This is a genomic window from Bathymodiolus japonicus methanotrophic gill symbiont, from assembly GCF_019721995.1.
GTDB lineage: Bacteria > Pseudomonadota > Gammaproteobacteria > Methylococcales > Methylomonadaceae > Methyloprofundus.
The window spans coordinates 1-53,711 of sequence record NZ_BLYC01000018.1 but is presented as its reverse complement, the minus strand read 5'-3'; the positions used below and the strand labels follow the sequence as shown (position 1 = coordinate 53,711).

General features: G+C 43.6%; 63 protein-coding genes, 8 pseudogenes and 1 riboswitch (1 of these 72 running past the window's edge). Of the genes and pseudogenes, 33 read left to right on the top strand and 38 right to left on the bottom strand.

Features of this window, described 5'->3' with window-relative positions; genetic code table 11:
- Nucleotides 1-595 carry the 3' portion of a M18 family aminopeptidase gene (locus K6984_RS19485; protein ID WP_221897030.1) on the top strand. 707 nt of this gene lie to the left of the window's left edge, so 595 of the gene's 1,302 nt are visible here — the last part of the coding sequence; the start codon falls outside the window, past its left edge; its stop codon occupies nt 593-595.
- Here K6984_RS19485 and K6984_RS19480 read toward each other — a convergent pair.
- A complete protein-coding gene (locus K6984_RS19480; protein ID WP_221895935.1) occupies nt 592-732 on the bottom strand; it encodes a hypothetical protein in 141 nt (46 codons plus the stop codon). The two genes, K6984_RS19485 and K6984_RS19480, sit on opposite strands and share 4 nt — an antisense overlap.
- A gap of 12 nt (nt 733-744) precedes the next feature.
- Here K6984_RS19480 and K6984_RS19475 point away from each other — a divergent pair, with 12 nt between their 5' ends.
- Complete coding sequence (locus K6984_RS19475; protein ID WP_221897029.1) at nt 745-930, top strand: hypothetical protein; 186 nt, start codon at nt 745-747, stop codon at nt 928-930.
- Between the two features lie 239 nt (nt 931-1,169).
- Here the strand turns inward: K6984_RS19475 and K6984_RS34210 are convergent, their stop codons facing one another.
- The 4 genes from K6984_RS34210 to K6984_RS19460 form a co-directional block, all read right to left on the bottom strand.
- On the bottom strand, nt 1,170-1,298 hold the full coding sequence (locus tag K6984_RS34210; RefSeq protein WP_263458596.1) for a hypothetical protein: 129 nt from the start codon (nt 1,296-1,298) through the stop codon (nt 1,170-1,172).
- Nucleotides 1,247-1,600: a hypothetical protein gene (locus tag K6984_RS19470; RefSeq protein WP_221897028.1), complete on the bottom strand. Its 354-nt coding sequence runs from the start codon at nt 1,598-1,600 to the stop codon at nt 1,247-1,249. Before K6984_RS19470 ends, K6984_RS34210 begins: the two co-directional genes overlap by 52 nt.
- A gap of 12 nt (nt 1,601-1,612) precedes the next feature.
- The gene (locus K6984_RS19465) at nt 1,613-1,801 is read right to left on the bottom strand and encodes a hypothetical protein (protein ID WP_221897011.1); all 189 of its coding nucleotides are present in this window, start codon (nt 1,799-1,801) and stop codon (nt 1,613-1,615) included.
- 89 nt (nt 1,802-1,890) lie between these two features.
- Nucleotides 1,891-2,265, bottom strand: coding sequence for a hypothetical protein (locus tag K6984_RS19460; RefSeq protein WP_221897027.1), 375 nt, complete (start codon nt 2,263-2,265; stop codon nt 1,891-1,893).
- A gap of 208 nt (nt 2,266-2,473) precedes the next feature.
- On the opposite strand from K6984_RS19460, the gene K6984_RS19455 reads away from it, so the two are divergent.
- Nucleotides 2,474-2,695 (top strand): hypothetical protein, encoded by a 222-nt coding sequence (locus K6984_RS19455; RefSeq protein WP_221897026.1) that lies wholly within the window; start codon nt 2,474-2,476, stop codon nt 2,693-2,695.
- 318 nt (nt 2,696-3,013) lie between these two features.
- On the opposite strand, the pseudogene K6984_RS19450 reads toward K6984_RS19455, so the two are convergent.
- Nucleotides 3,014-3,154 (bottom strand): annotated as a pseudogene (locus K6984_RS19450) (IS110 family transposase); the annotation flags it as partial.
- 157 nt (nt 3,155-3,311) lie between these two features.
- Between K6984_RS19450 and K6984_RS19445 the strand changes: the two are divergent.
- Nucleotides 3,312-3,455: a hypothetical protein gene (locus tag K6984_RS19445; RefSeq protein ID WP_221897025.1), complete on the top strand. Its 144-nt coding sequence runs from the start codon at nt 3,312-3,314 to the stop codon at nt 3,453-3,455.
- A 102-nt stretch (nt 3,456-3,557) separates the two neighbouring features.
- Here the strand turns inward: K6984_RS19445 and K6984_RS34205 are convergent, their stop codons facing one another.
- Nucleotides 3,558-3,686, bottom strand: a complete 129-nt coding sequence (locus K6984_RS34205) for a hypothetical protein (protein WP_263458596.1) — start codon at nt 3,684-3,686, stop codon at nt 3,558-3,560.
- 130 nt (nt 3,687-3,816) lie between these two features.
- Complete coding sequence (locus K6984_RS19440) at nt 3,817-4,650, bottom strand: IS110 family RNA-guided transposase (RefSeq protein ID WP_230988187.1); 834 nt, start codon at nt 4,648-4,650, stop codon at nt 3,817-3,819.
- 53 nt (nt 4,651-4,703) lie between these two features.
- Between K6984_RS19440 and K6984_RS19435 the strand changes: the two genes are divergently transcribed.
- From K6984_RS19435 to K6984_RS19425, 3 genes are all read left to right on the top strand, one after another.
- A complete protein-coding gene (locus K6984_RS19435) occupies nt 4,704-5,117 on the top strand; it encodes a c-type cytochrome (RefSeq protein WP_230988197.1) in 414 nt (137 codons plus the stop codon).
- 147 nt (nt 5,118-5,264) lie between these two features.
- Nucleotides 5,265-7,502 carry a fused MFS/spermidine synthase gene (locus K6984_RS19430; RefSeq protein ID WP_221897050.1) on the top strand — a complete coding sequence of 746 codons (2,238 nt, stop codon included), beginning with the start codon at nt 5,265-5,267 and terminating at the stop codon, nt 7,500-7,502.
- 327 nt (nt 7,503-7,829) lie between these two features.
- Nucleotides 7,830-9,128 (top strand): transposase, encoded by a 1,299-nt coding sequence (locus K6984_RS19425; protein ID WP_221894003.1) that lies wholly within the window; start codon nt 7,830-7,832, stop codon nt 9,126-9,128.
- On the opposite strand, the gene K6984_RS19420 is transcribed toward K6984_RS19425, so the two are convergent.
- A complete protein-coding gene (locus K6984_RS19420) occupies nt 9,107-10,627 on the bottom strand; it encodes a transposase (RefSeq protein ID WP_221897023.1) in 1,521 nt (506 codons plus the stop codon). The genes K6984_RS19425 and K6984_RS19420 overlap by 22 nt on opposite strands.
- Nucleotides 10,628-10,971: 344 nt before the next feature.
- Between K6984_RS19420 and K6984_RS19415 the strand changes: the two genes are divergently transcribed.
- Together K6984_RS19415 and K6984_RS19410 are read left to right on the top strand one after the other, a co-directional pair.
- Nucleotides 10,972-11,184, top strand: a complete 213-nt coding sequence (locus K6984_RS19415; RefSeq protein ID WP_230988186.1) for a DUF924 family protein — start codon at nt 10,972-10,974, stop codon at nt 11,182-11,184.
- Nucleotides 11,185-11,465: 281 nt separating this feature from the next.
- Nucleotides 11,466-11,705: pseudogene (locus K6984_RS19410) on the top strand (DUF924 family protein); the annotation flags it as partial.
- Here K6984_RS19410 and K6984_RS19405 read toward each other — a convergent pair.
- Together K6984_RS19405 and K6984_RS19400 are read right to left on the bottom strand one after the other, a co-directional pair.
- Complete coding sequence (locus tag K6984_RS19405) at nt 11,670-11,888, bottom strand: hypothetical protein (RefSeq protein WP_221897022.1); 219 nt, start codon at nt 11,886-11,888, stop codon at nt 11,670-11,672. The pseudogene K6984_RS19410 and the gene K6984_RS19405 overlap by 36 nt on opposite strands.
- A gap of 108 nt (nt 11,889-11,996) precedes the next feature.
- Nucleotides 11,997-12,962, bottom strand: coding sequence for a DUF1835 domain-containing protein (locus K6984_RS19400; RefSeq protein WP_221897021.1), 966 nt, complete (start codon nt 12,960-12,962; stop codon nt 11,997-11,999).
- A gap of 329 nt (nt 12,963-13,291) precedes the next feature.
- On the opposite strand from K6984_RS19400, the gene K6984_RS19395 reads away from it, so the two are divergent.
- The gene (locus K6984_RS19395; protein ID WP_221897020.1) at nt 13,292-14,104 is read left to right on the top strand and encodes a hypothetical protein; all 813 of its coding nucleotides are present in this window, start codon (nt 13,292-13,294) and stop codon (nt 14,102-14,104) included.
- 349 nt (nt 14,105-14,453) lie between these two features.
- On the opposite strand, the gene K6984_RS19390 is transcribed toward K6984_RS19395, so the two are convergent.
- On the bottom strand, nt 14,454-14,600 hold the full coding sequence (locus K6984_RS19390; RefSeq protein WP_221897019.1) for a hypothetical protein: 147 nt from the start codon (nt 14,598-14,600) through the stop codon (nt 14,454-14,456).
- 12 nt (nt 14,601-14,612) lie between these two features.
- Between K6984_RS19390 and K6984_RS19385 the strand changes: the two genes are divergently transcribed.
- On the top strand, nt 14,613-14,789 hold the full coding sequence (locus K6984_RS19385; protein WP_221897018.1) for a hypothetical protein: 177 nt from the start codon (nt 14,613-14,615) through the stop codon (nt 14,787-14,789).
- A 212-nt stretch (nt 14,790-15,001) separates the two neighbouring features.
- Here the strand turns inward: K6984_RS19385 and K6984_RS19380 are convergent, their stop codons facing one another.
- The 3 genes from K6984_RS19380 to rpsT all read right to left on the bottom strand — a co-directional run bounded on the left by K6984_RS19380 (nt 15,002) and on the right by rpsT (nt 18,136).
- Nucleotides 15,002-16,474 carry a hypothetical protein gene (locus tag K6984_RS19380; protein WP_221897017.1) on the bottom strand — a complete coding sequence of 491 codons (1,473 nt, stop codon included), beginning with the start codon at nt 16,472-16,474 and terminating at the stop codon, nt 15,002-15,004.
- Between the two features lie 185 nt (nt 16,475-16,659).
- A complete protein-coding gene (locus K6984_RS19375) occupies nt 16,660-17,670 on the bottom strand; it encodes a Gfo/Idh/MocA family protein (protein ID WP_221897016.1) in 1,011 nt (336 codons plus the stop codon).
- Between the two features lie 202 nt (nt 17,671-17,872).
- The gene (rpsT, locus tag K6984_RS19370; protein ID WP_221897015.1) at nt 17,873-18,136 is read right to left on the bottom strand and encodes a 30S ribosomal protein S20; all 264 of its coding nucleotides are present in this window, start codon (nt 18,134-18,136) and stop codon (nt 17,873-17,875) included.
- A gap of 84 nt (nt 18,137-18,220) precedes the next feature.
- Between rpsT and murJ the strand changes: the two genes are divergently transcribed.
- From murJ to K6984_RS19355, 3 genes are all read left to right on the top strand, one after another.
- A complete protein-coding gene (gene murJ / locus K6984_RS19365) occupies nt 18,221-19,762 on the top strand; it encodes a murein biosynthesis integral membrane protein MurJ (RefSeq protein ID WP_221897048.1) in 1,542 nt (513 codons plus the stop codon).
- A gap of 98 nt (nt 19,763-19,860) precedes the next feature.
- Nucleotides 19,861-20,067 carry a hypothetical protein gene (locus K6984_RS19360; protein ID WP_221897014.1) on the top strand — a complete coding sequence of 69 codons (207 nt, stop codon included), beginning with the start codon at nt 19,861-19,863 and terminating at the stop codon, nt 20,065-20,067.
- Nucleotides 20,068-20,182: 115 nt separating this feature from the next.
- Complete coding sequence (locus tag K6984_RS19355) at nt 20,183-20,578, top strand: hypothetical protein (RefSeq protein WP_221897013.1); 396 nt, start codon at nt 20,183-20,185, stop codon at nt 20,576-20,578.
- Here K6984_RS19355 and K6984_RS19350 read toward each other — a convergent pair.
- From K6984_RS19350 to K6984_RS19340, 3 genes are all read right to left on the bottom strand, one after another.
- Nucleotides 20,549-21,181: a transposase gene (locus tag K6984_RS19350; RefSeq protein WP_221897012.1), complete on the bottom strand. Its 633-nt coding sequence runs from the start codon at nt 21,179-21,181 to the stop codon at nt 20,549-20,551. The two genes, K6984_RS19355 and K6984_RS19350, sit on opposite strands and share 30 nt — an antisense overlap.
- 12 nt (nt 21,182-21,193) lie before the next feature.
- The gene (locus tag K6984_RS19345) at nt 21,194-21,382 is read right to left on the bottom strand and encodes a hypothetical protein (RefSeq protein ID WP_221897011.1); all 189 of its coding nucleotides are present in this window, start codon (nt 21,380-21,382) and stop codon (nt 21,194-21,196) included.
- A gap of 89 nt (nt 21,383-21,471) precedes the next feature.
- Complete coding sequence (locus tag K6984_RS19340) at nt 21,472-21,909, bottom strand: hypothetical protein (RefSeq protein ID WP_221897010.1); 438 nt, start codon at nt 21,907-21,909, stop codon at nt 21,472-21,474.
- A gap of 12 nt (nt 21,910-21,921) precedes the next feature.
- On the opposite strand from K6984_RS19340, the gene K6984_RS19335 reads away from it, so the two are divergent.
- The 3 genes and pseudogenes from K6984_RS19335 to K6984_RS35805 all read left to right on the top strand — a co-directional run bounded on the left by K6984_RS19335 (nt 21,922) and on the right by K6984_RS35805 (nt 22,560).
- Nucleotides 21,922-22,167 (top strand): hypothetical protein, encoded by a 246-nt coding sequence (locus K6984_RS19335; protein ID WP_221897009.1) that lies wholly within the window; start codon nt 21,922-21,924, stop codon nt 22,165-22,167.
- A gap of 12 nt (nt 22,168-22,179) precedes the next feature.
- Nucleotides 22,180-22,395: pseudogene (locus K6984_RS35810) on the top strand (IS66 family transposase); the annotation flags it as partial.
- A gap of 36 nt (nt 22,396-22,431) precedes the next feature.
- The gene (locus K6984_RS35805) at nt 22,432-22,560 is read left to right on the top strand and encodes a transposase domain-containing protein (protein WP_338024555.1); all 129 of its coding nucleotides are present in this window, start codon (nt 22,432-22,434) and stop codon (nt 22,558-22,560) included.
- Nucleotides 22,561-22,866: 306 nt separating this feature from the next.
- On the opposite strand, the gene K6984_RS19325 is transcribed toward K6984_RS35805, so the two are convergent.
- Entirely contained in the window at nt 22,867-23,004 is a 138-nt protein-coding gene (locus K6984_RS19325) for a hypothetical protein (protein WP_221897007.1), read from the bottom strand.
- Nucleotides 23,005-23,016: 12 nt separating this feature from the next.
- On the opposite strand from K6984_RS19325, the gene K6984_RS19320 reads away from it, so the two are divergent.
- Nucleotides 23,017-23,205: a hypothetical protein gene (locus K6984_RS19320; RefSeq protein ID WP_221897006.1), complete on the top strand. Its 189-nt coding sequence runs from the start codon at nt 23,017-23,019 to the stop codon at nt 23,203-23,205.
- A 215-nt stretch (nt 23,206-23,420) separates the two neighbouring features.
- Here the strand turns inward: K6984_RS19320 and K6984_RS19315 are convergent, their stop codons facing one another.
- Nucleotides 23,421-23,693 (bottom strand): hypothetical protein, encoded by a 273-nt coding sequence (locus tag K6984_RS19315; RefSeq protein WP_221897005.1) that lies wholly within the window; start codon nt 23,691-23,693, stop codon nt 23,421-23,423.
- Here K6984_RS19315 and K6984_RS19310 point away from each other — a divergent pair.
- Nucleotides 23,650-23,805, top strand: a complete 156-nt coding sequence (locus K6984_RS19310) for a hypothetical protein (RefSeq protein ID WP_221897004.1) — start codon at nt 23,650-23,652, stop codon at nt 23,803-23,805. The genes K6984_RS19315 and K6984_RS19310 overlap by 44 nt on opposite strands.
- Nucleotides 23,806-24,370: 565 nt before the next feature.
- Here K6984_RS19310 and K6984_RS19305 read toward each other — a convergent pair.
- The gene (locus K6984_RS19305; RefSeq protein ID WP_221897003.1) at nt 24,371-24,574 is read right to left on the bottom strand and encodes a hypothetical protein; all 204 of its coding nucleotides are present in this window, start codon (nt 24,572-24,574) and stop codon (nt 24,371-24,373) included.
- Nucleotides 24,575-24,897: 323 nt separating this feature from the next.
- Complete coding sequence (locus tag K6984_RS19300; protein WP_221897002.1) at nt 24,898-25,140, bottom strand: hypothetical protein; 243 nt, start codon at nt 25,138-25,140, stop codon at nt 24,898-24,900.
- Here K6984_RS19300 and K6984_RS19295 point away from each other — a divergent pair.
- Nucleotides 25,097-25,234, top strand: coding sequence for a hypothetical protein (locus K6984_RS19295; protein ID WP_221897001.1), 138 nt, complete (start codon nt 25,097-25,099; stop codon nt 25,232-25,234). The two genes, K6984_RS19300 and K6984_RS19295, sit on opposite strands and share 44 nt — an antisense overlap.
- Before the next feature lie 58 nt (nt 25,235-25,292).
- On the opposite strand, the gene K6984_RS19290 is transcribed toward K6984_RS19295, so the two are convergent.
- The 9 genes and pseudogenes from K6984_RS19290 to K6984_RS19250 form a co-directional block, all read right to left on the bottom strand.
- Nucleotides 25,293-25,472: a hypothetical protein gene (locus tag K6984_RS19290; RefSeq protein ID WP_221897000.1), complete on the bottom strand. Its 180-nt coding sequence runs from the start codon at nt 25,470-25,472 to the stop codon at nt 25,293-25,295.
- A gap of 182 nt (nt 25,473-25,654) precedes the next feature.
- A pseudogene (locus tag K6984_RS19285) lies at nt 25,655-26,464 on the bottom strand (malate dehydrogenase); the annotation flags it as partial.
- Between the two features lie 66 nt (nt 26,465-26,530).
- A complete protein-coding gene (locus K6984_RS19280) occupies nt 26,531-27,436 on the bottom strand; it encodes a cytochrome c oxidase assembly protein (protein WP_221896998.1) in 906 nt (301 codons plus the stop codon).
- Between the two features lie 53 nt (nt 27,437-27,489).
- On the bottom strand, nt 27,490-29,352 hold the full coding sequence (dxs, locus tag K6984_RS19275) for a 1-deoxy-D-xylulose-5-phosphate synthase (RefSeq protein ID WP_221896997.1): 1,863 nt from the start codon (nt 29,350-29,352) through the stop codon (nt 27,490-27,492).
- A 12-nt stretch (nt 29,353-29,364) separates the two neighbouring features.
- A complete protein-coding gene (locus K6984_RS19270) occupies nt 29,365-30,756 on the bottom strand; it encodes an aspartate aminotransferase family protein (RefSeq protein WP_221896996.1) in 1,392 nt (463 codons plus the stop codon).
- 16 nt (nt 30,757-30,772) lie between these two features.
- The gene (locus K6984_RS19265; RefSeq protein ID WP_221896995.1) at nt 30,773-33,376 is read right to left on the bottom strand and encodes an MMPL family transporter; all 2,604 of its coding nucleotides are present in this window, start codon (nt 33,374-33,376) and stop codon (nt 30,773-30,775) included.
- Nucleotides 33,373-34,092 (bottom strand): phosphorylase family protein, encoded by a 720-nt coding sequence (locus K6984_RS19260; RefSeq protein WP_221896994.1) that lies wholly within the window; start codon nt 34,090-34,092, stop codon nt 33,373-33,375. The genes K6984_RS19265 and K6984_RS19260 overlap by 4 nt, the downstream gene beginning before the upstream one ends.
- The gene (shc, locus tag K6984_RS19255) at nt 34,089-36,005 is read right to left on the bottom strand and encodes a squalene--hopene cyclase (RefSeq protein WP_221896993.1); all 1,917 of its coding nucleotides are present in this window, start codon (nt 36,003-36,005) and stop codon (nt 34,089-34,091) included. The genes K6984_RS19260 and shc overlap by 4 nt, the downstream gene beginning before the upstream one ends.
- A gap of 8 nt (nt 36,006-36,013) precedes the next feature.
- Nucleotides 36,014-37,093 carry a phytoene/squalene synthase family protein gene (locus K6984_RS19250; protein WP_221896992.1) on the bottom strand — a complete coding sequence of 360 codons (1,080 nt, stop codon included), beginning with the start codon at nt 37,091-37,093 and terminating at the stop codon, nt 36,014-36,016.
- A gap of 367 nt (nt 37,094-37,460) precedes the next feature.
- Between K6984_RS19250 and hpnH the strand changes: the two genes are divergently transcribed.
- The 7 genes from hpnH to K6984_RS19225 all read left to right on the top strand — a co-directional run bounded on the left by hpnH (nt 37,461) and on the right by K6984_RS19225 (nt 41,420).
- Nucleotides 37,461-38,552, top strand: coding sequence for an adenosyl-hopene transferase HpnH (hpnH, locus tag K6984_RS19245; protein ID WP_221896991.1), 1,092 nt, complete (start codon nt 37,461-37,463; stop codon nt 38,550-38,552).
- A gap of 100 nt (nt 38,553-38,652) precedes the next feature.
- A complete protein-coding gene (locus K6984_RS31405) occupies nt 38,653-38,796 on the top strand; it encodes a hypothetical protein (RefSeq protein WP_230988185.1) in 144 nt (47 codons plus the stop codon).
- Nucleotides 38,797-38,922: 126 nt separating this feature from the next.
- On the top strand, nt 38,923-39,264 hold the full coding sequence (locus K6984_RS31400; RefSeq protein ID WP_230988195.1) for a glycosyltransferase: 342 nt from the start codon (nt 38,923-38,925) through the stop codon (nt 39,262-39,264).
- Nucleotides 39,249-39,437, top strand: a complete 189-nt coding sequence (locus K6984_RS31395) for a hypothetical protein (RefSeq protein ID WP_230988184.1) — start codon at nt 39,249-39,251, stop codon at nt 39,435-39,437. The genes K6984_RS31400 and K6984_RS31395 overlap by 16 nt, the downstream gene beginning before the upstream one ends.
- Before the next feature lie 30 nt (nt 39,438-39,467).
- Nucleotides 39,468-40,052, top strand: coding sequence for an ABC transporter substrate-binding protein (locus K6984_RS19235; RefSeq protein ID WP_230988194.1), 585 nt, complete (start codon nt 39,468-39,470; stop codon nt 40,050-40,052).
- Between the two features lie 18 nt (nt 40,053-40,070).
- Nucleotides 40,071-40,856 (top strand): MlaA family lipoprotein, encoded by a 786-nt coding sequence (locus tag K6984_RS19230; protein WP_230988193.1) that lies wholly within the window; start codon nt 40,071-40,073, stop codon nt 40,854-40,856.
- Between the two features lie 3 nt (nt 40,857-40,859).
- Nucleotides 40,860-41,420 carry a DUF1415 domain-containing protein gene (locus K6984_RS19225; RefSeq protein ID WP_221896988.1) on the top strand — a complete coding sequence of 187 codons (561 nt, stop codon included), beginning with the start codon at nt 40,860-40,862 and terminating at the stop codon, nt 41,418-41,420.
- Between the two features lie 27 nt (nt 41,421-41,447).
- Here the strand turns inward: K6984_RS19225 and hflD are convergent, their stop codons facing one another.
- Nucleotides 41,448-42,092 carry a high frequency lysogenization protein HflD gene (gene hflD / locus K6984_RS19220; RefSeq protein WP_221896987.1) on the bottom strand — a complete coding sequence of 215 codons (645 nt, stop codon included), beginning with the start codon at nt 42,090-42,092 and terminating at the stop codon, nt 41,448-41,450.
- A gap of 4 nt (nt 42,093-42,096) precedes the next feature.
- Nucleotides 42,097-42,543, bottom strand: a complete 447-nt coding sequence (locus tag K6984_RS19215) for a rhodanese-like domain-containing protein (protein WP_221896986.1) — start codon at nt 42,541-42,543, stop codon at nt 42,097-42,099.
- A gap of 128 nt (nt 42,544-42,671) precedes the next feature.
- Between K6984_RS19215 and K6984_RS19210 the strand changes: the two genes are divergently transcribed.
- The 4 genes and pseudogenes from K6984_RS19210 to K6984_RS19195 all read left to right on the top strand — a co-directional run.
- On the top strand, nt 42,672-42,881 hold the full coding sequence (locus tag K6984_RS19210; RefSeq protein WP_221896985.1) for a heavy-metal-associated domain-containing protein: 210 nt from the start codon (nt 42,672-42,674) through the stop codon (nt 42,879-42,881).
- A gap of 167 nt (nt 42,882-43,048) precedes the next feature.
- Complete coding sequence (locus K6984_RS19205) at nt 43,049-45,373, top strand: heavy metal translocating P-type ATPase (protein ID WP_230988183.1); 2,325 nt, start codon at nt 43,049-43,051, stop codon at nt 45,371-45,373.
- Nucleotides 45,374-45,829: 456 nt separating this feature from the next.
- Nucleotides 45,830-46,879 carry a UDP-3-O-(3-hydroxymyristoyl)glucosamine N-acyltransferase gene (gene lpxD, locus K6984_RS19200; RefSeq protein WP_221896984.1) on the top strand — a complete coding sequence of 350 codons (1,050 nt, stop codon included), beginning with the start codon at nt 45,830-45,832 and terminating at the stop codon, nt 46,877-46,879.
- 257 nt (nt 46,880-47,136) lie between these two features.
- A pseudogene (locus K6984_RS19195) lies at nt 47,137-47,496 on the top strand (Fic family protein); the annotation flags it as partial.
- Nucleotides 47,497-47,524: 28 nt separating this feature from the next.
- Here the strand turns inward: K6984_RS19195 and K6984_RS19190 are convergent.
- Both K6984_RS19190 and K6984_RS19185 read right to left on the bottom strand, forming a co-directional pair.
- Nucleotides 47,525-47,707 (bottom strand): hypothetical protein, encoded by a 183-nt coding sequence (locus tag K6984_RS19190; protein ID WP_221896983.1) that lies wholly within the window; start codon nt 47,705-47,707, stop codon nt 47,525-47,527.
- A 604-nt stretch (nt 47,708-48,311) separates the two neighbouring features.
- Complete coding sequence (locus tag K6984_RS19185) at nt 48,312-48,656, bottom strand: hypothetical protein (protein WP_221896982.1); 345 nt, start codon at nt 48,654-48,656, stop codon at nt 48,312-48,314.
- 128 nt (nt 48,657-48,784) lie between these two features.
- Between K6984_RS19185 and K6984_RS19180 the strand changes: the two are divergent.
- Nucleotides 48,785-49,285 (top strand): annotated as a pseudogene (locus K6984_RS19180) (IS30 family transposase); the annotation flags it as partial.
- 359 nt (nt 49,286-49,644) lie between these two features.
- Here K6984_RS19180 and K6984_RS19175 read toward each other — a convergent pair.
- Nucleotides 49,645-50,214 carry a hypothetical protein gene (locus K6984_RS19175; RefSeq protein WP_221896980.1) on the bottom strand — a complete coding sequence of 190 codons (570 nt, stop codon included), beginning with the start codon at nt 50,212-50,214 and terminating at the stop codon, nt 49,645-49,647.
- A 15-nt stretch (nt 50,215-50,229) separates the two neighbouring features.
- Nucleotides 50,230-52,062 (bottom strand): TonB-dependent receptor domain-containing protein, encoded by a 1,833-nt coding sequence (locus tag K6984_RS19170; protein ID WP_221896979.1) that lies wholly within the window; start codon nt 52,060-52,062, stop codon nt 50,230-50,232.
- Between the two features lie 107 nt (nt 52,063-52,169).
- A riboswitch (cobalamin riboswitch) is annotated at nt 52,170-52,379 on the bottom strand.
- Nucleotides 52,380-52,902: 523 nt separating this feature from the next.
- Here K6984_RS19170 and tnpA point away from each other — a divergent pair.
- A pseudogene (gene tnpA / locus K6984_RS19165) lies at nt 52,903-53,144 on the top strand (IS200/IS605 family transposase).
- A 48-nt stretch (nt 53,145-53,192) separates the two neighbouring features.
- Here tnpA and K6984_RS19160 read toward each other — a convergent pair.
- A pseudogene (locus tag K6984_RS19160) lies at nt 53,193-53,711 on the bottom strand (IS701 family transposase); the annotation flags it as partial.

Below are 53,711 nucleotides of genomic sequence, written 5' to 3'. Positions count from 1 at the left end.
GGATAATTTAGCTTCCTGTCATGCGGGTTTAATGGCATTGCTGGACGATGCCGTGTTAGGTTCCAATAATACGGTAGTCTGTGCTTTTTTTGATCATGAAGAGGTGGGTAGCGAGAGCACAAAGGGCGCGGATGGCAGCTTTCTACCAGATATATTAGAGCGCATTGCCTTAGCAACAGATCTTACAGATGAAGATTATAAACGAGCGCTAGCGCATAGCTTTATGTTGAGTGTGGATATGGCACATGCTTACCAGTCGAATTTTCCAGCGGCTTATGAAGGCGAGCACAAAGTCTATGTTAATAAGGGGCCGGTTATTAAATTAAATGCCAATCAGTGCTATAGTTCTGAAAGTGTTTCTGAGGCGATGTTTATCGATTGGTGCCAAAAAGCAGGTGTGCCATATCAAAAATATGCGCATCGAACAGATATACCCTGTGGTAGTACTATAGGGCCTATGACCTCGGCAAAACTGGGTATACGTACTGTGGATGTGGGCAATGCCATGTGGGCAATGCATAGTATTCGTGAGAGTGCCGGGGTGCTGGATCATGCTTATATGATAGATGTTATGCGTTGTTTTTTTAGAGATTAGGCACCCGCTGTCAGCCCCGGACGGGCTGATAGTCTCCAGAAGGCGCAGGGAAATTTGCCAATCCGAAGTGCGCGATAGCGCGCGAGGGAGGCTAAAATTTTATCCCGAATAGCCGTAGAGCCATTTGTGGTAGCCATGACTGAGCTGCTTTGTGCTCAGTCTGTGGCGGACGCAGGGCGGCTGGAGCATCTCCTATTCGCTGCGTAGGTGAACGAATTACGGCGACAGGAGTCCCGGAATTTCGTGAGGTAGCATGGCGCGCCTGGCCTTATCTCCAGAGCCTCGCTATATTTTTTATCCGATGGATGAATCAATTCTGGCTGTTGTGTTTTTGAAATCTCTTCAAACACGCGCATTAAATTATAGCTCATTGCAGTCAGGCGCATTTGATTTTCAAGTGAGCGGGTATTGGAAGACCAAGCTTTCGCTGAAAATCAGGGAAACGGAGCCTAAGCGAAGTGATGATTTTTAGTCCGCGATAGCCGTAGGGCCGTTATTTTGTCGGAGTCTGAGCGTTAGCGAAGGTGGAGACAAAATAAAAGGCCATCCGACACGGCGTCAAGTCATTTGGAGCCTATGTTCCGACCCCTTGTTGGGTCGGGACGAGGTGACGAGGACGAATCGGGGCCGCCGGAGGCATAAGTGGTCGCGTTAAGTTTTTGCTGCTTGCTTGGGCTGGGATGCCCAAAACAAGCTTTCGCAAAAATAGCGACTCCCCGAAGTTTCCTTGAAATTACTTTTAGTGTTATTGAATGTCTTTTCAATCGTCCATCGTTTGAAATATAGCATGGCAATGGTTCCAGGGTTAATAGTCATTGGCAAGGTTGTCACAAACCGGTGAAGTTTTCCGGTTTCTGGATCACGGTAATCCACCACGTTAAATTTGATGCCCTTGTTTTCGTACACACTGTATGCTTCAACCCCTGTATTGATCTCATGGCGGGAGTCAAAAGGGATAGACTCAACCAGAGTCGCAATTGAATTTTCTTTTAGCATTGAAATCATGTAATTAGCATGTCATTTCTGCCGATCCCACCAGACAAAGTCGGTGACGGCTTTATCGTAGACATAGAGATGTTTCTGAGAGCTGTTATTTCCCTTGTTTTGCTTTTCAATATGATCTCGTAACACAGGTATTTCTTGATGTCTCTGAGTTCCGTTTGTCACCAGACAAAGAAATCTGAGCAACCCACTTCTGAGATTCAACGCGTAAATCCCCCCGGCCGCATAAACTTTCCCCTTGCTGTTTTTTTCAGTATGGCAGGCATGATCAATAAAATGCCCATCCGCTGCTTCTATGGTGTATTCGTCAAGTTCCGGGAATACTTTAAGATAATCAATGCCTTGCGATAGCAGTGTTCAGAGTGAAGATGATAGCTCTGCTGTTCAAATGCCTCAAGCATACTTGTTCGTCTATGCGACTTCAGTGATTTAAAATACGTTGAGTGGGGAAGCAGCTGGCCATAAATCTGTTCATTGGTTTGGAGGAAATGGCGACCACTATCGACTACACTGATACAGCGTAATAACCCAAGGCGAATAAAGTCGATATCCTTCAACTCTGGGCATGAACGAGCCCACAAAGGATGACGCTCTGCTAACAGGGCACGTTCCATACTTTCATTGCAGTGTTGGTGAATATGTTCAGAGAGTGGTAGGTCTTTAAGCATGGGTGATATCCGTTTATGAGGTGATTAAAACGGAAATTTTTAGAAAACTTTTTTCGGCAATTGCAAGCTTTATTTGAAATTATTTGTTGTTTTTTTACGGTGCCTACAGAGTATCTATTTGCTGTTATAAGTGATTAAAATCAAACGCTGAAAATCATGGAAACGGAGCTTAGCGAAGTTTCCATGATTTTCAGCGAGCGGGGGCAAAATGAAAATACAAAAACTCTACCAAATTATTTTTCTGGGCTTATGTTTTTCTGGTGTTGTTTATGCCGCACCTGATGTTGCAGCAGGTAAAGAAAAAGCAGGAATGTGCTTTGGCTGTCACGGTGCCGAGGGCAACAGCAACAATGCAAATTTCCCGATCCTGGCAGGTCAAAAACCATATATGGACTCCTCGTTTATTGCAAGCCAAGTTTTACATAATTGATGCTAATAACAGTGAACAAGATTGCAGCCATATATTCGGTCTCTAACAGAGGCTTTTTGCCTCAGGACTCCTGATGAATCTATTCGCATACTTTTTGACCCTACCAGCCTAACGGTCTCGCAATGGACTCTCTGGGTTGCAAGGGTTCTGTAAAAGTATCGGTCTGACCTGTTGTTGTCATCAATATTGGTTAACTTGCCTCCGCAATCTTGGTTACTCGGTTATCTCAGGGTTATCCACGCTTTGTCCACAGACGAAGAGCCCTCCTAGCTCGCAGTCGGTGGGCAAAGGGTGGGTAACCCTGCTTATGCACTCTAACTATGTCAGAGCTGCATCATATTCTTTATCCTGACTCGCCATCGCCCACAGTATTCGGGCATTTTTATTGGCCAGCGCAACGGCGGCTTTATTAAATCCACGCCGCTCAATGAGTGCTTGTAGCCATAGGCTTAACCCATCTTCGTTACTATTGATGATGTAGTTGTTATAAATCAATTGGTTGAAATTTTAAAAAGTAGCCAGTTGGCACTACAGATTTTGTGTTTTTGTATAAAACGTTGGATTTTTTAGAGTATTTTTGTCGCATGTAAATTACACTCAAATAATGATGATTTTTTTGACAAAAGTCAATGAATTTATCGACAAAAATAATATAAATGGCACTACAAAACTTTCAAAAAAAACACCATTGATTTTAAAGAGAATTTTTCGACCGCTGAAAATCAGGGAAACGGAGCCTAAGCGAAGTGATGATTTTTAGTCCGCGATAGCCGTAGGGCCGTTATTTTGTCGGAGTCTGAGCGTTAGCGAAGGTGGAGACAAAATAAAAGGCCATCCGACACGGCGTCAAGTCATTTGGAGCCTATGTTCCGACCCCTTGTTGGGTCGGGACGAGGTGACGAGGACGAATCGGGGCCGCCGGAGGCATAAGTGGTCGCGTTAAGTTTTTGCTGCTTGCTTGGGCTGGGATGCCCAAAACAAGCTTTCGCAAAAATAGCGACTCCCCAAAAAAAATCGCTTAAACCGATGAATCAATGGCTTAGAAAGATGAAAGTGACGAAGATGGGTTAATTTATCTTTTTTACCACTACAGTGCTTTAACACCGATCGTGCTCCATGAATTAACATCGTACGAATATAGCGGTTACCTCGCTACTAATTCCTAAATAAACCTGATTATCACCACTGCTATGTTGTCTCGGAACAATCCCTAAGCTGGCTGCATAATCTCGGCTACTCTGATAGCTTTTACCTGCCCCTATGTCTGAGGCAATGATGGTGGCTGTTATTGCCCCAATACCTGGCACATCAAGAAAACGCTGGCTTAACTGATTGCTATTACATAGCCGGCTAATACGTCTGTCCTGTTGTTTAATCTCTTCATCTAGTGCAACTAGTTTTTCATATTGCTCAGCAAACATTTCTCGACTTAAATCAGTCAAATCATTGTCGCTATCTTCTAAAATCAACGGTAATTCTACTCTTACTTTCTTTATACCTTTAGGAATAACAATGCCTCTTTCACTGAGTAGCCCTCGCACTTGATTAACCAGCGCAGTACGTTTGCCAACAAGGCCTTCACGTATTCTATGAACAAGTTGAATGTCTTGCTGTTCAATCGTTTTTATCGACACTGTGCGCTTATTTGGAAGGGTAACCGCATCAAATATAGCAGCGGCATCATTAAAGTCATTTTTGTTCCCCACCACAAAACCCTTTACATAACGGGCATTAAGCAAAATGACTTCATGCCCTTGTTTAGTTAACTCTCTTGCCCAGTGATGAGCTCCGCCACAGGCTTCTATTCCAATTAAGCTCACTGGATAATTTGCAAAAAATATTAAAAGCTCAGCTCGTTTTAGCTTTTTCTTAACAGGTTTTGATTTTTTTTCACCAAATGTATACATGTGAAAAATATTTTTTGCTATATCCAATCCAATTACGCTATTATTCATGTCGGGCTCCTCTTTGCTCCGTTATTACTCTTAGGTGCATTATGACACTGTTGGTGGGAGAGGAGTCCATATCATTAGCCTATATTGTCAATCAATTACGTGCGTTTCGTAAAGGGGTGCGCAAAAATGGCATGATGCAAAATATGGCGAAAAACTTGACGGATATAGAGATTAATAATCTGGCAGCTTATTTTTCTTCGGTAACAAATATCAGTGCCGGAGGTGATAAAGAACTTGCGACAAAAGGTGAGTCCAAAGCACCCATGTGTTTTGGCTGTCACGGTAATAAGGCAATAGGAATGGGTGTTACGCCAAGATTGGCAGGACAGCAGCCCGCCTATTTACAACGCCAGTTGCATGCATTTAAAGATGGTTCGCGTAAAAATGGCCCGATGAGTGGTATTGCTAAAATGTTATCAGAAGAAGATATAAAGGCGGTAACTGAATATATGGGTAGCTTAAAATAACTTAATTCTAGTTCCCATGCTCTGCGTTCTGAGGTGCAGAGCATCAACCACTGCATTCCCACGCGGAGCATGGGAACGATAATTGTAGGGCACGACTTTAGCCTGCCATCACCCACTGACACATGTATGTCAACGTCAATAACTATTATGTCCAAAACACCTCCAAGCTCCGATCGTAGCCTTTCTTTGATACTATTATTTGCCGGTACGCTGTTTCTCAGTGCAACGCTGATGTTTATCTTGCAGCCTTTATTTGGCAAGTTAATGTTGCCATTGCTCGGCGGATCGCCAGCGGTCTGGAATACCTGTATGGTGTTTTATCAGATGCTGCTGTTTTTTGGCTATTTATATGCACATCTTTTATCCACTCGTTTTACACATGCACGCCAGATTCAGGTGCATGCTGCCATTGTATTAATCAGCTTAATAGCACTGCCTGTGGCCTTGCCCGAGATCATGTCACCGCCTACCGATAGCAATCCTACTTTATGGCTGGTCTGGACGTTATTTATTGCGATAGGCTTACCCTTTTTTGTGCTGTCCACAACCTCCCCTTTAATTCAGAAATGGTTCTCGCATGTGGGGCACCATACTAGCCATGATCCTTATTATCTGTATGTCGCAAGTAATATCGGTAGCTTGTTAGCTTTATTAAGTTACCCCTTTATTATCGAGCCGAATATTGGCTTAAGCGCGCAGAAATTAATCTGGAGTGGCGGTTATCTTGTTCTGATACTATTTATAGCAGCCTGTGCCTGGTACTTTCTACGCAATTATCAGCATGAAGAAATTGCTGAGCAGCAAGATGCAGAAGTGGAAGCTCCTTCGGCATTAACTAAATTACACTGGTTAGTGCTAGCCTTTGTACCGTCTAGCTTATTACTAGGGCTGACTAATTTTGTTAGTACTGATATTGCTGCTGTACCGTTATTATGGATTATTCCACTAACTCTCTATTTACTTTCCTTTGTACTGGTTTTTTCGCGTTGGTCTGAGCCAATTCAACGAGTTTCGGTGTTTTTACAGCCTATTGTGTTGCTACCTTTTATCGCCTATTCATTTATTAATCCCGCGATATTACCCTACTGGCTAGATTTAACCCTGCATTTAACTGCCTTCTTTCTTGCGGTAATGGTGTGTCATGGTGAGTTAGCTAAAAGTCGTCCGCATACGGCTTATCTGACCCTGTTTTATTTGATTATGTCATTTGCAGGTATGCTGGGCGGTATGTTTAACACTTTTGTGGCGCCATTTATCTTTAATGGTATTTATGAATATCCATTGATGATCGTTGCCGCATTATTATTACGCCCAGCCGTGCAAATAAGAGATAGCGAACAATGGAAAATTATGGACATACAGGCCATATTCCCGATAGTAATATTTATCTTTGGCTTGCTCGTTTATTTTGGCGTCTCTGATTTAGGTGCGTACATGGATAATATCGGCACTGCATTGATATTATTTGCCGGCCTAAGCTACGCCTTTCGTAAGCAGGCAGTAAGTCTGGCTTTATTAACCGGGGTGATTATTTTCTTTATCGTAGGCTTACGTATCACCATGTCGAATACTATCTATAAAGAACGTACTTTTTTTGGTGTCTTATCCGTGCGCGACAGTGTATTAATAAACGAGCAGGGCAAACCAGAAAAGTACAAAGAGCTGTTTCATGGTACGACTAAACATGGTGCACAACGTCTAGCCAGCCATGTACAAGAACCTTTGACTTATTACAGCCGCCCTGGCCCAATGGGGCGGTTGTTTAAAGCCTATGATAAGGTCGATCAGCAATGGCAAATAGGCGTAGTTGGCCTAGGGGCAGGGGCTTTAGCCTGTTATGCCAAGCCTCAGCAAAGCTGGACGTTTTACGAGATTGATCCGGTGGTTGTGGATATTGCTAAAAATCCTAAATACTTTAGTTATCTGCAACGCTGTACGCCTAAAGCAGCAATGGTCATAGGCGATGCAAGATTATCATTAATAGCAGAGCCTGCTGAAAAATTTGATTTATTAGTTATCGATGCATTTAGTTCTGATTCGGTGCCAACCCATTTATTAACACAGGAAGCCTTGCAATTATATTTCAATAAATTATCAGACAACGGCATACTATCATTCCATATTACCAACCGGCATCTGGAATTAAAAAAAGTGCTAGCTGATCATGCAAAGCAATTACATTATGCAGCCTTAATACAGGAGTTTAAGCCGCAACAGGAAATCCCGTTAGTGGTAGCAACAGACTGGTTTGTGTTTGCGAAAAATGAGCAGGTTCTGGCGCCGCTATATCAAAATGGATTAGGCCGATGGCACAAGCCCGGTTTATATTTTGATATTAAGCCCTGGACAGATGACTTTACAAATATCATGGGGATCTGGAAGTAGCGGGGGCGTTAGTCGAAGTGGCTAAGCAGAAGAAAAATAACAAGACAAGCTAGTTGTTTACGTTATTGCGTGCACGCTCATTCGCTGAAAATCACATCAGTGTTCCCATTGAAAGAAGAAGTACCTAAACAAAGCAGCCTATAACCTACCTGAAGGTAGCACCACTCGAATATTTCCATATTTTTGATTTTAATCACTTATAACAGCAAATAGACACTCTGTAGGCACCGTAAAAAAACAACAAATAATTTCAAATAAAGCTTGCAATTGCCGAAAAAATTTTTCTAAAAATTTCCGTTTTAATCACCTCATAAACGGATATCACCCATGCTTAAAGACCTACCACTCTCTGAACATATTCACCAACACTGCAATGAAAGTATGGAACGTGCCCTGTTAGCAGAGCGTCATCCTTTGTGGGCTCGTTCATGCCCAGAGTTGAAGGATATCGACTTTATTCGCCTTGGGTTATTACGCTGTATCAGTGTAGTCGATAGTGGTCGCCATTTCCTCCAAACCAATGAACAGATTTATGGCCAGCTGCTTCCCCACTCAACGTATTTTAAATCACTGAAGTCGCATAGACGAACAAGTATGCTTGAGGCATTTGAACAGCAGAGCTACCATCTTCACTCTGAAACACTGCTATCGCAAGGCATTGATTATCTTAAAGCATTCCCAGAACTTGACGAATACACCATAGAAGCAGCGGATGGACATTTTATTGATCATGCCTGCCATACTGAAAAAAACAGCAAGGGGAAAGTTTATGCGGCCGGGGGGATTTACGCGTTGAATCTCAGAAGTGGGTTGCTCAGATTTCTTTGTCTGGTGACAAACGGAACTCAGAGGCATCAAGAAATACCTGTGTTACGAGATCATATTGAAAAGCAAAACAAGGGAAATAACAGCTCTCAGAAACATCTCTATGTCTACGATAAAGCCGTCACCGACTTTGTCTGGTGGGATCGGCAGAAACGACATGCTAATTACATGATTTCAATGCTAAAAGAAAATTCAATTGCGACTCTGGTTGAGTCTATCCCTTTTGACTCCCGCCATGAGATCAATACAGGGGTTGAAGCATACAGTGTGTACGAAAACAAGGGCATCAAATTTAACGTGGTGGATTACCGTGATCCAGAAACCGGAAAACTTCACCGGTTTGTGACAACCTTGCCAATGACTATTAACCCTGGAACCATTGCCATGCTGTATTTCAAGCGATGGACGATTGAAAAGACATTCAATAACACTAAAAGTAATTTCAAGGAAACTAAAGCTTGGTCTTCCAATACCCGCTCACTTGAAAATCAAATGCGCCTGACTGCAATGAGCTATAATTTAATGCGCGTATTTGAAGAGATTTCAAAAACACAACAGCCAGAATTGATTCATCCATCGGATAAAAAATATAGCGAGGCTCTGGAGATAAGGCAGCAACAGGCTCAAAAACGAGATCGTTTTGTGAATCCATTATTTTTCCAGGCAAGAATATCTCGTATCAGCTCGTATACCATTCGGGCAGTTCAAAACGCAATAATAACAGGAATGTCTTTACAGTGCTTTATGAGCTCTCTTGTGGCGAGGTTAGTTTCACGGCCTCAATTGATAGGGGAACACTGATGGAAAATCATGGAAACGGAGCTTAGCGAAGTGGTGATTTTTAGTCCCTGAAAGGCGACAGGGCAATTCACTGATTCGACGTGTGCTAGCAGCACGCGAGAGGAGCAAGAATTGCATTCCGAATAGCCGTCCAGCCAGTGAGGTAGTAATGACGAAGCGGCTTTTGTGCGTAGTCGTTGCGGACGCAGGGCGTTCAGGGCATCTCCCATCCGCTGCGTAGGTGAACGAATTATGGCGACAGGAGTCCCGGAATTTCGTGAGGTAGCATGGCGCGCCTGTTGAGACTTGCGCTGTAAGCTTCCTAGGGTATACGCAGGTAGTTTGCTTTCAATGCGGGCTATTTGCTCTGGGTGAAGGAGAAGGCAATGGTCAAACAAAAGACTCAGAATCAGGCCACGGCTTGATCCCTCTTCATCTAATTGTTTGGCCTCACGCCCCCATCCTTCATAAAGCTTCCAGTCCTCAAAGAAAACCTCAATCAGCCATCTCAACGTATAGGCTTGAATAATATCTTGTGTGCGCCAAGTCAGGTCTGTCGCCACTAAATAGCGATAGTCGTTTTCACCGTCATATTTTAAGGCAATGACAAAGCGCTTTTTACTGTGAGAACTCACCTTTAATCGTGCACTGCTGACAGTCACTTTAATCTCTTTTCCGCCACGTACACGTATTATCTGATCAATGCCTTTGTTAATCGAATTAAAGTAGCTCTCGACTGACCTTATTCTACCTCTATATTCAATATTTTGGTTTTTACGTAATTGGCTAATCACCTGCGAGCCTCCAGATTCTTTAGCGGCTTCGTCCATAAAGGCTTTTTCACCATACAGCGCATCAGCCAGTACGCCTTTAATTTTAATCAGGCTATGCGCAACTTTAAACTCTTTTAATAAGCCTAATGCAATCTCTGTTTTGGTCGGGTAGGCACTGTCACGTTCAGGCTTAATAGGCCGATCTTTTTTTGCTATACCGCTCTTTTTCAACCGTTTATCTTCTTTATCCCACTGCTTTAAGGCTGGATCCGGCATATAAAAGAAAAAACCGACAGGCACTGTAATGGATGAGGTAACTAGCAGCAATAATACTATCGTTTGTCCATTAACATACCCGCCGGAGCCTTTGTGTTTCTGCTTGTAAACCTTATAAATACGTTTTGTAGACTTAGATCGTGCTCGGTCTGATTCATCAAAGGCCAACACACCTTCAGTAATGCCATAACGTTTTAAAATTAAGACCACACTCACCCGTAGCAAACAGTCCCAGGGTATACTTGCTTTACGAAACACCCAGGATAATGCGGCTACTTTGCAATCTCCAAGGCTTGCTCGCTCAAACTTAGCCCAGCAAACAGAGTTCATTAGCAGTATGCACGTTAAACAAGTGCCCAACCAAGCGGCTTGAATCCGTGTCAAAGCGGCTCCGGGTTTTAGCTGATTGAGCGCATCATTTAAATCGTCAATATAGCTTTGGATAAAGGTGGCTGGGGCATTCATTAACATGGGCTTACACCGATAAAATTACAACAACCTCAGAATACCTGATTTTACCTTCTCAATATCAAAAACTTGAACATCGAGTATTAATAATTTGCCCCTATGCAGGGAATTATCAATCTTTAAGAGTTATACAAACTGAAGTTTCCCAATTATTGAGTAGCTGAAATACACAATGCTGGTGTATCGAGGTTTATTTTAGGTGGTTTTGCCATGTTTATAGCAAACCCCTACTTAATTCCCCTTAGGCAATAGCATTTGAAACGAATGAAAAGACTATTTTTTTCATATAGTTGTAGCATAGTTTCAATTTTACCATAAATAATTATTGGGAAACTTCAGTTATACAAATGTATCAAACAATTTTAAAATTCTGGTTCGAGGAGCTGGAACCCTCGCAGTGGTGGAGAAAAGATGATCAGTTAGATCATCTGATCAAGACAAGGTTTTCAGAGATTCACCAGCAAGCAGGTCGTTGTGAGTTATTTGAGTGGCGGTCAACAGCGCCGGGTAGACTGGCTGAAATTATTATTCTGGATCAGTTCTCAAGAAATATGTATTGAGGTTCCGCGCTATGTTTCACCAATGATGCATTGGCTTTGGTGCTAGCTCGAGAGGTGGTTTTAATGGGGGCAGATAAAGAGCTGAAGTTTCCCAATAATTATTTATGGTAAAATTGAAACTATGCTACAACTATATGAAAAAAATAGTCTTTTCATTCGTTTCAAATGCTATTGCCTAAGGGGAATTAAGTAGGGGTTTGCTATAAACATGGCAAAACCACCTAAAATAAACCTCGATACACCAGCATTGTGTATTTCAGCTACTCAATAATTGGGAAACTTCAGATAAAGAGTTAACGCCACTTCAGCGTAGCGTGCTTTATTTGCCGTTTATGCATAGCGAATCTTTAGTAATACATGAGGTTGCTATGCAGCTATATCAAAAAAATGGTATTCAATCTAATCTTGATTTTGAGGTAAAGCATCAACAAATTATCGAGAAATTCGGTCGATACCCACATCGAAATAAGATTCTTGGCAGGCAGTCAACTACCGCTGAAAATCATGGAACCGGAGCTTAGCGAAGTGGTTATTTTTAGTCCCGGATAGGCGACAGGGCAATTCGCTGATTCGACGTGTGCTAGCAGCACGCGAGAGGAGCAAGAATTGCATTCCGAATAGCCGTCCAGCCAGTGAGGTAGTAATGACGAAGCGGCTTTTGTGCGTAGTCGTTGCGGACGCAGGGCGTTCAGGGCATCTCCCATCCGCTGCGTAGGTGAACGAATTATGGCGACAGGAGTCCCGGAATTTCGTGAGGTAGCATGGCGCGCCTGAGAAGAAGTAGAATTCTTACAACAGCCTGGGTCTATATTTTAACTGGATTTTATAAGTTTAGAAGTAGCAGAATTCCACAGCCATAGATTATCTGCAGTTAAGTGTACGCCGCCAAGCCAATGATCTGGCGCGGAGATTTCTAACCAGTTTTTCTTGCCTGCCAATACGTCTTTACCAGTAGCAGTAATACTCAGGCTTTGCGCTGCTGCAGAGGGGATGCTAAGGGTACTGCCGCCTGACTGTGTGATTAAGGGAGGGCTCAATTGTAAAAATTCATTTAGAATTAGCCAGAAACTCGCATCACCCAAAAATTTGCGCTGTTCAGTTTCCTGGTAAAGCTGGAATACCTCTTCAGGTCGTTTATCTGCCAGGGATATTATTTCTAGCGCTTTTTGTGCGGTGCGGGATAAACCACTAAAAGTGTCGGGAAATTCTTCTAATAATCGAGTGATAGCACCTTGTAAAAAAGGCAGTGTGGAAGTATCGCTCTTTAATAGTGCAGCCCATTTCTCAGGCGTGTTTGCACGAAAGGCCGCCCATGCCCGACTTGCGAGTTGTAGCTGTGCTTTAGTAATCGCTTGTTCAAACTGCTGTAATGCGAGCAGTTCATCTGGCGTTTGCATGCCTAAATATTGATCAGTACAAATAATGGATAGTTCTGTATTGGTAGCAGGATTTTCGTTTAGCCAGTCTAATATCTGCAATATTTGTAGCTGATCATAGAGGTCATGCTCAAACCATAATATGACTTTATCATAGCGATTGAATGCTTTTAGCTGGCTATCTCGGTCGATAAAATCCTGATGTATTTCTGTAAATTTACCCCAGCCACAATCAGCAAGAAACTGGGCGCGAATTCTGGAAAGCTCCGTTAATATGAGTTTGGCTGGTACTGGGCCATTATGTAATACATCCTGCCAGGGAAGAAACACACCAGCGATACCTGCTTGCTGCATGACTTTGACAGCACAGTCTCCATTTGTAATATTTAAGATATTTTCCATCTATGCTGATTAATTTACTAATGCCTGAATATCGTTAAATGGGCGAATCCAGGCTTCAAGTGCTTTGAATTGCCTACTGCCGTTTTCTGCTCTTTGTCGCGTAGAGTAATAGCCATAAATAACTGTATAACTCAAGCAGCCTATAACCTACCTGAAGGTAGCACCACTCGAATATTTCCATCTTTTTGATTTTAATCACTTATAACAGCAAATAGACACTCTGTAGGCACCGTAAAAAAACAACAAATAATTTCAAATAAAGCTTGCAATTGCCGAAAAAATTTTTCTAAAAATTTCCGTTTTAATCACCTCATAAACGGATATCACCCATGCTTAAAGACCTACCACTCTCTGAACATATTCACCAACACTGCAATGAAAGTATGGAACGTGCCCTGTTAGCAGAGCGTCATCCTTTGTGGGCTCGTTCATGCCCAGAGTTGAAGGATATCGACTTTATTCGCCTTGGGTTATTACGCTGTATCAGTGTAGTCGATAGTGGTCGCCATTTCCTCCAAACCAATGAACAGATTTATGGCCAGCTGCTTCCCCACTCAACGTATTTTAAATCACTGAAGTCGCATAGACGAACAAGTATGCTTGAGGCATTTGAACAGCAGAGCTACCATCTTCACTCTGAAACACTGCTATCGCAAGGCATTGATTATCTTAAAGCATTCCCAGAACTTGACGAATACACCATAGAAGCAGCGGATGGACATTTTATTGATCATGCCTGCCATACTGAAAAAAACAGCAAGGGGAAAGTTTATGCGGCCGGGGGGATTTACGCGTTGAATCTCAGAAGTGGGTTGCTCAGATTTCTTTGTCTGGTGACAAACGGAACTCAGAGGCATCAAGAAATACCTGTGTTACGAGATCATATTGAAAAGCAAAACAAGGGAAATAACAGCTCTCAGAAACATCTCTATGTCTACGATAAAGCCGTCACCGACTTTGTCTGGTGGGATCGGCAGAAACGACATGCTAATTACATGATTTCAATGCTAAAAGAAAATTCAATTGCGACTCTGGTTGAGTCTATCCCTTTTGACTCCCGCCATGAGATCAATACAGGGGTTGAAGCATACAGTGTGTACGAAAACAAGGGCATCAAATTTAACGTGGTGGATTACCGTTAACTCGATGTTCAAGTTTTTTAACTGATTGACTTTATTGGTAATTTTACTGACAAAGAAAGCATCAACATCATTGTAAATCAATCACTTATAAAACAAAGCCGGAAAAATTTACTTTTCTTAGCCCAGTTATAGCTGAAAACTTGAACATCGAGTATAAAGCCGTTTGTTTTGTTTGCGTTGATGATAAATGGCATAGTTGCCATTAACGCTTTGCTGTCCAATAAAGTCTTTGGCCGCTTGCTGGGAGCTAAAGACCGCTAATTGCAAGGTTAGGTGATGTTTGTTTTGTTGCTTAATCCACGCTTCATTATGAATTATTTTTTTTGAGATTGAAGCAGGTATTGCCTTGTTAGCTACAGTCGTTCGCTGTCAGCCCCGGACGGGCTGATAGTCTCCAGAAGGCGCAGGGAAATTTGCCAATCCGAAGTGCGCGATAGCGCGCGAGGGAGGCTAAAATTTTATCCCGAATAGCCGTAGAGCCATTTGTGGTAGCCATGACTGAGCTGCTTTGTGCTCAGTCTGTGGCGGACGCAGGGCGGCTGGAGCATCTCCTATTCGCTGCGTAGGTGAACGAATTACGGCGACAGGAGTCCCGGAATTTCGTGAGGTAGCATGGCGCGCCTGTTCTTGCTGGTTTTTTTGTTCTGGTTTGAGTCATAGTGCTACCAGGCTTTGTTCCACCTAGGCAAGCTGCGACGGCAAGCTCATCGCCACGTTTTACCTGTATATACTTGGCATGAAACGCTTTATCGACTTTCTGTGGCCATGCGCCTGCGCGGCTGTTTCTATAGCGGCTAAATTGCCTTGGGCCACCGTTATACATAGAATAAGCAGATCGAGCCAGGTTATCAAGGCCGCCGTGTTTTTTATGCTCCCCTTTTTTCAGTGCATAGCGAGTCATATATTTAAGCAGAATATTGCTACCTGTCTCTGCATTATAGGCAATATTCCAGCGTAATTTGTGTCGATCAACAAAGCCGCGCCAGATATTTTCATTAATTTGCATAATGCCGGTATCACCGGTTGATGAATGCAGGGGAGTGATTTTTTTGTTTTTACCACATACTGGCGCCAGCAGCTTTCCTGACAGGCGGTGGTGAGTACCAGTTTCTGAAAAATATCACCTTGCTGTGCCGTCAGGGAAGATTTTTTGCCCGCTTTGCTAGCGGTATTGATTAACAGTGTGCGTACCTGCAATAGGTAGGCATTAAGTTCATTAGCAGTTGGTATCCAGTTATCTAATGGGCGGGTACTGGCTGCGTTGGCAGTATTGATTGGCCATAAGTTGATTTGATACTGACTATGATCTGTATCGCTATTTTCAGGGTCTGGGTTAAACTGAAAAATACGCAGTAGCTCGGGATCGATAGCCTGGTTATATTCCAAGGGGCTTATGCCGGGGGTGTTAGTCAACATGCGCGCTAATCTACGTAAGCCATCGATAGAAATATCCAGGCCAAATGATGGCCCCAGCTTGTCTAATGCCTGTAATGCATCTGTGGAGGTGACTAGGGTTAATAATGCCAGCGGAGCCTGTTGCGGGTTAGCCGTGCTGATTTTTTGTAGTACCGGTATTAGCTGTGTCCAGCTATCAATAAACCAGTGCCTGACGGGATCATTACTCTGGTCTTGTTGTAGTGCGACTTGTAATTGATAACGTGCGTCTAACAGAATTTCAAACAGAGTCTGTTTAAGTTCCTCTAATTCAGTTTGCTGAGCATAATTTTTAATAGTATAGGTAAGCAGGGCATCCATGCTTTGCCATTTTTCCTGCCATAGTTGCTGTTCTTGTGCGTTAAGTACCTGCTCTGGCTGTTTTGCAGGTGCAACAGTATTAACATTAAATTGCAGTTTTCCGGTAATACCCTGTTTAACGACCTGTATATCATTCAGCCGCATCGAATCGAGCATGCTGTTGATTTGCTCATGGTTATGTCGGGGAAGGAATAACGGCAGAAAATTCTTTAACTCACTAATTGCAGGCGCTAGATCCAGAAAAAACCTGTTAAATAAAGGGTGTATATGTGTTCTGGCATAGTCCCATAAAGGGCCAGTCGTTAATCGTTCATGATTAAGATTGACCAGATGGCTGTCTATAAGCTGTAGGTGGATCAGACGCGGGTCGTTTGCTTTTATTAGCGGCTTGCTGATAATTTGCGCATAGCCGTCCCAATTGAATAAGGGCACACAGCGATCAATTACCTTGACAGCGAGCCGGGCTTTTAGCTGCGCATTAATTTGTAAGTGTTGCTTGAATTCACTTAGTTGCGGATTAGATAGGGTGATTTTACTACAGCCCTGCGGGTCGTTTAGTACTTCTATTGAACTGGACGGCTCGGTAAATAATTGTCTGACGAGTAGTTTTTGCAATTACGCAAAGTCAATTTGCATGGGTACAGCAATGGTCTCTGCAAGGGTAAACTGCGTAGACAAAAGAAAAATTAGAGCGATAGCCGGGTAATGGGAAAACAGTGGGAGCTTTAGCATGCTGTATGATTGTGCTTGTTGATGGTATAGCACCCGTTCTGAATGATACGCCTAAATTAGCGATGTATTTATTCTAGCCGTATGGTGCGTCCCTGTTCGACAGATTGCAGGGCAGCAAGAATAATTGCGCAGTTATCTTTTGCATCCTGCAGGGAAAGTCTGGGTGGCTGCTTATTGAGTATGCAAGCACAGAAATGTTCGACTTCCAGTTGAAAGTGATTCGCTAGATCCAGTTTTTCAATCTGTGGTTCAGATGAATCTGCTTGCCAGGAGATTACCGGCTGCTCATCTGCTTTAGCCCAGACGTTATGACACTTTATACCGCCAGTTGTGCCGATAATCTCATATTCGGCGCGTCGGGCATGTTCAAAGCTGAAATTAAATTGTGCATAGCGACCATCGCCAAAATCAATCAGGCCGCTGCTGCTAATATCTGCGCCATGTTCATTATGCTTTGCCAGTGCTGTGACTGCCTGGGCTTTAGTATCGCCAAAATGAAACCGCGCGGCATGAATGGCGTAACAACCGATATCCCACATTGCGCCACCACCTTGATTTATGGGCCGATCCACACGATACAGACGAGCAGGCTGCATCGGGTAGGCAAAACAGGTGCGTACCGAGCGAACTTCGCCAATAGCACCAGAGCTGATAATTTCCTGAATGCGCTGATGTTGTGGATGAAAGCGATACATAAAGCCTTCCATAACATAAACTTGATGTTGTTTAGCTGCGCTTTCTATGTTTTCTATATCCGCAATACTCAGCGCGATTGGTTTTTCACATAAAACATGTTTGCCATGCTCTATTGCGCGTAAAGTCCAGTGCGCATGATCTTCTGTAGCAAGCGGTATATAGACTGCTTGTATCTCAGGGTCTTTAAGTAGCTCGGCAGGATCATCGTACAGACGCAGGTTTGCAATATCTGGTGCATATTGCTCTAGTGTTGTCGTAGCTGCCCCAGGTCTGCGGCTGGCAATAGCAATCAGCTCGCTGTTATTAGCCGCAACAATAGCCGGCATAAGTTGTTGGTTAATGCGTGCAGCGCCTAGAATTCCCCAGCGTATTTTGTTTGACATAGTCTGTATCTACTTATAGTGGATGGTAGGCAGAGTATAGCAAAAATAGCTGGACGTGACTTCAGTCCGCCTTAAAAAGCTTTTTATTTTGGCGGGCTGAAGCCACGTCCTGCAGTAGCTGAATTTGGTATCTTTCAGGCAAAAAAACACCAGGTCAAGCTAAGAGCTTGCCTGGTACTTTGGGTAATGCCTTGCGGAATTACTAAGCCATTGCGCGGATTCTTTTATTAAGTCTGCTTTTGTTTCTTGCCGCTTTGTTTTTGTGAAGTAGTCCTTTATTTACTGCTGAGTCGATAACTGGAACGATTGTTGCATAAGCTGTTTTTGCTTGTTCTACGTCACCAGAATCTACTGCAGCAATAACTTTTTTGATGAATGTACGTAGATTGCTACGTTGTCCTGCATTGCGAACGCGGTTCTTTTCTGCCTGACGTGCGCGTTTTCTTGCTTGAGCTGTATTAGCCATGATTCCTCGGTTATTGCGTTGTATATTTTAAAACCGTTTATTTTCCCGATAAATGATATGATTGTCAATCTTTTAATAGCAGGAATGCAAGTCTTGAGCCGCAAACTTTTTAAATCGACCGCGATAGTCAGTAGCATGACTATGATTTCACGTATATTAGGCTTTATTCGGGATATGTTATTTGCACGCATTTTCGGTGCAGACTCTGGCACTGATGCCTTTTTTGTGGCGTTTAAAATCCCCAATTTTTTACGCCGCCTCTTTGCCGAAGGTGCTTTCGCTCAGGCATTTGTCCCTGTGTTATCAGATTATAAGCAGCAGGGAGGTAAAGCAACGCTACGCCATTTTATAGATCGTACTGCAGGAACGCTAGCACTTATTTTAATGTTAACTACCATTGCGGGTATGCTCGCTGCACCGTATCTAATTATGGTGTTTGCCCCCGGCTTTTCCTGGCAAGGGGAGCAGTATGATTTGGCAGTGCAGATGTTGTGTATTACCTTTCCGTATTTGTTTTTTATTTCATCGGTCGCATTTGCTGGTGGAATTTTAAATACCTATGGTAAATTTGCCGTGCCTGCATTTACCCCGGTATTCCTTAATATATGCCTGATTTCTGCGGCTATCTGGTTAGCGCCTTTAATGCCGCAGCCAATTGTTGCTTTGGCCTGGGGTGTGTTTTTTGCTGGTGCAGTACAGCTGGTTTTTCAGTTTCCTGCCTTGCGCCGCTTAGGCCTGGTACCACGCTTACGCTTTGGCTTTAGGGATCCAGGGGTAAAGCGTATTTTAAAGCTGATGCTACCCGCCTTGTTCGGTGTTTCTGTGACCCAGATTAACTTATTACTGGATACTTTACTGGCTTCATTTTTAACGGCAGGCAGTATTTCCTGGTTATATTATTCGGATAGGCTGGTCGAGTTCCCCCTGGGGATATTTGGCATCGCATTGGCGACTGTGATTTTACCAAATCTGTCAAAAAACCATGCAGCAGAGAATACCGAGGCATTTTCCAGGTCCCTGGATTGGGGGTTGAAGTTGGTAGTGTTAATCGGTGTACCTGCATCACTAGGCTTAATTATGCTGGCTGAACCTATGGTCTCTACATTATTTCAATACCATCATTTTGGTGTTAACGATGTTGTTATGACTGGGCGCAGCTTAATGGCTTATTCTGTCGGATTATTAGGCTTTATATTGGTAAAAGTACTAGTGCCTGGCTTTACTTCACGTAAGGATATGAAAACCCCAGTACGTTTTGGTATTTATGCGATGATTGCCAATATGCTGTTAAATATTGCCCTGGTTTTCCCTTTGGCCCACGCTGGTTTAGCTTTAGCGACATCATTAGGCGCATTTTTTAATGCCAGTTTATTATTGTCTAAGTTGTTAAAAACTAAAATTTACCGACCAGCAACAGGTTGGCGCGTCTTCATTTTACGTATTATATTGGCATCTTCTGCTATGGCATCTTTGATTTACCATTGTGTTGATACCAGTCTTTGGCATAACTGGGGCTTAGTCGATCGAGCCTTGAATCTAGCGATGTGGATAGCCATTGCGGCGACTTTATATGCATTTGTTTTATTGCTATCTGGTTTAAGGTTAAGACATTTATCTGCAGGGTAAATTAGCAGTGCTGCTGATGAGTATGTGTGTGCGTAGCGTGTCTCTGCAAATGTCAAAAGAGTATGATTTGGTTTAATGAATTTATTTAAGAGGGGATGATGAACGAGAATATTGCTCATAAAGCTGTTCTGATCTACCCTGAATTTGATACCCAGGACACCTTCTGGAGTTATGCAGAAAGCCTGAAAATGTATGCGCCTGCCAGTGAGTTTGGGGTGCTAAAGCGATTATTGCCGCCGTCGGGGCGTATGGGCTTGTTTAACCATCTTAAACCCTATTACTCGATGTTCAAGTTTTTTAACTGATTGATTTTATTGATAATTTTACTGACAAAGAAAGCATCAACATCATTGTAAATCAATCACCTATAAAACAAAGCCGGAAAAATTTACTTTTCTTAGCCCAGTTATAGCTGAAAACTTGAACATCGAGTATTATGAACAGCTTTGCCTGATAGATAAAAATATTGACCCCCGGCCTATCAGTGAGTTTATCGCCGATGCTGATCATATTTATATCGGCGGAATGATGGCGCAAGAGCAGAGCTTGATCAAACTAGGGCTGGAAGTAAAAAAGTTCAATAAATTATTAATTGTGGGTGGCACGGCGATTAGTCCGCAGTCGCCATTGATGCAAATCACTGATCATTTGCTGGAAAATGAAGCGGAAGGGGTTATCGATGAGTTGCTAGAGGGGCTCAGCAAAGCTAAGGCCAAAAAATATTATAAAGGTGGCTTTAATTCACCAGAATTTTTTTCCAGCCAGATTATGCTGCTATTAATATCATCAGTGTTCCCCTATCAATTGAGGCGGTAAAACTAACCTCGCCACAAGAGAGCTCATAAAGCACTGTAAAGACATTCCTGTTATTATTGCGTTTTGAACTGCCCGAATGGTATACGAGCTGATACGAGATATTCTTGCCTGGAAAAATAATGGATTCACAAAACGATCTCGTTTTTGAGCCTGTTGCTGCCTTATCTCCAGAGCCTCGCTATATTTTTTATCCGATGGATGAATCAATTCTGGCTGTTGTGTTTTTGAACTCTCTTCAAACACGCGCATTAAATTATAGCTCATTGCAGTCAGGCGCATTTGATTTTCAAGTGAGCGGGTATTGGAAGACCAAGCTTTAGTTTCCTTGAAATTACTTTTAGTGTTATTGAATGTCTTTTCAATCGTCCATCGCTTGAAATACAGCATGGCAATGGTTCCAGGGTTAATAGTCATTGGCAAGGTTGTCACAAACCGGTGAAGTTTTCCGGTTTCTGGATCACGGTAATCCACCACGTTAAATTTGATGCCCTTGTTTTCGTACACACTGTATGCTTCAACCCCTGTATTGATCTCATGGCGGGAGTCAAAAGGGATAGACTCAACCAGAGTCGCAATTGAATTTTCTTTTAGCATTGAAATCATGTAATTAGCATGTCATTTCTGCCGATCCCACCAGACAAAGTCGGTGACGGCTTTATCGTAGACATAGAGATGTTTCTGAGAGCTGTTATTTCCCTTGTTTTGCTTTTCAATATGATCTCGTAACACAGGTATTTCTTGATGTCTCTGAGTTCCGTTTGTCACCAGACAAAGAAATCTGAGCAACCCACTTCTGAGATTCAACGCGTAAATCCCCCCGGCCGCATAAACTTTCCCCTTGCTGTTTTTTTCAGTATGGCAGGCATGATCAATAAAATGCCCATCCGCTGCTTCTATGGTGTATTCGTCAAGTTCCGGGAATACTTTAAGATAATCAATGCCTTGCGATAGCAGTGTTCAGAGTGAAGATGATAGCTCTGCTGTTCAAATGCCTCAAGCATACTTGTTCGTCTATGCGACTTCAGTGATTTAAAATACGTTGAGTGGGGAAGCAGCTGGCCATAAATCTGTTCATTGGTTTGGAGGAAATGGCGACCACTATCGACTACACTGATACAGCGTAATAACCCAAGGCGAATAAAGTCGATATCCTTCAACTCTGGGCATGAACGAGCCCACAAAGGATGACGCTCTGCTAACGCTGTCAGCCCCGGACGGGCTGATAGTCTCCAGAAGGCGCAGGGAAATTTGCCAATCCGAAGTGCGCGATAGCGCGCGAGGGAGGCTAAAATTTTATCCCGAATAGCCGTAGAGCCATTTGTGGTAGCCATGACTGAGCTGCTTTGTGCTCAGTCTGTGGCGGACGCAGGGCGGCTGGAGCATCTCCTATTCGCTGCGTAGGTGAACGAATTACGGCGACAGGAGTCCCGGAATTTCGTGAGGTAGCATGGCGCGCCTGCCCTAAAGAGAGTCGCAAGAATAAAATGGGGCTGGCTCAAACCGCATTACGTAAGTTTGCCCGACTGTATGCACTTGAAAAACAGATCAAAGACCTGACGATAGAGCAACGTTATTTACAGCGTCAGTAAAAAAGCAAACCTTTACTGGAAGAGTTAAAGCAGTGGTGCGATAACAACCTTACCAAGACAGCAAAGGACAGCGCAATAGGTAAAGCCATTCGTTACACTATTAACCAGTGGGGTAGCTTGATCCGCTATATTGATGACGGTAATATACAAATTGATAATAATGCAGCTGAACGGCATATCAAACCGTTTGTGATTGGACGTAAAAACTGGCTGTTTAACCAGACACCACGCGGTGCAAATGTCAGCGCACTACTTTACAGTCTTGTGCAAACAGCCGTTGCTAATAACCTGGAACCTTTTGATTACCTGAAATACCTATTAACTGAACTACCCAAGCTGGGTAGGCATTATAAACCGAAGCACTGGATCAGTTTTTGTCCTGGAACTGATTGAAAAAATTAAGCCTCTAAAGTAATTGAGCTGTCAGGTGGAGGATTGCGCTTCAAATTCGACTGACCTTGCGCCTGACGAGAATCACGGTATGGCATACGCGCTGTCAGCACTTCCGAAACTGAACTACCCAAGCTGGGTAGGCATTATAAACCAGAAGCACTGGATCAGTTTTTGTCCTGGAACTTGATTGAAAAAATTAAGCCTCTAAAGTAATTGGTGTAGCTTGTCTAGGTGGAGAGAATTGACGCTTACAAATATACTGAACTGACCTTGCGCCTTGACGATGAATCACCGGTGATGGCAGAGTTACGTCGCTGTCAGCCCCGGAAGGGCTGATAGTCTCCAGAAGGCGCAGGGAAATTTGCCAATCCGAAGTGCGCGATAGCGCGCGAGGGAGGCTAAAATTTTATCCCGAATAGCCGTAGAGCCATTTGTGGTAGCCATGACTGAGCTGCTTTGTGCTCAGTCTGTGGCGGACGCAGGGCGGCTGGAGCATCTCCTATTCGCTGCGTAGGTGAACGAATTACGGCGACAGGAGTCCCGGAATTTCGTGAGGTAGCATGGCGCGCCTGCACTGGTTTCATAAGGCAAACTTTATCAACGGCTTTTATGGCGTTGAAACCCCGAATGAAGCCTCCTTGTTAGGAACAGATAAAAGGCAGAACCTGCGCGGTGAGCGTAGCCTGGTCGAAAAACTAAAGTTTATATCCGAGCAAACCGGTGCAGGGGTGATGATGGGCATGATTTACGGTTTTGACCATGACAGCGATGAATCAGTGCAGGAGTTTATTGATTTTGTAAATGCCTGCCATGCCCCTATTGTTATGGCAGGTCTATTAAATGCTCTGCCTTGTACTCCGTTAATAGCACGGTTGCAGAAACAAGGGCGGATGATCCAGGCGAGTAGTGGCAATAATTCGGACGCTGAAAATCATGGAAACGGAGCTTAGCGAAGTGGTGATTTTTAGTCCCTGATAGGCGACAGGGCAATTCGCTGATTCGACGTGTGCTAGCAGCACGCGAGAGGAGCAAGAATTGCATTCCGAATAGCCGTCCAGCCAGTGAGGTAGTAATGACGAAGCGGCTTTTGTGCGTAGTCGTTGCGGACGCAGGGCGTTCAGGGCATCTCCCATCCGCTGCGTAGGTGAACGAATTATGGTGACAGGAGTCCCGGAATTTCGTGAGGTAGCATGGCGCGCCTGTGGTATTATTCATCTGAAGTTTCCCAATAATTATTTATGGTAAAATTGAAACTATGCTACAACTGTATGAAAGAAATAGTCTTTTCATTCGTTTCAAATGCTATTGCCTAAGGGGAATTAAGTAGGGGTTTGCTATAAACATGGCAAAACCACCTAAAATAAACCTCGATACACCAGCATTGTGTATTACAGCTACTCAATAATTGGGAAACTTCAGCAAAGCAATTACCGGGCGAATAATAATGCCCTGGTTTACCTGGTCAAAATTCTGACCAAAAAACACGCACTAAGCTACTGGCGTTATTTACCTAATGCGCTGGCAATCGCTAATAGACGCTGTGGATTTAATACCCCGGGATATATGGCAATCGTGGCAGAGTACTTTTCGCTTTGCGGACAGTACACACACACTTTTCCAGCCAGATAAACGCACAGCGGAAAAATATAGCTCAGCGAGAATATACCGATTCGCAAAGCATTGCCTGGCGCGAAATAAATGGGCCAGGGCTTGAATAGCGGCAATACGGGGCTTAGCTTTGACCGTTTGGAATATTTACAGGAGAAAGTTTATTGAAGAAACCCAGATGATTGGGTTTCTGTCTATGTTTTTATTTGGCTACTTTTTTTAGTGCTTTTTTAGCTGCTTTTGTCGCCGACTTTCTGTTTTCAGGCTTCTTCTTAATAGTAATTTTGCTGATTTTTTTTAGCATAGATTTTGCTTTCTTTTTAGCGATGATTTTTTTAGCAACAGCTTTTTTAATAACCTTTTTTGCAACAGACTTGACTGATTTTTTCTTAAGGGATTTTGACATTGTAAATTCCTATTGAGATTATAATGGGATGAAAAACTTACTAAAAGTAATAAGTTATACTTCGCGTGGTCACGGATGCAGAGTTTATAACGCACTAATTTTTGTCGAGGGCAAGGCGCTAAAACAGGCGCATAGCCGACTACGCAACTGTTTTAGCAACGCCGCCAGCGGCAAAAAGTCAGTCGTTAGAAATCCGCAGTCGTGACCGCGCGAAGTATATGTTGATAATATAATTAATATGGCTTAAAGGCCAATAAAAAATAGCGGTAATGTAACGCGCAATAAATAATTTGCTCATATTGCGCAGGATATTTTGTTTGTTTTCAATGTGTAGCCAAGGCACATGGCAGGCTACCGCTGAAAATCATGGAAACGGAGCTTAGCGAAGTGGTGATTTCTAGTCCCTGATAGGCGACAGGGTAATTCGCTGATTCGACGTGTGCTAGCAGCACGCGAGAGGAGCAAGAATTGCATTCTGAATAGCCGTCCAGCCAGTGAGGTAGTAATGACGAAGCGGCTTTTGTGCGTAGTCGTTGCGGACGCAGGGCGTTCAGGGCATCTCCCATCCGCTGCGTAGGTGAACGAATTATGGCGACAGGAGTCCCGGAATTTCGTGAGGTAGCATGGCGCGCCTGGCAATTGTTTCTACAACGCAGATGATGGACAAAAAGACCAGCAAGGAGAGTGGGTTGCGAGTTGCCTAAGGCGAAGCCTCATTTCATAAGTCTAAAAGCGTACTGATTGTTGCTTTAATTTTTTTCGCATTCGCTGTCAGCCCCGGACGGGCTGATAGTCTCCAGAAGGCGCAGGGAAATTTGCCAATCCGAAGTGCGCGATAGCGCGCGAGGGAGGCTAAAATTTTATCCCGAATAGCCGTAGAGCCATTTGTGGTAGCCATGACTGAGCTGCTTTGTGCTCAGTCTGTGGCGGACGCAGGGCGGCTGGAGCATCTCCTATTCGCTGCGTAGGTGAACGAATTACGGCGACAGGAGTCCCGGAATTTCGTGAGGTAGCATGGCGCGCCTGACTATTTAAATCCTGTTGCTCGCGTTTATTTAGTGCCGGGTATAAATAGCGTATGATACCTCTGCGGCCGACTACCACCGGAATGCTAAAACAGTTATTAGTGATGCCTAGCCACTCATCAAAGTAGGTGCAAAGTGGCATGGTGCGGTGGGCATCAGAAACAATGGTTCTAAGCACTTCAGTGCAGGCATTGGCAATGGCAAAATTGGTATAGCCCTTGTTATGATAGACTTCGAATCCTGCGTCAGTTACTTGATCAAATATCTCGCGGTGTAATGGGTTATCATTGATCGACTCACAGCCAACAATCGCCTGACTAAAAATCGGGAATTGGTTAGGTCCATGCTCTCCGACGACATAAGCGCGTAGATCATCAGGATGGATTTTCTCGACTTGTGAGAGCATGACCCTGAATCTGGCTGAGTCTATCAATGTACTCACACCAATAACCTGGGATGCAGCAAAGCCTGAAAGCTTGGTCGTCAGGTAAGTCAAGGCATCAACAGGGTTAGATACAATGACCAGCACTGCATCTGGGTTATTACTGGCAATAAGTGGAACTAATTCTCGAAATAGCGCAACATTGACCAGTCCCAGTTCTGTGCGCGAAGACATTGTCTTTGACATGGAGATTGATGCTGTAATCACTACGATATCTGCATCTTTAGCCTGGGCAATTTCGCCAGAGCTTATTTTCATGGAGTGCTGACAAAAAGCCAGACTATGCTGCAAATCCATTGCATCTCCGGTTGCTGTTGACGCTGTGCGGTTGCATAGTATTAGATGATCACAGAGGCCTCTCATTACGATGCTGTATGCGAGAGTTTCGCCAACACGCCCCATACCGATAATTGCAATTTTCATAAGCTCCCCCCAACGTAATAATGTGTTTTAAACCTAGAAAGATCGGGACAGGTGACGCGGAGTAATTTAGTGATAGCGCAATTTTTTATCTTTGCGTGTCCATAGAAAAAATACAACAGCGGTACCAATCAGTCCTATCATGCCACCAGGTCCCCAGATCATAATACCGCCTAACTGCTGATCCAGCATTATTTCAATGGCTAATCGTCCATCGAGTACATCGTAAGCAGCATAGATCTGATCTCTCTTTAAAGTAATAATAGCACCAATAATAGTATTAGGTATGGTCACTAACCATAAAATAATAATACGTATACCAAACGGAATACGGGATGATTTCTGGCGTGGATCGCAGATTAACCACCAGAAAAAGAAGCCGGTCAGAATCATGGTGAAGTGCATCCAGTTATGTAAAGACTGGTCTGCCAGGGCGCTATTATGCAGGCTGGGGATTTGCCAGATGAGTAGGGTTGCGATAAATAAAACCGATGCGATGACTGGGTAGTTCAGGAAATTATATAGCCACTGTATCACTTTATTACGGATAATCGGTGTCAAAATAGAATGGCGTACCACTTTGGGAAGCCCCTGTATTAGTGGTGCGAGAGGCATACTTAAGATAAGCAATAGGGGGCCTAAACCACGCATTAATAAATGTTCAATCTGATGAAAAAACAAAAAATGCTCGGACAGTGGCTCTAATGGAGATTGCAGGGCGATAACGAAGCACAGCATACCCAGTAGAAAGCTAATGGTTTGCCCGATGCTGACGGGGCGGCCTGCTTCACGCCGCTTGGCACGACCCCGAAAAAAAACAACTACGGTTAAAAGCATCGGGATGGCAACATCGGGCGTGAAAATCCATGCCGACCAGATGGATTGCCAGAGCCTAATGGTGCCGTGGGCAAGGCTAAGTAATGGAAAAAGTAATAGGCATAGTGCTGTTAACGATTTTACAGAAGTATAAGACACAGTTTATGGCTAGATGTTGGGTGGGCTATATGCACCCACCCGAAAGTGATTGATTAGGCGCAGAAGTTTTCTATTTGCGTTGTAATGCCCTGCATATCCAGACCACATTCTGCCAATAGCTCTTCACGCGTTCCCTGTTCGATAAATTCATCAGCTAAGGCGATATTTAATACTGGCATCAGAATTTTCTGCGCCTGTAAAAATTCATTGACCGCGCTACCAGCGCCACCCGCGAGTACATTTTCTTCAACGGTGACCAGCACATCATGACTCTTAGCCATTTGCAGAATAATGTCTTCATCCAGTGGCTTGATAAAGCGCATATTAATGACAGTAGCGCCTATATGTTTACCCACTTCAAGCGCAGGAGTGACCATGCTGCCCCAGGCAAGAATTGCTATACGGCCGCCTTGATGACGTACTTCAGCTTTACCGATTTCCAGTTCAGCAAAGTCATTAGCAATAGTAGTGCCCGGGCCTTTACCGCGAGGATAACGTACTGAAGCAGGGCCTTCATAGTTATAGCCAGTGGTTAGCATTTGTCGGCATTCATTTTCATCGGCTGGTGCCATTACCAGCATATTCGGAATACAGCGCAGAAAGCTGTAATCAAAATTACCCGCATGCGTAGGACCATCAGGGCCAACCAGGCCAGCACGGTCGATGGCAAATAACACATCCAGGTTCTGGATCGCGACATCGTGCACGAGTTGATCATATGCGCGCTGTAAGAACGTGGAATAAATAGCAACAATTGGTTTTGCTCCCTGACATGCCTGTCCAGCAGCGAGGGTCACCGCATGTTGTTCAGCGATCGCGACATCAAAATAGCGTTTTGGATAACATTCAGAAAATTTCACCATTCCTGAACCCTCACGCATGGCAGGGGTAATGCCTAATAAACGTTCATCTTTTTCTGCCATATCACATAACCAGCAACCAAAAACCTGGGTATAAGTCGGGTGTGGCGATGGCGCGGATTTAGGCAGGCAATCCTTGCTACGATCAAAGGCGGGTACACCATGATAAGCTAACGGGTCTTTTTCAGCAGGGGCATAGCCCTTACCTTTTTTAGTAACGATATGCAGAAATACCGGGCCAGAAAGTTCTTTGACGGCTTTCAGCGTATCGACTAGCATATCCACATCATGGCCATCAATCGGGCCAATGTAATTAAAGCCTAGTTCTTCAAATAAAGTGCCGGGAACAATCATGCCCTTAACATGCTCCTCGGTCTTTTTTGCAAGTTCCCATACAGAGGGTAGGTTACTGAGTACTTTTTTGCTTTCTTCGCGTACAGAAGAATAAAGCTTGCTGGAAATGATTTTAGTAAAGTAGTTGTTCATCGCACCAACATTAGGCGAAATTGCCATATCGTTATCATTTAGAATAACCAGCAAATTGGCGTCAAGAGCACCCGCATGATTCATCGCTTCAAACGCCATGCCGCCAGTAATACTACCATCACCAATAATTGCGACCATGCGGCTGTTTTCACCTTTATTTTCAGCAGCAATGGCCATACCTAAGGCTGCACTGATCGAGGTGCTCGAATGGCCAACGCCAAATGCATCGTATTCACTTTCCTTGCGCTTGGGGAAAGCCGAGATACCGTCTTTAGTGCGAATTGTGGTCATGCGCTCTTTGCGCCCAGTGAGGATTTTATGCGGATAGGCTTGATGTCCCACATCCCAGACTAGTTGATCGTTAGGTGTGTTATAGACATAATGTAAAGCAACGGTTAATTCAACCGTTCCCAGACCCGCTGAAAAATGGCCGCCAGATAAACTAACAGAGTGGGTTAAAAATTCGCGTAATTCACCGGATAGCGGAATCAACTGATCCCGGTCTAATTTCCGCACATCGTCAGGAAGGTCGATGGTATGTAAAAGTGGATAATTCTCTGCAATATTCATAATATACGTTCCTTAAGACCCTGTTTTTGATTTAAGTGCATGGCCAGCTAGGTTTTTACCCAGTGACCAGATTGAGCCAGGGACTTTGTGAGTGTCAGCAATGGCATGATCGAACGAGTTAACAATCCAGTCGCGATCTTTTTGTGTTAAGTTCAATGGCGGCAATAGTTTAACGACATTCATGCCGTGTCCAGCCACCTGTGTGAGTAAGTGATGATCTTTAAATAAGGGGATGGTGACCATCTGACAAAACAAGCCTTTATTCGCCGCTTCCAGCGTTGCCCAGGCGGCTTTAAGGGTTAGGCTTTTAGGCGCCTGAAATTCGATGGCAACCATTAGCCCTTTGCCTCGTGCTTCTTTTAAAAATTCATATCGACTGCTCATGGCATTGATACTACGAATAATATCTGCGCCGACCAGAGCACTGTTTTGCACCAGGCTCTCATCTTCAATAACCTGTAAGGTAGCCAATCCTGCCGCCATCGCCATATTATTTTTTGAAAAGGTTGAGCCATGAACCACGGCTCTATCCATGCGGTTAAACACCGTATCCATAATTTTACTAGTCATGGCAACGCCACCAACGGGGACGAAGCCACCAGATAAGGCTTTAGCCATGCAAATCATATCTGGTTGTACATCCCAGTGATCGATAGCCCAGAATTTTCCAGTGCGGCCTATGCCGGTTTGTACTTCATCGGCAACAAATAAAGTGCCATATTGTTTACACAGGCGCTGTACGCCCACCAGATAATTATCATCAGGTAGGTTTACGCCTTTACCCTGTATCGGTTCGACTATAAATGCAGCAACATCTTTATTGCTCAGTGCCTGCTCTAGTGCCGCCAGATCATTAAATGGCACAGAACTGCAGCCTGGCAGAAATGGGCCAAAGCCTTCGCGAAACACTTCTTCACCAATTAAAGATAAAGAACCCATGGTCAAGCCATGATAGCCATGCTCACAGAAAACGATTTTTTCTCGTTTAGTGGTATAGCGGGCAAATTTAATAGCCGCTTCAACCGCTTCGGTACCGGAATTACAGAAGAACATCTTATCCAGATTATCCGGAGTGGTAGCCAGGATTTTCTTTGCCAGCAAGCCACTTAATAAAGACACATCCATTTGCACCAGGTTAGGTAATTCCAGTGTCAATGTTTCCTGTAGCGCGTTAACGACTGTAGGGTGGTTGCGCCCTACGGCAAATACACCAAAGCCACTTAAACAATCCAGATACTCGGTGTTTTGCTGATCATATAAATACTGACCCAGCGCCTTTGTGTAGGTGCGGTCATAGCCTATCGTTTTTAGAACTCGAACCATTTGATTATTCAAATAGTTTTCGTGCAACTCAAATTTTTCCTGACTATGTTGAGTAAAAAGTTCGGCGATACTGAATGACATGACTGTATCTTGGTCTTTAAAGTTGAATGGTTCTATTGCTAAAAGCAGGTAATATAAACAGCGTGCAAAACAGCGTAAAGCTAATGCCAACAGCCAGAGTAATCCCCATGCTGGAAATGCCAAAATGCGGTATTAACGCCAGGCTGATAAAACTACTCATGGTGGTCAGCGAACTGAACATGACCCCGCGCGCGGTACTGCTTTGTAATAAATGTTGATTGTCCTCAAGGCCTTCATATAGGCAATGGATAATATGAATACCGCTATCAACGCCCATGCCTAACAGGAGAGGCAGGGCGATGATGTTAGCAAAATTAAACGGAATGCCAAGAAAAACATTGGTCGTGCAGGTTAATAAACCGGCAAGCAATAATGGACCTATGACTAATAGCGTTTTTTTAATGCTTTTCAGCATAAACAAAAGTAACAGGAAAATAATGATTAACGAGCTGGCAAATGCCTGCTGAAAAGCGCCAACCACCGCTTTTCCCGAAGCAAGATCACCCACCGGCAAGCCGACTGCGGTAGGCTCAACACTCTGTACTTGTTCAGCGAACTGCTTTAAGTTGGCAGGGATATTTAAATTCTGCTCCGGCATAATCATCGTACGATAAATACCCGTTAGACTAAGCCACTGCAGACGAATCTCGTCAGGTATATCGTTTATATCAAACGGGTAGGCAGTTAAGCCTTGGCTTAGCATCTTAATGGTGTAGGGCAATAGACCCAGAATACTATTATCCAGGTTTTGCGCCAGGATGACCGGCTCTGGAAATAATTCCAGCGCAGCTAAAAATTTATCGATACTGCTACTGAGATCCTGCAAAACCAGCGGGTCTATGGACGTGCGGTTGTTTGCCAGCAAGCTGGCAAGTGTTGCATTAAACTGACTTAACACCGCGATAGTATCAGAGGGAACAAGGCGTGCGTTAAACTGGCTGAGCTGAGGTCCTAGAATTAATGCCAAGTCTTCGATAGTATATAGCTTATCTTCCTGGTCTGTAGCTACCAGACTTTCCAGTGAGATAGTCCCATGCACGCTTGAAAGTTGTTCCAGCTTTTTCTGCATTTTTTGTGTTGCGTGCAGGCTATCACTTAAAGCGTACAGAGCATAAGGCGAGTCAGTTTTTGATTTGAGTAAGTCTTTAAATGTGCTGACTGTGCTCGCCTTGGGGTTACGCATATCGATCGGGTTAGAATCAAAGCTGATATACGGGACGACGAATAGACAGGCAGCAACAAGGACAAATGTACCGATGCGTATGGCTTTTTTATAGCGAAATGGCAGGGTCTGGATAAACGAAGGTTGTGCCGAAGTATGAAACGGCTCTGCCTGCTCAAGTTTAAATATCGTCAGCAAGGCAGGTAATACCAGCATGGAAACTGCAAGGCCAATAAACATGCTGACACCAGAAATCATGCCTAGTTCAGAGACGCCTTTATAGTCTGTAGGTATAAAAGCAAAAAAACCGATAGAGGTGGTTAAAGCGCAAAGAAATAATGAAAAGCCAACGCTGTGCAGGGCTTTTCTAATAGCCTTTTTATTGCTACATTTCTTAACTAGTTGCGCGCGGTAATGCAGGTTCATATGAATGGCGAAATCCACTCCCAGACCTATATACAATGCTGCGAATGAAATTGAAATAACATTTAAATGACCAATGGCAATAGCTGCAAATCCGGCCGTCAGTGTTAGTCCCATTAATAAGGTGATCAGGGTTGCTAGCAGTAGCTTAATCGAGTGAAAGCAACGAAATAAAATAAGCAGTACCAGTAGTAAAGAGCCAATGCCACTGAGTACAGCGCCATCACCTATATCTTCCAGTTCTTCATGCTGTAGTGCGATATCACCGGTGATACGAATATTTGTTCCGGGCATTTCCTGCATAAGCAAGCTAGATAATGCGCGTGCTTTTTCAATCGCAGCAGCGACTGGCATCATCGACTGGTAATGCACCCGGGGCTTGGCAATCACAATTCGGCGGGTTTTGTTTGTGGCACTATTCGGGTTGAGTATTTCTTGCCAGGAAACATGATAATGTTCGCCTGCAGCAGTTTTGTTTAGAGCTGTGCTGATGGATGTTAGTAGCGCTGGCAAGCTTTGGCTGATGACACTATCTTCATTTTCCAGCGCCTCGGTTAAAATGCTAAACAGTCCTTGCAGATGGTAATTCTGTGCCAGATAACCAATAAAAGGCTGGGCATCGGTTAAGTTGCTGGCTAATTTATCTAACTCTGCAGTGGATAGATACAGAAAAGCCTGCTGACGAAAGAATGCATTGTCATCCGGAATATAGCTGGACTCAAAAAAATCGCTATTGTTATTTAGGCGCTTTAACAGATTAGTCGCCGCAATTGCAGTTTCTTCCGGGGTAGGCGTATCGACCACAAATAAAATGGCATTGGTATCTTGTGGAAATGCAGTTTCCAGGCGCTTGTAATTTTTCTGAAATGGCAAATCAGGTGACAGCATCTCAGACGAATTATTATTCACGCCAAGATGGTCTTTTGCATAGTAAGCACTCAGTCCTACCAGCAATAGAGCGGCACTAATAATAAACCACGCATAACGCGTTACCAGGCAGCCTTGCCACTCGAGTATTCTTGTTGACAGGCTCATGCCAGACTCCACTGCGTCCGAGTGATTTGTGGCAACTGACCCGCAAGGTATTTCAGGGTTTTCTTTGCCGCATTGAAGTGCATACCTAGTGTTATTAAACGAGGCAGGTCGCCTGGATGGCTGCATAAATAGCGCAGCAGTTTGCGAATAGATATAACGCCGCTGTCGGTCATCGCATAATCAATCGCCCCGGGAAGGTCAAGCTGCGCCGGGTCAACTATGCTGCGTATGGCGATAAACGGGAGTTGTGCCTGCTGAGCAAGTTGCGCGACTGCGGCTGATTCCATATCCACTGCGATCGCCTGAGTCGTCAGGTATAGCCGGTTTTTATCGCAGGCCTGGCCGATCACCGTATCACTTTCCAGCAATGTGGCTTGCGTATGCTTTATGGTCTTATCTAGTAGGTCGATAACTTTCCGGGACCACTGTTTATGTGTTGTTAATTGAATATTGTCCCGGGTAAGTATATCGGCAGGAACAACCAGGTCACCGGCTTTTAACTGCGGAGATAATGCGCCGGCACAACCCCAGCTAATTAATTGATTTGCACCCAGTATTATCAGGTTTTGCGCAGCACTTGCCGCATTTTTAGAACCAGCGCCAGATAAAGTAATCAAGGTGTTTGCAGACACGGCGATGCATTCACCCTGTTTAATTCTGGATTTAGTCAGAGTGTGTAATTCTTCAGGTAGTGCAACCAGAATACCGGTAATCACTTGTTACGCTGCTCATTGCGGTAACGCGCCAGGGCCCATAATGGAAAGAACTTATCATAACCGTGGTATTTTAGGTAAAACACGCGCGGAAAGCCGGGAGCCGTGTGACAATCATCCGCCCATACGCCGTCTTGCTGTTGCATATTTAGCAAATAATCAATACCGCTACGAACTGCTTGTGAATCATGCTCACCCGCAGCCATTAAAGCCAGTAATGCCCAGGCTGTCTGAAAGGCTGTGCTGGAATGGAATTGACCGCGCAATTCAGCCTGGTGATAACTTTGATTATCCTCGCCCCAGCCACCATCTTCATGCTGTACGCTTTTTAACCATGCGGCCGCTTTAGTGTACATAGGGTCATCTTTAGGCGTGCCAGTTTGCTCTAGCGCGATTAATACTGACCAGGTGCCATAAATATAATTAGTACCCCAACGCCCAAACCACGAGCCATCTTCTTCTTGCTCGGAACGAATATAATTTAGGCAGCGATTATACGCAGGTAAATATTCATCATGCTCCTGTGCTACTTTAGCCATTAGCATGATGCAACGCGCACTAACATCAGCCGTAGGCGGGTCTAATAAAGCGCCGTGATCGGCAAACGGGATTTCATTCAGGTAATAATAAGAATTATCTACATCAAATGCACCATAGCCGCCATTACCTGCCTGCATACCTACAATCCAGCGAGTCGCGCGGTGAATGGATTCATCCATATCAGGGAGTTCAGACGTTGCCATGCCATAAGCAACAACAGCAGTATCGTCGACATCGGGGTAATGCGGGTTCTCAAATTGAAATGCCCAGCCACCGCCTTCCAGGTTAGGGCGTTGAATACGCCAGTCACCAGGCTCATCCGATAGTTGCTTGGTTTTCAACCAGTCATAAGCACGTTCTCTGCTAGCTTTGGTGCTATCTAAATCAGCTTCCTGCAAGGCAAGTAGAGTTAGTCCAGTATCCCAGACAGGGGATAGGCAAGGTTGGCAATATGCTTCATCTGTTTTGATGACGAGTAGTTTATCGATCGCCTTACGGGCAGTGACAACATGCTCATGGTCGGCGGGCATGCCGAGTAATAGCATGGCTTGATAAGCATTGACCATCGCTGGAAAGATACCGCCTAAACCATCTTCGCCATTGAGGCGCTCGGTAAACCAGTCTTTAGCTCTGGCAACTGCAGTCTGGTGCATTTTCTTGGTGACCAGAATACGTGACTTCCGGCCTAGTGCATCCAGAAATAGAAAGAATTTATTCAGCAGCCCACGCTCAGGAAAATAATGTTGCTCCTTGTCTGGGTGAACTATGAATAATTCCAGAATATTGATGTTTAGCGGGTTTTTAGCTTTCGCTTCTAACGTACATAAGATAAATAAAGGAATCATCACGGTGCGGGACCAGTAAGATACTTTGTCTATATGGAATGGAAACCATTTGGGTAGCAGCATGATTTCCACTGGAATAAACGGTACGCCACGCCAGGGAAGTTGCTCAAAAATGGCCAGTGAAATACGTGTAAAAACGTTTGCTTTTGCCGCACCGCCCTGCGTAAGTATAAACTCGCGTAGGCGCACCATATGGGGCTGGTCTGTCTGGTCTCCAGCCATTTTTAGGGCGTAGTAAACTTTAACACTGCAACTAATATCGCCATTACCACCGGCAAACAGAGGATAGCTACCATCTACAGACTGGTGCGCACGCAGATAGGTCGCAATTTTTTCCTGTAATTTACTGTCAATATCATCCAGATAATGCATCATCATGATGTATTCAGCTGGAATCGTACAGTCTGCTTCTAGCTCAAATAACCAATAGCCGTCCTGGTGTTGCAAGGATAGCAGTTCATCCTGTGCATTTTTTGTCGCATTGTCCAGATTATGGATATTGCGCATATTATTGTAATCCTCGGTAAACATAGTGCGACTTACTTGTTTGCTTGATATTGCCAGTCTTTGCAGACCAGATTTTTACTTTTTAGATCAAAAAGTAGCGAGAGTAATAAGTTGCTACGGCCAATAATCCTGGTTGTCAGAATAGTCTGCTTAACACTTTTACGTGTGATTTTGACTTCACTGGAATCCTTGAAATTCAGGTTTTGTTTAATTTCATTGAGGGTGAGTACTGCCATACCTAATGCCCACAGACAGAAGTTACGCATGCCGGTTTCATTACGTGGTAGTAGCTGAGTATAAGTGAGGGCATCTTTTAAATGGCCTTGCGCGATGCTGATCAGATGTTCTAAGCCGAGGCGAAATTCAGCACTATCGGTAGCTGTATTCAGTTTTTTCAGGTCAAAGCCTGTTTCTGTAAAAATATCCTGGGGTAGCCAGCACACGCCTCGCTCGGCATCATCCCAGATGTCTTTTAAAATATTGGTCATCTGCAAGCCTTGGCCAAAGGAAACAGATAATTCCAGTAACTGTTCGCGGTGTTGGTCAATTGCGGGTGAGTAATGGCAGAATAATTTTGCCAGCATTTCACCCACACAGCCTGCAACATAATAACAATATTCATTCATATCCTGCAGGGTTGCCAGACCACCCTTTAAATCCATGCCCTGATACACAGGCATGCCTTTTGCCATGGTTTCAACGCAGTTGAGTAGTGCATCAATTTGTTCAGGGGCAAAGCTATGGGTAATCTCGATTACCCGGGGGGTTAGCTGGATAAGTACGTGTTCAGCTGGAATGGTCTGGCCTGATAGAAGTGGTGCCAGGTCTGTTGCAAAACCAATTGCATCTTCACCTGTTCTAACGACGTCTATAAAGCGGCTACAGAATTCCAGCTTTTGCTCAAAGTTCAGAGAAACTTCATCTTCAACGGTATCTACGATGCGGCATAGCAGGTAAGCATTTGCTACGGCAGAGTATAATCCTGCTGGTAGCTGGGGAATGGTTAGTGCGAATGTGCGCGACACGCCTTCAAGTAATATAGCCTGAAATTCATCAACAGAGGCAGCTAAAAGCGATTCTGGGTTTTCAAGTGAAATTTGAGAGTCAGTCATGCAGTCTGTATATTTTTAAGGTGTAGTAGTTGGAAAAAACAAAATTTAGTGGCAAATTATAGACTGTCTGTGGCGTAAACACAAAAGATGTTGTTTTTTTGCGAAAAAGTTACATTTTTGTCGTATAAATAATCCGCTAGATTGCACGTATTGGCAATTTAATGACTGAGATTTTGTTGTTTTTATGAGAAAAAATCGCTTTCAAACTGGTGTTGGTCTTTTAAAAATAGTATGCTAGGCAGTTATTAGGAATTGTTAATGGAAGTCTGCAGCGGATTTTAAAGACTATTTTCCAGCTTTTCTTTTTTGTTGCATATTTGCAACTTTATTAAGTTATCACTATTTACCAGATTTGGAGTTAAAGTTTATGGGTGTTCCATTAAGACAGCAGATAGCTGTGGGTACATATTTAATGAAGCAAAAATTCAAAGGGGTGGGTAAGTACCCTTTGGTATTAATGTTAGAGCCTTTATTCCGTTGTAATCTGGAGTGTGCAGGTTGCGGAAAAATTGCTTACCCTGACGATATTTTAAACAAGCGCCTATCCGTTGAAGAATGTTTGCAGGCAGTGGATGAATGTGGTGCGCCGATGGTGTCTATTCCTGGTGGAGAGCCTTTAATCCACAAAGAAATGCCCGAAATTGTTGCCGGTATCGTTAAGCGTAAGAAGTTTATTTATCTTTGTACCAATGCCTTGTTGTTAAAAAAGAAAATCAAGGATTACACCCCGTCGCCGTATCTGACTTTTTCTGTGCATCTTGATGGTAATCAAGCTAGGCATGATGCCTCGGTGTGCCAGGATGGAATATTCGATATTGCGGTAGAAGCCATCAAAATGGCGCTAGACAAAGGCTTTAGAGTAACTATTAACTGCACCTTATTTCAGGGAGAAACATCGCAGGAAGTTGCTGATTTTCTGGATTATGCAACAAAGTTAGGTGTTGAAGGAATTACCATGGCACCGGGTTTTAGTTATGAAGATGCACCGGATCAGGACTCATTTATTTCCAGTCAGGCGGCAAAAGAGTTATTCCGGGGTATTTTCGCTATTGGAAAGAATAAAAACTGGAAATTAAATCACTCTTCGCTTTACCTGGACTTTCTTGCCGGTAATCAGCAATACGATTGCACACCGTGGGGTAATCCAACGCGTAATGTTTTTGGCTGGCAGAAGCCTTGTTATTTATTATCTGATGAAGGCTATGTCGATAGCTTTCAGGAAATGATGGATAGTACTGACTGGGATAAATATGGCGCGGGAAAAAATCCTAAGTGCGAAGGCTGTATGGCGCATTGTGGCTATGAAGCGACAGCTGTAGAAGATACTCTAGCGCATCCTTTGAAAGCACTGGGTGCAGCGATACGCGGACCGAGAACGGAAGGGGGTATAGTGCAGGTGCCGACGTTTAAGCCTGCGACGCCGACACTGAATGATATACCGGTAAAAGTAGAAGTCTAAGCTTGTTACTACGCTAATGACTGAGGTAGTCGCTGGGCTGTCGGCTTTTATCTGGATGCTTACTGCACTGCTTCCGTGGCAGTCGTGGCGTTGCAGAGAAATGCTGGAAGTCGTTCAGCAACAGGCGCTGGATTTAAGCGATATAACGGTGGTTATTCCTGCGCGCAATGAAGCCGATGTTATTGCTGGTACGCTGCAAGGCTTGAAGGTGCAAGGACAGGGCTTGCCATATTATTCTGGTTGATGATGAGTCGACTGATGGTACGGCAGAAACTGCGCAACAGGCAGGGCTGAATAATTTACAGGTAATCAGTTCTGCACCGCTGGCTGGAGCGGAAAATTATGGGCGCAGGAGCAGGGCTTGCAGGCGGTGCAAACGCGGCTAACTTTATTGCTGGATGCAGATATTTTACTTATGCTGGGCTTGTTAGCTGCTTTAAAAGCAAAGCGTGATGCAGAGGGCTTGCAGTTTGTCTCCCTGATGGCGATGCTTCAAGTCGATAGTCTTTGGGAAAAAATGCTGATGCTCGCATTTATTTACTTTTTTAAAATGCTCTATCCCTTTGCACTGGCGAATAAGCCCGAGAGTAAAGTGGCTGCAGCTGCAGGTGGATGTATCCTGGTGGATACTCAGGCGTTGCATGTAATAGGGGGTATGGCGTGTTTAACTTTACCGGGATTGCCTGGCTGTTTTCTATGCTTGCGCTTTTAATTATGTTGGGGCTTTATCTGCCTACTTTACGTTTTTATGCGCTCAACAGGATGTGGGCTTTGTGTATGCCAGTGATTGCTGGCTTGTATTTATTAATGACCTGGACATCTGCCATGCGTTACTGGCGAGGCGAGCGTTCACGCTGGAAAGGTCGAATTTATCAGAAAGGTTAAGACAGAATGATGCCAATTAGAAAAGTGATAATGATGTTTTTTTTATTTTGTTTTACTTCGACAGGGTTTGCAGAGGATGCTGAAACAGCAGCTGCAACTAAGGTGGTAACCGACTTTCAGGCAGTGATACTGAATGTCATGCAGCAGGGAGACAAGCTTGATTTTGAGCAGCGCTTTGCAATATTTAAACCCGCAGTAATCAAGAGCCATGATTTAACTAAAATTACTCGTATTGTGGTTAGCAAAGAATGGAAGACGCTAACAACCGAGCAGAAAAAAGAGCTCATCCGAAAGTTTAGCACTTTAAGTATTGCATCCTATGCGCATTATTTTAATAGTTTCTCGGGACAAAGTTTTAAGGTTGTATCGGCCAAGCAATTATCTCCAGGGCAAATTTATGTGCATACATTTTTAGTGCTACCAGATGATAAAGATGTCAGTATGGATTATCTGTTGAAAAAGACCGGCGATGACTGGCGCATTATCAATATCATAACCCAGGGAGTCAGTGACCTAGCGTTGAAACGCTCTGAGTATGTTGCGGTGATACAAAGATCAGGTTTTGATGCATTATTAACGGAGCTTTCTGCTAAAATTGAGAAATTCTCTAATTAACCAGTTTTTTGCTTTTTGATGATTCGACAATTATCGCGTTTTTTAGCTGTTGCGGGCATTTTTTTATTAGTCGCCTGTGCCAGCAATAGCGAACCTAAAGAAAAAGAAGTAGTCGTCATTAATCCTGATGATCCACATGAGCGTATTAACCGTAAAACCTATGCATTTAATAGAGGTGTAGATACTTATATTTCTTCACCGCTAGCCACTGTTTATCAGTTTGTTCTTCCGGACTTGGTAAGTGGCACCATTGCCAATTTCTTTACTAATCTAAAAGAGCCCAGAACTGTGATCAATGATGCTTTACAGGGAAAAGAGAGGCCAGCAGGTGAAGACTTTGAGCGCTTTGTTATCAATTCATTACTGGGCTTAGGTGGCTTGATCGATGTCGCCAGCTATGCAGAAATTGAGTATCATGAAGAAGATTTTTCGCAAACCATGGCCGTCTGGGGAGTACCGCGTGGCGAGTATGTGGTTATCCCGGTATTAGGCCCTTCGTCTTATCGAGGCATTCCCGGAAAGATTGTTGATGCTGCTGCCAGTCCAGTTAGTTATCTGGTCTGGCCGATACAGGTATTAGACCTGTTAAATTCACGTTCTAATGCTGACCAGTCGCTAAAATTCATTGACGAGGCTGCGGTTGATCCCTATCTATTTATGCGTGCATCATACATACAATGGCGGGATTACCAGATCTCTGAAGGCGCGAATGCGGAGACAGATATCTTGTTGCCTGAGCTGAATGACTCTTTTGATGATGAAGACCTGGATCTGCTAGATGACGATTTAGATATTAATCTGTAGGCCATGAACATCCAGATTAAACAGGTCATTGTGCAAACCCGCTATTGGCTAGAGCATGTCGTTATCGGGCTTAATTTTTGCCCCTTTGCCAAGTCTGTTTTTGAGCAGGGTAAAATCCATTTTCAAGTCAGTGATGCAGAGTCGCTGGAGTGTTGCCTGGAAAACCTGATCATTGAAGCTAAACGGCTGGACACACAGGCTGAAATAGCAACCACATTACTTATTTTCACAAATTCATTACAGGACTTCGATAATTTTCTGGATGTGCTGGATATCGCGAATGAGGAAATGCATGAGCAGGGTTATGAAGGCGTCTACCAATTAGCCAGCTTTCACCCAGATTATTGTTTTGCAGAGTGCGATGCAGATGATCCGGAAAATTTTACCAATCGGGCACCTTACCCAATCTTCCATTTGCTTAGAGAGCAAAGTATCGAATCTGCTTTAGCGCAATATAAAAATCCGGAAAATATTCCCCGGAATAACATCCGGCTTACCCGCGAAATGGGGATCAAGAAAATGCAAGGTTTACTGGAGCAGGCTATACAGGCTGGTAAAGAATAAGGCCTAGGTAGAGCGGACTTCAGTCCGCTATGAGGCCGTTTTTTCTTCACCTAATTCGGCTAATAAAAAATCAATTTCGGTACGAATTTTTTGTCTAAAAAATATAAAGCGCCAGCGGCTCCCGCCACATTGCTTCCATAACATGGCCGAACGTATGCCACTCAATAATAGTGCCCTGATCTTGTTAATCACATCCGGTGATGAGAGATAGGTCTGGTCGCCATTAACCATAATACGCGGGGACATGGTGCTAATGGTACTATGATAAATATCCGCCAGATTGGCAATAACATTTTCATGCATTAGTCCAAAGTGCTCGCTTTGAGCCTGGGCGACTTTGAGTTTGTCGCGTACTGTTTTTAGCATCGCTTGATTGGCCGAAAAACCAGTTTCCAGAAACACCAGCGAAGCGGCATACCGAGCAACTTCGGGATTAGGGACGCTATGAGTTTTGAATTGCATCTGCAACTGTTCCAGCCCCAGCTTAACCCCCGAGAGTCCGCCATAGATATCTACCGGATTTTCCGGGTCCAGGGCGAGCAAACTACCCAGGCTGGCCTGAATGACATTTTTATCAGCTTTGCCGGTTGTTGCCAGTTGTTGTACCAGATAAGTTGCCTGGGCGATGCCTGCAAGCGCAATTGTTTGATAGGTTATGGTTTTGAAAGACATGGGTTTAACAAGTTTGGGTGGGAGTACACACTTTTTCTGTAGGACGCTGTTCTTTTATCCATGATGAAATACCATTTTGTAAGTGCGATACATTCGACATATTAAGCTTTTCGCTTAAAAGTTTTCCTACTCTACCACTACGCCCACCTGAGTGACAGACTAATATTATTTCCTGATTGGGTGATGTTTGTAATTTTTGCACTTCAGCCAACCATTGTTGGGTATTGTACTTGCCATTTTGATCAAAGAAGCTGAGTGGATGACTCCCCGGTATTATCCCGGTATTCTGCCATTCCTGGGGAGTGCGTATGTCGATAACCAGCGCGTCTTTTGTTAAGTCGCTGTTTAGCTGGTCAGGCGTTAAATTAGTGAGTTCCGCAGCGCTAAGTAAATGACTGCTGAATAAAAAGAAAAAAAGAAGTGTGTAGCTGATTAAATTTTTATGATGCATGGGCTGAGATCTAAATAAGAGAATAATTTATTCACCCGAGGTGAATTTCCTGGTAATTTATATCATGATTAATGTTTATCAGTCGAGTATGATATACAGTTAACTTATAATCAACTTGGGAACTAGCAATGACAACAGTAAAACTAAAAGTAACTGGAATGAAATGTGGTGGTTGTGAAAACACAATTAAACAGGCATTAATGGCTAAAGATGGTGTTATTTCTGTCGATGGCAATCACAGTGAAGATTGGGTAGAAGTAGAGTTTGATGAAGCAGTGATTGAAGAGGATGATGTTATCGAAATTATTGAAGATGCAGGGTTTACCGTAGTTGATTAAACTATTTTGGTAATAAATCCTGGCGTCATGATTGCTGTAGTACAGCACCGTGTTGAACTCATTCATAGATAACTATAATTTATTTTTAAATTAGTGGTCTATGAAACACCTTATCCATTAAACCAACACGGCGCTGCACTAGTTTGTAACGAAATGAGAGAATTAGTATGAGCGAAGATAATACTACTATAACTGCGGATGCTAGCGATCCAGAAATTCGCTTGTCAGTCTTAGGCATGAGTTGTGCTGGATGCGTAGCAGCTGTAGAAACAGCCTTAAATTCGGTGCCCGGTGTTACGTCGGTTACAGTGAACTTTGCTGATCACTCGGCCATTGTTAAAGGTGATGTCGATGCTGATTTACTGAAAAAATCGTTGCAAGACTCAGGCTATGATGGTGCTGTTATGGAGGGCTTTGAAGACCCTGCCGAGCAGGAAGAACAGGAAATGGCACGTTATCGGCAATTAGTCCGCAAGGCAACAGTGGCGGCCATATTTGGTATACCACTCATGGTCGTTGGCCATTTTGGAGGTGTCCCTGATATAGGCTCCGAAACGGGCAATTGGTTCTGGCCCGAAGTCGCATTGATTACTCTGGCTATCTTGATTTATTCCGGTGGGCAATTTCTTGTCGGCGCGTGGAAGTCAATCCTGGTCAGGCAGGCGAATATGGACACTCTGATCGCTTTAGGAACAGGTGCTGCCTGGTTATATTCCTGTGTGGTGATTGATTATTCTGAATACTTACCTTCACTTTCCGCGCACGCGTATTTTGAAGCATCAATTATTATTCTGGCCTTTATTAATTTTGGGCAAGCTCTGGAAACCAAAGCCCGGGGCAAGACATCCAGCGCGATTCGTGCTTTGATTGGCTTGCAGCCACGTACCGCGAGAGTGGTTCGTGATGGGCAGGAACTGGATATTCCCATCGAAGAAGTGGGCTTAGGTGAAACCTTGCGTGTTCGTCCGGGCGAAAAAATTGCGGTGGATGGTGAGCTGATAGAAGGGCATTCTACCGTCGATGAGTCCATGCTGACCGGTGAACCTTTACCCGTAGAAAAAGTGGTTGGTGCGACTGTTGCCGCAGGTACCATGAATCAGCAGGGTAGTTTTCTGTACCAGGCGACCCGGATTGGGCGAGATACCGCTTTGGCGCAAATTATTAAAAGCGTACGTCAGGCACAGGGTAGTAAGCCAGAATTAGCAAAACTAGCCGATAAGATTGCCAGTATTTTCGTCCCGGTGGTGGTGTGTATTTCTATCCTGACTTTTATGATTTGGAATATTTGGGGGCCAGAGCCATCATTAGGCTATGCCTTTGTAACTGCTATGACTGTATTAGTGATCGCCTGTCCTTGTGCGTTAGGACTGGCAACGCCTATTTCGGTGATGGTTGCAGTAGGAAGTTCGGCGCAATCTGGAATCCTGATTCGCAATGGTGATGGCTTGCAAGTTGCAGGCAAAATCACCACCCTGGTACTGGATAAAACCGGCACAGTCACCGCAGGCAAGCCGACAGTATCCACGATTGAAGCACTGGCTGATTTTTCGGCAGATAAGGTCTTGCAATTAGCGGCAAGCATAGAAAAAGGCTCGGAACATCCTTTGGCATCAGCGATTATGGATGCTGCGGATAAAAAGTCCTTAAAATTAACGCGTGCGAAGAAATTTACTGCAGTTGCAGGGCATGGCGTCTCGGCAATAATTAAGGGTCAAGCTGTGTTATTTGGTAATGAAGCGCTGATGCAAGAGCAGGGCGTTAGCTATGAAGCATTTACAGATAAAATGCTGGCGCTATCAAAGCAAGGCCAAACAGCGATGTTTTTAGCGGTCGATAAGAAAATTGCCGGTATTATTGCGGTGGCTGATCCAATTAAAGTGGACTCCGCCGAAGCTATAGTTAAACTGCAAAAGCAGGGTGTACGCGTTTTAATGGTGACTGGCGATAATGCGGTGACTGCAGATGCAATCGCCAAACAGGCGGGTATTAGCGAAGTACGGGCACAGGTTTTACCGGAAGATAAGGCTGCGATTGTCAAAGAGTTACAGCAAGCTGGGCAGGTAGTAGGTATGGTTGGTGATGGTATCAACGATGCACCCGCGCTCGCTCAGGCTGATGTGGGTATAGCGATTGGTACCGGTACTGATGTGGCGATCGAAAGTGCAGATATTGTGATCCTGCAAGGCTCATTACAAAAAGTACCTGAAGCTATGTTGTTGTCTAAAGCGACGGTGGCTAATATTCAGCAGAACCTGTTTGGTGCCTTTATTTATAATTCACTTAGCATACCCATTGCCGCAGGCTTGTTGTACCCGGTATTTGGTATTTTATTAAGCCCAATGATAGCTGGTGCAGCGATGGCAATGTCTTCAGTAACCGTAGTTGCCAATGCTAACCGCTTGCGCTGGATGAATCTGGATGATACCGGTAAAGACGATTACAAACAGCAGGTTTTAGAGCTGGTTGAGGCTTTTAAAAAGAGCTTGGCATAAGGCTGGCAGAAAAACTGCTTCTCAGTTGTGAGCGAAGCAGTCTTTTCTTGGTCTTAAGAATTTATTCTGACTAACCCTGATTTAACGCGGTTGTGCATCAGCTGTAAATATTGTTGCTCTGCGGCGAGCTAGTCTTGCATGTCCTGATCGGGGTTAAATTCGTGCTTTAAAGAGTTGAAATAAGCAGCGTCAGAAATCCATTTATGTTTTTGTACTTGATTATTACTCATGATACCAGGGTTCGTATTTTGAATATTTGCAGGAGGCACTCTAACGAGCCAATTCATTCTACCCACCCTGCCTTATAAAAAGCAACTATATGACAGCATAAAATATGTTGTAAAGCATAAGTGAATTGCTGTTGCAGGTTGTTTATTGCTAAAAACTTTAAACTTGGAAAATCAGGCTTAATGCTCTTTCATACTTTGAGTTATCTCTACATACCAGGAAAATAAAATGCAAATGCGTTTAGCAGATATTCAGCAACATGTGGGCGGCGAAATGGCTGGCGATACCAATGTTGTCGTTACAGCCGTCAACTCACTGGAATTGGCCGTGTCGGGTGAAATTGCCTATGCTGAGAATGACAAGTATCTAGCCATTGCCAAGCAAAGCAATGCCTCAATTATCATCGTACCGAAAGGTTTTCCTGAGCTGGCTGGTAAAAACATCTTAAAAGTAGATAAGCCGAAAGAGACCTTTATCGGCATTATGATGATGTTTGATGATGCAGGCGTGGCGTTTTCAGGCATTCATCCCAGCGCCGTAATTGCTGAAAAGCAAGTGAATATTGCAAGGTCTGTTGCTATCGCTGCCCATGTTTGCATCCAGGAAAATGTAACGATCGGTGCGAATACCAGTATCGACTCCAATACGCATATTGCACATGATGTGGTTATAGGCGAGCATTGCAAGATCGGCCCGAATGTAAGCATTCTATCTAAGGTTACGCTGGGACATAATGTGACTATTCATGCAGGTACAGTGATTGGCGGTGAAGGCTTTGGTTACTTCTGGGATGGCCAGCAACAAAAAAGAGTACCGCAATTAGGTGTGGTAATTATTGAAGATAATGTCGAAATTGGCTGCAACACCTGCATCGATAGAGCGACTTTTGGTATGACCCGGATCGGTAAAGGCACTAAAATTGATAATCTGGTACAGATTGCGCATAACAACGATATCGGCGAACATTGTATTATCGTCTCCCATGTCGGTCTGTCGGGCAGCGTTACATTAGGCAAGCGTGTAACCTTAGCCGGGCAGGTGGGAATTGCCGATCATATCACTATGGGCGATGGCTCTACTGCTGCCGCAAGAACCGGGATTTCCAAAGATGTAAAGCCTAATCAAATTGTCTGGGGTGCACCTAATCGACCTATTAAACAAGTCATGCGCGAAATGGCGAGTATTCCTAAATTACCTGCTCTATTGGGGCAGGTGAAAAATATCCTGAAACGCTTAACTGATGTGGAACAAAAGCTATCTCGTCTGGGTAAGGAATAAAAAGGTTATTTATTTTGTAACTGAAGTTTCCCAATTATTGAGTAGCTGAAATACACAATGCTGGTGTATCGAGGTTTATTTTAGGTGGTTTTGCCATGTTTATAGCAAACCCCTACTTAATTCCCCTTAGGCAATAGCATTTGAAACGAATGAAAAGACTGTTTTTTCATATAGTTGTAGCATAGTTTCAATTTTACCATAAATAATTATTGGGAAACTTCAGTTTTGTAACTACTCAGCTTCGCTGAGTAGTTACAGAAGAAGCTACAATGCTTCTAAATCACAAGGATGCCTTAAATTACCTGTTAGATAATAAAGATATAGCAAAAGATCTTAATTTAAGGGTTCTGGAAGAAATTCACTCACTACTGATTAAAGATTTGGATGTAAGCAGAAATATTCGTTCCCGATCCGTGGGTATTTCTGGCGCCGCGTATAAACCACTCGATAATGAACACCAAATCAAAGAAAGCCTGGAGCGAATGTGCTCTTTGATCAATGCCAGAGTTGATGGTTTTGAAAAGGCTTTATTGGCTGTCGTGCTCAACTAATATATTCAATCTTTTGAAGATGGTAACAAGCGCACTGCTAGAATGATAAGTAATGCTCTGCTCATCCGCTGAAAATCATGGAAACGGAGCTTAGCTAAGTGGTGATTTTTAGCCCCTGATAGGCGACAGGGCAATTCGCTGATTCGACGTGTGCTAGCAGCACGCGAGAGGAGCAAGAATTGCATTCCGAATAGCCGTCCAGCGAGTGAGGTAGTAATGACGAAGCTGCTTTTGTGCGTAGTCGTTGCGGACGCAGGGCGTTCAGGGCATCTCCCATCCGCTGCGTAGGTGAACGAATTATGGCTACAGGAGTCCCAGAATTTCGTGAGGTAGCATGGCGCGCCTGTTTTTAGACACACCAATCCTTCCGTAAGACCACTTTCTTTAAGCTTAACCCATCTTCGTCACTATTGATGATGTAGTTGTTATAAATCAATTGGTTGAAATTTTAAAAAGTAGCCAGTTGGCACTACAGATTTTGTGTTTTTGTATAAAACGTTGGATTTTTTAGAGTATTTTTGTCGCATGTAGATTACACTCAAATAATGATGATTTTTTTGACAAAAGTCAATGAATTTATCGACAAAAATAATATAAATGGCACTACAAAACTTTCAAAAAAAACACCATTGATTTTAAAGAGAATTTTTCGACAAAAAATCGCTTAAACCGATGAATCAATGGCTTAGAAAGATGAAAGTGACGAAGATGGGTTAAGCGGCTTGCTTTTTTTCTTCGGCCAATCGTTGCCGTTCCATGCCCCGTTTGATGGCACCTATTTTTTGTATATTTCTTGATATACTTCACGCGATCACGGATGCGGAAAATATAGTGAGCTGATTTTTGTCGAGAGCAAGGTGCTGAAACTAGCGCATAGCTGGCTACGGTCTGCCACGAGAGAAAATTTTTTTTATTTTTGCTCGTAACTGTAAGAAAGATGAAGGATGGCCCTTCGGTGACGACTTCCAGTAGTCGTTATCAAGCCACCGTGAGTTGCGTTGATTAAGAGTCAGGGTGATAAGTGTCACGGGAAAAGGCAGGACAAAGATTCTGCCAGGTGTGAAATTTGGAGATGAGCGTAAGCGAACCACCAACGCTGTCAGCCCCGGAAGGGCTGATAGTCTCCAGAAGGCGCAGGGAAATTTGCCAATCCGAAGTGCGCGATAGCGCGCGAGGGAGGCTAAAATTTTATCCCGAATAGCCGTAGAGCCATTTGTGGTAGCCATGACTGAGCTGCTTTGTGCTCAGTCTGTGGCGGACGCAGGGCGGCTGGAGCATCTCCTATTCGCTGCGTAGGTGAACGAATTACGGCGACAGGAGTCCCGGAATTTCGTGAGGTAGCATGGCGCGCCTGGTAGTTGATGATAAAACACGATTAGGTGATTGGGAAGCTGATACTGTCATTGGTAAAGGGCATCGCGGGGTTTTGGTGACGCTGACTGAGCGTGTATCAAAACTGAACTTTGCAGTCTCAATTATGCGGAAAGAACCTGAATTGACGAAAGATGCAATTATTGAAGTGCTTACACCTTTTAAGCAGTGGGTACACACGATCACATTTGATAATGGTCGTGAATTTTGCGGGCATCAAGCAATTGCAAAGACACTCGGTTGCAGCACTTATTTTGCCAAACCTTATCATTCATGGCAAAGAGGCTTAAATGAAAACCATAATGGTTTATTAAGGCAATATTTTCCAAAAAACGAACCCTTGGATACGGTGACTCAAGAGGAGGTTGACAGTGCTATTACAGCACTCAACCATCGCCCAAGAAAAACCTTAAACTACAAAACACCCTGGGAAGTTTTTTGCAAAATGACCGGAATGAATTTAAATACTGAAGTTTCCCAATAATTATTTATGGTAAAATTGAAACTATGCTACAACTATATGAAAAAAGTAGTCTTTTCATTCGTTTCAAATGCTATTGCCTAAGGGGAATTAAGTAGGGGTTTGCTATAAACATGGCAAAACCACCTAAAATAAACCTCGATACACCAGCATTGTGTATTTCAGCTACTCAATAATTGGGAAACTTCAGTTTAAATATATCACAGGGTGTTGCATTTATAGCTTGAATCCGGGAAATACCAAAAAGGGATACTCAGAATCTTCAGTTGTGACTTGGGATGTTATTATACCATAATATATTGTTTCAAAAGGGTATTATTTATTTCGTGCAAGCACTATCTAGTCATAAAGGCTATTTCCGTTTACGCCGTTTTATAGGCTTCTGGGTATAGCATCTGCATCAACCAAGTAAAAACTAAAACACCAAGACTGTAGATAAGCGTAGAGCCTACATAGGCGGGATAGTATTTTGCTACTCGCTCTGCATATTGTACAAGCGATAGATCAGGGAACTTGCCTGAAAGCAGGTAAAAGCTGCCATTAGAAATTAAAAATGCAATTGAGACGGCAACCAGTAAATAAGCAAGTTGACGCACTAAGTTGAGGCTGTTGAGGGAGCTATATTTTGCGCTCCAGCGTCCAGCAAAAAACATCACCGCATAGGTCGGTATTAAAAAAATATAGGCTGGAGAAATACAATAATCACTCACTTGCCAATGTGCTATCGCAATATAATCCAATAAGCCAGCTTCTACACATAACAGTAGTAAACTCGTGATCCCACCTAAAAAAATCCCGGCGAGGTAGAACACGGCTAGTGAGGCGTCCGGCAAACTAATTGCGCTACCAAAATGGTCAGAGCGCGTCAATGCCATCAATAGTGCCAGTGCAGAAATGTTTAAATATTTAGTATTCTGAGTTATCCAGTTCATATCAAAACCCCTCTGTTAAAGTGAAGGTGTATAACGTACATTAAAGAAAACATTCAATCCAAGTGTATTATACCCTGCTACTGTTTGATATTGGGTATTAAGAATATTATTGATTGCCCCCTGTAACACAACTTGCTCAAAAAACTGATATTCTGCTCTTAAGTCCCAGGTCACAAAACCATCTATGTAACGGGTATTTTGTAAATCATCAAAGCGGTGGCCTTCAACATTAAGTGTCGTGCCTACACTTGCGTTACCGAATTGTCGATCTATATCAAAACGAAAAATTTGCTGCGCACGCCTAGGTAGAATATTGCCAAAAGTTGCTGAATCCAGACTTTTAGGGTTTAGGGCACTATAATTTAGTTGCAGATCAAAACCATAAAATCTTCCTGCCATGATTGCCTCTATTCCCATAATGCGCGCCTTGCTGATATTATTCGGCGCAAAGATAGCACTATCAAAAGCAATCAGGTTGTCAATATAGGTTAAATAACCATTCAGCGACCACTCCCAGTCAAAATGTTCGCCACTTACGCCTATTTCGTAACTTTCCGATTTTTCTGGGTTCAAGTTACTATTGCCAAAACCTGGAAAATAGAGTTCGTTAAAGGTTGGCGCTTTAAAAGCCGTTCCATAAGAAGCCGAGACTAAAATTCCATTGTCAAAAGCATAGCCCCATGAGGCGTTCCAGGTGCTATTTTGTCCAAACTGTTGATTAAAATCACTACGATAGGCGAGAGTGAACTGGTTGTTAGCAAGCTCGCCCTGGTACTGAATAAAAACGGCATGATTATAACGCGACGTTTCAGCATAGCTGGTGGTGCTATCAATGCTATCATTTTGAAAGTCGTAGCCTAGAGAAATCAGGTGCTTATCTGTGATGCTAAAGTTATTCAAGGCTGAAAATGAAACACGCGACGTATCAAAGACGCTTTTCTTAGTACCATTTAAAAAATTTGTGGAATTATCCTGGCTTTCACCTCCTGTTAAATCTATCCGCCAGAAGTCCATCGCCTGTATCGTCGCTTTACCTCCATAAGTAAGCTGTCCAAAGTCTGTTTTATTGACAAAGCTACCATCAAATTCGGTTTCCCCTCCACTATACAAGGCATGACCCTCGATAGTTAGCCAGTCGGTAAGTTGATAGCCGAGACGTAGTGTTCCTGCATAATTTTCATAGCCATCTCTGTCGGGTTCATTGGTAAAACAACCAAAGCCAAAAGCTCCTGCACAGGAATTAAATCCTTCACTCTGTTGATAACTGATATGCACGTTATACCAAGCCTTATCAACGGCACCTGAGACCCCGGCGCCCAGCTTATAGTGAGCATAAGTGCCGACGCCTGCAGTAAACGCCGGAGTAACGGTTGAATCCGAAGAGGTTGCATTGCGGGTATGAATATGAATAATCCCGCCAACAGCATCTGCGCCATAGATACTGGATTTAGGGCCGCGTATTACTTCGATTGACTCGATTTCACTGATTGGCAGATGCTGCCAGGCTGCACCACCAGTTGTTGCAGATCCTGCACGCACGCCATCTATCAAGGCTAAAACATGATCAGACTCGGTACCACGCATAAAGATTGAGGTGGTTTTCCCCAGGCCACCAGTATTGGTAATATTAATCCCCGCAACACCATGCAAGGCCTGTTCGATCGTATTAAGTTGTTTGCGTTCTATATCTTGTCGGGTAATCACTGTGCTAGAAACAAGACGCGAATCGTGTTCGCTGCGGGTCGCCGTAACTGTTAAAGGGGTAAGGCTTCGAATGTTATCATCAGCATACGCTATTGGAGATAATGTGCTGAGTAAGAAAGGAGTAGTAATTAATGATTTTTTCATAAATCCCGCTGTGCCGCCCGCACAAATAAAGTGTAATCACACAGCAGAGAAAAATAACGAAAAATAGCAAAGAAAGGCTAACATATTCCGTTAACAGCCCTCCGCTGCAGCAAATATATTTTCAGGCAGGTCTCCGAGCTTATAAGTATGGATTGCTAAAATCAGACCTTCCCATGCAGTGCACAGTGGTTATGCTTGATTTTAAACTTATTTACCGTTGCGGGGGCAGCGTTGGCATTGGCGTAAAGCCGCACCAAACTTCCCTTTTAACCTTCAGGACAAAAAATCCATCAGGAACCAGAAAAAAGTGATTTTACGCGAATGATAGTTAAATGCAATTTAAAGCTGTATTTGCAAGAAATGAAAGGGAAGCCAGTCAAGATTGTGACTGGCAAATTCAATCATGGTATGGCGTAATTTTGAACTTTCATAGTCAATACCTAAATCTGCTAAGGGAGCTAGAAATAAAAATGTTTCTGAGACCCGTTATTGTATTTATTTTGCTTTTCATTATATTACAACTTAGATAACCGCGCCCTGTGGGCGGGGATAAAAAAATCTTTGCGTAAAGATCTGCTCAAGAGTATCAAGTAGTTAAGTCTGAAGTTTCCCAATAATTATTTATGGTAAAATTGAAACTATGCTACAACTATATGAAAAAAATAGTCTTTTCATTCGTTTCAAATGCTATTGCCTAAGGGGAATTAAGTAGGGGTTTGCTATAAACATGGCAAAACCACCTAAAATAAACCTCGATACACCAGCATTGTGTATTTCAGCTACTCAATAATTGGGAAACTTCAGGTTAAGTTGTTCCCGCAATTTAACTAGGAGAAACAAATGAGCAGATTTCAAAAATTATCACATGTCGTCTGGTTTTGCCCGTACCATATTGTTTTTGTACCAAAATATCGTTATCAAATTTTAAAAGGGCTCTTGGTAAGTATGTTTATCAAAGCATTTATGCTCATACAGAGAGAGCTGGATGTGAAGTTATCGAATTAAATGTACAAACTGATCATGTCCACTTACTTGTAAAAATACCCCCAAGGTTTCAGTATCAGATATATTTGGAAGAGTAAAACTCGATGTTCAAGTTTTTCCATCCCATTGCCATCAAACTCTTACCTTCACCCAGTAGAACAATACTTTAATGATGCTGTTGGCCCTAAGCGCCCTAAATCTCTGCCAATCATATGTTTTCCTGATGGCATCAGTTGAAACACATCCTTTATTAATTCACCTAACTCTTTCAGCTTATCACCAGGATCTGGAAACTCTAGCAATGACGTGATGAACTCAAGCAGTACATCCATTTGAGACTTGCGCTGTAAGCTTCCTACGGTATACGCAGGTAGTTTGCTTTCAATGCGGGCTATTTGCTCTGGGTGAAGGAGAAGGCAATGGTCAAACAAAAGACTCAGAATCAGGCCACGGCTTGATCCCTCTTCATCTAATTGTTTGGCCTCACGCTCCCATCCTTCATAAAGCTTCCAGTCCTCAAAGAAAACCTCAATCAGCCATCTCAACGTATAGGCTTGAATAATATCTTGTGTGCGCCAAGTCAGGTCTGTCGCCACTAAATAGCGATAGTCGTTTTCACCGTCATATTTTAAGGCAATGACAAAGCGTTTTTTACTGTGAGAACT

What these genes read in the sequence shown, in the direction of transcription:
- K6984_RS19480 (WP_221895935.1), bottom strand. Translation starts at nt 732, where the DNA reads ATGGCTACCACAAATGGCTCTACGGCTATTCGGGATAAAATTTTAGCC.
- K6984_RS19470 (WP_221897028.1), bottom strand. Translation starts at nt 1,600, where the DNA reads ATGATTTCAATGCTAAAAGAAAATTCAATTGCGACTCTGGTTGAGTCT.
- K6984_RS19460 (WP_221897027.1), bottom strand. Translation starts at nt 2,265, where the DNA reads ATGCTTAAAGACCTACCACTCTCTGAACATATTCACCAACACTGCAAT.
- K6984_RS19455 (WP_221897026.1), top strand. Translation starts at nt 2,474, where the DNA reads ATGAAAATACAAAAACTCTACCAAATTATTTTTCTGGGCTTATGTTTT.
- K6984_RS19440 (WP_230988187.1), bottom strand. Translation starts at nt 4,650, where the DNA reads ATGAATAATAGCGTAATTGGATTGGATATAGCAAAAAATATTTTTCAC.
- K6984_RS19430 (WP_221897050.1), top strand. Translation starts at nt 5,265, where the DNA reads ATGTCCAAAACACCTCCAAGCTCCGATCGTAGCCTTTCTTTGATACTA.
- K6984_RS19425 (WP_221894003.1), top strand. Translation starts at nt 7,830, where the DNA reads ATGCTTAAAGACCTACCACTCTCTGAACATATTCACCAACACTGCAAT.
- K6984_RS19420 (WP_221897023.1), bottom strand. Translation starts at nt 10,627, where the DNA reads ATGTTAATGAATGCCCCAGCCACCTTTATCCAAAGCTATATTGACGAT.
- K6984_RS19415 (WP_230988186.1), top strand. Translation starts at nt 10,972, where the DNA reads ATGTATCAAACAATTTTAAAATTCTGGTTCGAGGAGCTGGAACCCTCG.
- K6984_RS19405 (WP_221897022.1), bottom strand. Translation starts at nt 11,888, where the DNA reads ATGGGAGATGCCCTGAACGCCCTGCGTCCGCAACGACTACGCACAAAA.
- K6984_RS19400 (WP_221897021.1), bottom strand. Translation starts at nt 12,962, where the DNA reads ATGGAAAATATCTTAAATATTACAAATGGAGACTGTGCTGTCAAAGTC.
- K6984_RS19395 (WP_221897020.1), top strand. Translation starts at nt 13,292, where the DNA reads ATGCTTAAAGACCTACCACTCTCTGAACATATTCACCAACACTGCAAT.
- K6984_RS19390 (WP_221897019.1), bottom strand. Translation starts at nt 14,600, where the DNA reads ATGGCTACCACAAATGGCTCTACGGCTATTCGGGATAAAATTTTAGCC.
- K6984_RS19375 (WP_221897016.1), bottom strand. Translation starts at nt 17,670, where the DNA reads ATGTCAAACAAAATACGCTGGGGAATTCTAGGCGCTGCACGCATTAAC.
- rpsT (WP_221897015.1), bottom strand. Translation starts at nt 18,136, where the DNA reads ATGGCTAATACAGCTCAAGCAAGAAAACGCGCACGTCAGGCAGAAAAG.
- murJ (WP_221897048.1), top strand. Translation starts at nt 18,221, where the DNA reads ATGCAAGTCTTGAGCCGCAAACTTTTTAAATCGACCGCGATAGTCAGT.
- K6984_RS19360 (WP_221897014.1), top strand. Translation starts at nt 19,861, where the DNA reads ATGAACGAGAATATTGCTCATAAAGCTGTTCTGATCTACCCTGAATTT.
- K6984_RS19350 (WP_221897012.1), bottom strand. Translation starts at nt 21,181, where the DNA reads ATGATTTCAATGCTAAAAGAAAATTCAATTGCGACTCTGGTTGAGTCT.
- K6984_RS19340 (WP_221897010.1), bottom strand. Translation starts at nt 21,909, where the DNA reads ATGGCTACCACAAATGGCTCTACGGCTATTCGGGATAAAATTTTAGCC.
- K6984_RS19325 (WP_221897007.1), bottom strand. Translation starts at nt 23,004, where the DNA reads ATGGCTACCACAAATGGCTCTACGGCTATTCGGGATAAAATTTTAGCC.
- K6984_RS19315 (WP_221897005.1), bottom strand. Translation starts at nt 23,693, where the DNA reads ATGGGAGATGCCCTGAACGCCCTGCGTCCGCAACGACTACGCACAAAA.
- K6984_RS19305 (WP_221897003.1), bottom strand. Translation starts at nt 24,574, where the DNA reads ATGTCAAAATCCCTTAAGAAAAAATCAGTCAAGTCTGTTGCAAAAAAG.
- K6984_RS19300 (WP_221897002.1), bottom strand. Translation starts at nt 25,140, where the DNA reads ATGGGAGATGCCCTGAACGCCCTGCGTCCGCAACGACTACGCACAAAA.
- K6984_RS19290 (WP_221897000.1), bottom strand. Translation starts at nt 25,472, where the DNA reads ATGGCTACCACAAATGGCTCTACGGCTATTCGGGATAAAATTTTAGCC.
- dxs (WP_221896997.1), bottom strand. Translation starts at nt 29,352, where the DNA reads ATGAATATTGCAGAGAATTATCCACTTTTACATACCATCGACCTTCCT.
- K6984_RS19270 (WP_221896996.1), bottom strand. Translation starts at nt 30,756, where the DNA reads ATGTCATTCAGTATCGCCGAACTTTTTACTCAACATAGTCAGGAAAAA.
- K6984_RS19265 (WP_221896995.1), bottom strand. Translation starts at nt 33,376, where the DNA reads ATGAGCCTGTCAACAAGAATACTCGAGTGGCAAGGCTGCCTGGTAACG.
- shc (WP_221896993.1), bottom strand. Translation starts at nt 36,005, where the DNA reads ATGTTTACCGAGGATTACAATAATATGCGCAATATCCATAATCTGGAC.
- K6984_RS19250 (WP_221896992.1), bottom strand. Translation starts at nt 37,093, where the DNA reads ATGACTGACTCTCAAATTTCACTTGAAAACCCAGAATCGCTTTTAGCT.
- hpnH (WP_221896991.1), top strand. Translation starts at nt 37,461, where the DNA reads ATGGGTGTTCCATTAAGACAGCAGATAGCTGTGGGTACATATTTAATG.
- K6984_RS31405 (WP_230988185.1), top strand. Translation starts at nt 38,653, where the DNA reads ATGCTGGAAGTCGTTCAGCAACAGGCGCTGGATTTAAGCGATATAACG.
- K6984_RS31395 (WP_230988184.1), top strand. Translation starts at nt 39,249, where the DNA reads ATGCTTGCGCTTTTAATTATGTTGGGGCTTTATCTGCCTACTTTACGT.
- K6984_RS19235 (WP_230988194.1), top strand. Translation starts at nt 39,468, where the DNA reads ATGATGTTTTTTTTATTTTGTTTTACTTCGACAGGGTTTGCAGAGGAT.
- K6984_RS19230 (WP_230988193.1), top strand. Translation starts at nt 40,071, where the DNA reads ATGATTCGACAATTATCGCGTTTTTTAGCTGTTGCGGGCATTTTTTTA.
- K6984_RS19225 (WP_221896988.1), top strand. Translation starts at nt 40,860, where the DNA reads ATGAACATCCAGATTAAACAGGTCATTGTGCAAACCCGCTATTGGCTA.
- hflD (WP_221896987.1), bottom strand. Translation starts at nt 42,092, where the DNA reads ATGTCTTTCAAAACCATAACCTATCAAACAATTGCGCTTGCAGGCATC.
- K6984_RS19215 (WP_221896986.1), bottom strand. Translation starts at nt 42,543, where the DNA reads ATGCATCATAAAAATTTAATCAGCTACACACTTCTTTTTTTCTTTTTA.
- K6984_RS19210 (WP_221896985.1), top strand. Translation starts at nt 42,672, where the DNA reads ATGACAACAGTAAAACTAAAAGTAACTGGAATGAAATGTGGTGGTTGT.
- K6984_RS19205 (WP_230988183.1), top strand. Translation starts at nt 43,049, where the DNA reads ATGAGCGAAGATAATACTACTATAACTGCGGATGCTAGCGATCCAGAA.
- lpxD (WP_221896984.1), top strand. Translation starts at nt 45,830, where the DNA reads ATGCAAATGCGTTTAGCAGATATTCAGCAACATGTGGGCGGCGAAATG.
- K6984_RS19190 (WP_221896983.1), bottom strand. Translation starts at nt 47,707, where the DNA reads ATGGGAGATGCCCTGAACGCCCTGCGTCCGCAACGACTACGCACAAAA.
- K6984_RS19185 (WP_221896982.1), bottom strand. Translation starts at nt 48,656, where the DNA reads ATGGCTACCACAAATGGCTCTACGGCTATTCGGGATAAAATTTTAGCC.
- K6984_RS19175 (WP_221896980.1), bottom strand. Translation starts at nt 50,214, where the DNA reads ATGAACTGGATAACTCAGAATACTAAATATTTAAACATTTCTGCACTG.
- K6984_RS19170 (WP_221896979.1), bottom strand. Translation starts at nt 52,062, where the DNA reads ATGAAAAAATCATTAATTACTACTCCTTTCTTACTCAGCACATTATCT.